Raw genomic sequence first — 56,730 nt, 5'->3', positions numbered from 1 at the left:
CGGCCTCCTCGACAACGGCGCGCTGGGCCCGATCGAGGCGTTCGGCCTCGACGCGCTGTACGCCGCAGCGGTCGATGCCGGATGGAGCCGCCTTCCCGCTCGGTGACCCATCTCCGCAGCTCAGAAGGTTATCTTTCGGATTTTGGGTTAACCGGCGGGATGCTGGGCAATCGTAGATGGGCGGCCTTGTGGCCGCTTCGAGTGTGTCTCTCGCAGGTGATTCCTAGCCACTACAGCTGAGGAGTGATTGCCGTGAGCAGTACCGCGTTCGTGGCCGAACCTACGGTTCGGGTTTCTGTAGCTTCCTCCCGGCGACTGCATATCGTGTTGGTCGCGCCGCCGTACTTCGAGGTTCCGCCTACGGGGTACGGGGGTGTGGAGGCGGTGGTGGCGCAGTTGGCGGACGCTTTGGTGGAGAGGGGGCATCGGGTCACGCTGTTGGGAGCGGGGCGGAACGGGACCAAGGCGGAGTTCGTGCCCATCTGGGATCGGATCATTCCGGAGTTGCTGGGGAATCCGTATCCGGAGGTGTTGCACGCCTTGAAGGTTCGGCGGGCGGTGGAGGGGATCGCGGCGGCCGAGCGGATCGATGTGGTGCATGATCACACCTTCGCCGGGCCGTTGAATGCTCCGGCGTTCCGGGCGCTGGGGATTCCCACGGTGGTCACCGTGCATGGACCGGTGGATGGGGAAGAGGTCGAGTACTACCGGACCATGCGGGACACAACGCATTTGGTGGCGATCAGTGACCGGCAGCGGGCGCTGGCCCCCGATTTGAACTGGATCAGCCGGGTGCACAACGCTATTCGGCCTTCGGAGTGGCCCTTTCAGACGGAGAAGCAGGATTTCGCGCTGTTCCTCGGCAGGTATGTGGACTACAAGGGGCCGCATACCGCGTTGAAAGCGGCACACCGGGCGGGCATCCCGCTGGTGCTGGCGGCCAAGTGCAATGAGGAGCCGGAGAAGGCGTTCTTCGAGCAGGAGGTGCGGCCGCTGCTCACCGATCGCGATCAGGTGTTCGGTGAGGCCGATGCCACCGCCAAGCGGCAATTGCTCTCCGCCGCACGGTGTTTGCTGTTCCCGATTCGCTGGGAAGAGCCGTTCGGCATGGTGATGATCGAGGCGATGGCCTGCGGCACACCGGTTGTCGCCCTGCGCGGCGGCGCGGTGGAAGAAGTGATCGAGAACGAGGTCACGGGCATTATCTGCGACCATCCCGATGAGCTGCCCGAGGCCATGGAGCGGGCCAGGGATATCGATCCGACGAAATGCCGCCGTCGCGTGGAGGAGTTCTTCTCCATTCGCCGACTCGGTGAGGGTTATGAGGCCGCGTATCGCTGTGTGCTCGCCAAGCAGCCGAAAATTGTTGTGCCCGGACGGGATCCGGCGGTTCCGGCAATGGCGCGGGCCATGGCGTTCCTCGGCACCGATGAAACGAATCCCGCGTGAGCACGCCACAGGTCTTCAATGCGGGCCCGCCGATCGGTGTCGGCGGGTCGCATCCCACGGTGACGCTGGTGGAGGCGAGTACCTTCTGCCTCTCCGATCAGCTGGGCGATATTCATCCGGGTACCGCGCAGGGCTTGTTCTTTCGCGATGCGCGGGTGGTGTCGCGGTGGGAGTTGCGGGTGGACGGTCAGCGGGCCGAACAGCTGACCGTGCTCACCCCGGAGGCCTTCGCGGCGCGGTTCGTGCTGCGGATGCCGCCGCGGCCGGGGCTGGCGGACAGCACGCTGTTGATCGTGCGCCGCCGCATGATCGGCGAGGGCATGAAGGAGACGATCAGCATTCACAATCTGGGGCGCGAGGACACCGCGGTGTCGTTGAGCCTGCATGTGGCTGCCGATTTCGCGGATCTGTTCGCGGTCAAGGACGGTCGCGGGCATCCGGGCGGTGCGGAGACGTCCGTATCCGGACAGGAACTGCATATCGCCGATCACACCGATCCTGGACGCGGGCTGATCGTGAGCGGCACCGGCGAGCCGATTGTCGCTCCGGGGGCATTGAATTGGCGTGCGGTGGTACCCGCGCACGGTCAATGGCAGGCGCGGGTGATCGCCGAACCGGTGATCGCGCACCGGCGGGTGCCGCTCGCCTGCGACGAGGAGAGTCCAGGGCACAGATTGCGGGCCTGGCGCGCGACGGCCACCGATCTCAGCTCCACCGATCCGGGGCTCGCGCATATCCTGCGCCACACCGAAAGCGATTTGGGCGCACTGCGAATCGAGGACCGGGGTGACGGCCTGTCGGCGTATGTCGCGGCCGGCGCGCCCTGGTTCATGACCCTGTTCGGTCGCGACAGCCTGCTCACCTCGTGGATGTCGCTGCTGCTTGATAGCGATCTCGCTGTGGGCACGCTGCGGCAGTTGGCGAAATTGCAAGGGACGACGGTGGATCCGCTCACCGAGGAGGAGCCGGGCCGCATCATGCACGAGATGCGGCGCGGCCCCGCCGGGCATCAAGTCCTCGGAGGCAATGTGTATTACGGCTCCGTCGATGCCACACCGCTGTTCGTCATGCTGCTGGGCGAATGCCGCCGCTGGGGTGCGGAGGAGCAGGTGGTGCGCGAACTGCTGCCCGCCGCCGACGCGGCACTGTCGTGGATCGACCACTTCGGCGATGCCGACGGTGACGGGCTGGTCGAATATCACCGAAAGACCGACCGCGGCTTGGCGAATCAGGGCTGGAAGGACAGCTTCGACGGCATCAACGATGCCGAGGGTCAGGTGGCTCAGGCTCCTATCGCGCTGTGCGAGGTGCAGGGGTACGTGTACGCGGCCCGGATGGCGCGGGCCGAGATCGCCGAGGCGGATGGCGAATCGATGCTGGCCGACAGGCTCAGACAGCAAGCGGCGGAAGGTAAACGGCGATTCACCGAGGCGTTCTGGATTCCGGAGCGCGGCTGGTACGCCGTCGCTCTGGACCGCGACAAACGGCAGCTGGATTCCCTCACAAGCAATATCGCGCATCTGCTGTGGACCGGAATCGTGGATGACGATCATGCGGCCCTGATAGTTCAGCGGCTCGCCGACCAGGATATGGATTGCGGGTTCGGGCTGCGCACGCTCTCCGCGAGTATGGGTGCGTTCAATCCCATGAGTTACCACAATGGTTCGGTCTGGCCGCATGACACCGCGATCGCCGTGGCGGGTTTGATGCGCTACCGGCATATCCCGGGTGCGGTCGATTTGGCCGAGCGACTCTCGGATGGTCTGCTGGATGCCGCCCTGGCCTTCGACGGCCGTCCACCGGAATTGTTCTGCGGCTTCCCCCGCACCCAATTCCATTCTCCCGTACCGTATCCCACCTCGTGTTCACCTCAGGCGTGGGCGAGCGCCGCTCCCCTGCTGCTGGTGCGTTCCATGCTCGGCCTGGATGTCGACGTCCCGCGCGGGCAGTTGAAACTCGCTCCGAAGCTTCCTCGGCGCTGGGGTCGCCTGATACTGACCGACCTGCGCCTGGGCGCACACACCCTGAGTATCGAAGCCGAGGGTGAGGCCATGAAAGTTCATGGCCTGCCTCAGGATTGGACGCTCATCGACTAATAGGCGGCCTCGAACTCCGCGACGAACGCGGACGCACCGAGATACTCCCGGCACGCGGGACCATGTCCCGCGTGCACGGCTATGACGAATCGCGCCTTCTCCACGGTGAGACAGAGTGGTTCACAGGCGCAGTCCCGATACTGCGACAACCACAGATCCGAGGTCGAACTCCCAGCAAATTCCGATATCAATGCACTGCCCTCCATGCTCGATGGAACAGCGTGACTCGAATTTCCTTGGCTTACCACGGAGTTCCCCGTCACCGGGGATTTACACCTTTTGCAGGTTGTCACGGTCCGAGTCGCCCTACGATCGACAGCTGTGACCTACCCCGAGAATCGCCCGCAATCCGCCGTCATCGTCGTCGATGCGCAGAACAGCGTCGTCGCCGATGCGCATCAGCGCGAGGCCGTGGTGGCAGCGATCGGCCGCCTGGTCGAGAAAGCGCGCTCCGCGCGGGTTCCCGTTCTTTGGGTCCAGGACATCACCGAGGACCGCGTCCCGGGTAGCGACCCGTGGCAGATAGTCCCGGAGCTGAAGCCCGCCGATGATGAACTCCGCCTGGACAAGAGCTACGGCGACTCGTTCGAGGACACCGGTCTCGAGTCGATTCTCACGGGTCTCGAGGTCAGTCGAGTCTTCATCGCGGGCGCGCAGACCGATGCCTGTATTCGCTCCACCCTGCACGGCGCATTCGTTCGCGGTTACGACACCGTCCTGGTCGAGGACGCGCACACCACCGAGGATCTCTCCGCATGGGGTGCCCCGTCCCCGGAAGCCGTCATCCGCCACACCAACCTCTACTGGCAGTACACCACCGCACCCGGCCGCATCGCGCAGGTCATCGCGGCCGACGACGTCGACTTCGGGAACTGACCGGGCAGGCCATGAAATCCCATGGCCTGCCTCAGAATTGGCTGCTCAGTGGGCGGAGAGGCTGCTGAGCACCCCATCCCAGTAACCGCCGCCGAAGGCACTGCCCAGGGTGGCAGCGGAGCTGCCCGCATTGACCGAACCCGCGCCGATCGCATTGCCGAGGTCCCCGGCCGAGCCGGGGCTGATATCCACCTCCGAGGCGGTGAGCGGAACGCCCGCTGCCGCAGCGGTTCCGGCGGCTGCTCCCAGGAGCGCGCAGGCGGCTACGCCGACGAGAATGGTTCGCTTCATGAAATTGTCCCCTTATCAGGTTGCCCAGGCAGAACGGTGCAGTCCCGCTGCCGCGTCAGAGCATATGAAACATTCTCGATTCAGATGGCTTTTTCGCGTGGCCGAAATAGGCCACGACCGCAGGCCAGAATGTCGCTGCCTTGCATAACGTTTCGGTTGCCGATTGGTACGTTGGATGAATCGTCAGGCATGGCACGGTGGTGAAGACGGCGAGGGGTAGTGGGCATGGATGATGCGGAGTTGAATCCGGCGGCGGTGGAGATCGGGCGGTTCTTCGCGCGGCCGCCGGAGGTGGTGTGGGAGGCGCTGACTCGGCCGGAGGTGATGGAGCGGTGGTTCGCCCGGACCGTGGGGTTCGAGGCCGAGGTGGGGACGCGGTTCATTCTGGTTTTCCCTACCCAACCGCCGTCCGAGGTCGCCGCCGAGGTGCTGGTGGCGCGGCACGGGGAACAGTTGACCTACAGCTGGATCTATATGCGGCCGGAGAGTCCGGTGCGGTGGGTGGTGGACTGGACCGTGCGGCCGCAGGGGCGCGGGACGCGATTGCTGTTGACGCAGACCGGGTTCGATATCGAGGACAAGCGCGGCAAGATGGCGCGCAATGCCATGGAACGCGGGTGGCGGAACCTCATGCCGAAGTTGGCCGCGGTGATCGAGAGCTGAGGTCCTTCTCGCAGGCGCGTGGGATTCGAAACCGTGACATGAGATCAACTGTGGTCTGCGGCACGGCTGAGCGGACGCGGCACCGCGGACTCGCGCAGTTTGTCGGGATTGCGGACGGCGTACAGGCCGGAGATGAGATTCCCGGAGACCTCGATCAGCAGAATCGAATCGAGCTCCCCCGCCGCGGTGTGGCATAGCAGCGCGGGGAGCGCGTTGAAGGTGCCGAGGTCGAAGGTCATCTCCGCCATGGGTCCTCGTGCCAGTGCGATCAGGTACTTGGCCACCGCCTCGGGGCCGCGGATCGGGCGGCCCGCCACGGTGACCTTGCCGCCGCCATCGGCGATCGACACCACGTCCGGGGCGAGCACCTCCATCAACGTCCGCACATCACCGGTGCGCGACGCCACCGCGAACTGCGTGATCACCGCGCGACTCGTATCGGAATCGGGTTCGAATCGCTTACGCCGCGCCCGCACATGCTCGCGCGCGCGATGCGCGATCTGCCGGACCGTCGCGTCGTTCTTGTCGATCATCTCCGCGATCTCGACCAGCGAATGCCCGAACACCTCGGCGAGCACGAATACCGCGCGCTCGGTCGGGCTCAAGGTTTCCAAAACGAGCAACATGGCCATCGATACCGATTCGGCCAGCAGAATGTCGTGGCTGGCATCGTGTTCGGTGCGAATCGGTTCGGGTAGCCAATCCCCGACGTACTCCTCGCGCCGCCGCTTCACCGTGCGCAGCCGGTTGAGCGCCTGCCGCGTGACAACCTGGGTCAGGTACGCGCGTGGATGCTCGACCGCCCGCGCATCCCGCCACCGCAGATAGCTGTCCTGCACCACATCTTCCGCATCGGCCGCGCTCCCCAGGATCTCGTACGCGATCGTGAACAGCAGCGGCCGCAACTCGTCGAATGCCCCCGGTTCGCCCACGGCTTCCAAACTATCGCCACCGTGGGAGATCCGGGTACCGCGCGGGCTACGAGTCTCCGGCCAGTTCGGTTATCGCCGAGACGATTACGGCGGCGACCTCATCGGGATGGGTTTGCATCACCAGGTGCGGTGCGTTGAGCTCCACCACCGAGCGCAGACCGGCGCGCTTGTAGCCGAATCGCTCCACCTCGGGATTGATGGTGCGGTCGGCGCTGGACACAATGCCCCAGGCCGGCTTGGTCTTCCAGGCGGCGGCGCTCGCGGGCTCGCCGAATGCGAAGGCGGACAGGGGGCGCTGCGATACGGCGAGCACCCGGGCGCGGACGGGGTCCAGACCCGCGGCGAAAACCTCGGGGAATGCGGCGATGTCGACCGAGACATCGGTTCCGGGCTCGCCCTCCGCCACCGGATACTTGGTGTAGACCAGGTTGGCGGCCAGTTCGGAATCGGGGAATCCGCCTTGCAGCTCGCCCAGGGATTCACCCTCCTCCAGCACATAGCCGGAGACATAGACGAGCCCGGTCACATTGTCGGCGACACCCGCGACGGTGATGACCGCGCCACCGTAGGAGTGCCCGGCCAGCAGCACCGGCCCCTCGATCTGCTCCGCGAAGGATTTGATGTAGGCCGCGTCCTCGGAGAGGCCGCGGTTGAAGACCGGCGGAGCCAGCACGCGATACCCCTGGGCGAGCAGGCGCTCGGTGACGGGAGCCCAGCTGGCGGCGTCGGCGAAGGCTCCGTGCACGAGAACGACGGTTGTCGGCGAGGACATGAGATTCCCTTCCCCATCGCTGCGATGGAGGTCGATTGCGCTGTGCACCATCCAGTCTCGATCGACGGCGCCGGTCCGCGCCCCTCGTTACGGGCCGTGAATGCGGCAGATCCGGACATGCTCTAATGCTGGGAGATCTTGAAAATCAGGAGGGGAAGATGGTCGCGTTCTTCACGATGGAGGATGGCCGGTTCACGGCGACGCCGATGGCGGTGAGCGCCTGGAGTTCGAAGCAGGTGGCGGGGACCGGGGTGTGCGGGCTGCTCGCGCGCGAGATGGAGACGTTGTCGCCGGGGGTGGGGTTCGTGCCCGCACGGTTCACCGCGGATCTGTTCCGGCCCGTGCTCAATGAGCCGATCTCGGTGCGGAGTGAGATCGTGCGGGATGGGAAGCGGGTGCGGGTGATCGACGCCTCCATCGTGCAGCAGGGTGAGGTGCGGGCGCGGGCCAGCGTGATGTATTTGACCGTGGGACAAGAACCTTCGGGGCGGGTGTGGCAGGCGGAGCGGGAGTTGCCGATGCCGGAGCGGGAGTTGAATACGCCGGGGGGTGATGCTCCGTTGTTCAAGAGTGGTGAGTTCGAGTGGAGTTCGGACTTCGCGTCGGGGCAGAACGGGGAGCGGAAGGCTATTTGGCAGAATCTGCCCGCTCTGGTTGAGGGAGAGCGGATTTCGGTGTTTCAGCGGGCGGCATTCATCGGGGATACGACTAATCTCGCGTGCAATTGGGGGACGGAGGGGGTGGGGTATATCAATAGTGATGTGACGGTGACGCTTTCGCGGTTGCCCGTCGGGGATGAGGTGGGGTTGGTTGCGGTGGATCGGGTTGCTTCCGAGGGGGTGATGGTGGGGACCGCTGTGATGTATGACCGGGGCGGGGTGTTGGGGACTTGTGTTGCCACGGGAGTGTCCAATGTTCGGCGGCAGGTGGATATGGCTGAGTTTTCTGCGTCTCGTTCGTAGAGATGGTTTCGTGGGGAGGTCTGGGGCCGACCCATGTCGGTTCTCTTGCGGGCGGTTTTGCTTCGCTCAACCGGGCTGCAAAGCAGAACAGGCAGTGCTGGTTACTTCGTCTGCCGTACCCGGCACTGCCGCGTTTGTTTTGCTTGTCCTCCCGAACCCCGCTGGCACCGCAGGGTCACTGCCCGGGTCTGCTACGAAGGCCCCGGGCCGTACCCCTACTCCCCCGCAGCGCAAACCTGGACAGCCAACGGCCCCAACCGCACCCGATGCCTCTGCGCGACAACCTCATTGCGCGCATGAATCTTCGCCAACCCGGCCAGCAGCTGACCCCGCAGATCATGACGCTGATTCACCTTCGGCACCCCCGAGGAATCCACCGAGGGCGGGGCGATCCAACCGGTACGGCCCGCGAACCTGTGATCGGAGGGCAATCTCACCGTCTTCCAACCACCAGGACCGTCATGAATCAAGGCGTGGCAGGAATCGCAGGCCAGGGTCAGATTCTCGATATCGGTGCGACCCTCTTTCGCGTACTCGGTGACGTGATGCACCGCCGAGATCGATGCCGGGGCACCACACCCCGGGCGTGTGCAGCCTTTTTCGGCGGCGATCAACGCCAAACGCTGTGCCGCACTGGCCAACCTGCGACCCCGACCCAACCGCAACGGCCTCCCCGCACCGTCGAAGATCGCCAGCCACGGCCGCGAACCCTGCGCCAGCCTCAACGCCTCGGGGATCGAGACCGTACCGCCGGTGGCGGTGGTCGCCACCCCCGCGGCCTGCTCCACCTCGGCCAAAGTCATGGTGATGATCGCCGCGACCGGCACACCACGATGAGTGCCGAGTGCGCTGGTATCGACACCCAAACCCAGAATCGCCAGCAGCGCATCATGATTACGCTGCGCGGCCGTGCGCGTATCACGCGCGGCAGCAGCCCGGAGAGCCTCGATATCGCTAACGTCATTCACATCATCCGCCGCATCAGCATTAGCGGTAGCGGCAATCGAATCGTGGGCGGGAGTCGCGCCAGCGGCAGCATGCGCGGCGGCGGTGCCGGGGTGCGGGCTGTGAGGGTCTTCGGGATTACACATGCCCGGGCGAGCGAACTTGGCCAGCAACGGATCGAGCAACGCACGCAACTCCGGCGTGATCTCACCCGAGAGTTGGGACATGCCATCCACACGCTGTTTACCCAAACTCAGACCACGACGACGCTGACGGTCCCGATCACGAGTCAACGTGCCATCAGGGTCGATACGCGCCATGATCTCCTCACCCAAACCCGGGAGCACATCGGGTGAACCCTCACGGGCGTAATCGGTGAGGATCAACTCCGCGTTCTCACGCTCGGCAGCGGTCGCGACCTCGGGCAGACGCCCGATGATCCACGCGATACGACGAGCATGATCGACCGAGATCACACCCTCCGCCTGCGCCAACGCCACATACCGCAATTCCGGACCCACATCCACACCCTGCTGGGTGACCTGCGGACTCAACTTCTCCGCCGCACGCACCCGCGCCAACGCATCAGCGTGAGACAAACGCAGAGTCCGCTCCAAATACACCGAAGTCTTACGGAAACCATTCCGCTCCGCCAACGAACGACGCTCGGTCTCGGCGATCAGACGATGCTTGACCGTCTCCAGTTGCCGCAGAGCGGTTTCCACCTCACCCATCACCCCCACGAACTCGGAATCGGTGAGCGGATAGAACGACTCCTCGATCAGGGTATGCACCGATGTGAGCAGCGCGTGCGCGCCGTTCACGATATCGGTTTCCCCTCTTGGAATCATGCCTCAATTTTACCCCCGGAAAACAGACTTCGATAGGCGAAAGTCATTGTGATACAAGGCTATTCAGAAGGTAGCGTCTTTCATTTCTCGGTCGGGGCCGGTGGCGCGCTACGGGGTGGTCGACGGGTCGGGGGATGCAGAGGTATCCGCCGGTGGTGAGGGCGAGTCGGAGTAGGTGGGGCTCCTGGGAATCGCGCTCGCGGTAGAAGCCCCAGCAGGACCAGATGATCACAGCGGTGCAGAGCGCGAGGATCGAGAGTAGAGCCCATGCGTCCCAAGACATTTCGGCCTCCAGCGGGAGATGAGGGGGTGCGAACCTTTCCGTAGACCCAGATTGATTCAAGTGGCACTACTACCGAGGCAAATCCAGATAACCTTGTGGCAATCCGTTGAGGGGTAATCCAATACGGGGCAACCCGGATAGTGAGGCTAAAGAAATGGCCGGATCATCACTTCCCCGCAGGGCATTGGGGCGCACGCTTCGCGAGCACCGAATTCGTTCAGGCAAAGGCCAATTGGTGGCCGGGCTGCACATCGAGATCTCGCCGCAGAGTGTCGGCCGCATGGAAGATGGGCGGAAGATTAAAATATCAACGTCTCAAATTCGGGATCTGCTGGATTTCTACGGCCTCACCCAGCCGAGCGAGGAACGAGACGAGATTCTCTCCCTGTGGGAGGAGGTCAAGCAACAGGACCAGGCCGCCAAAATGCAAGGTACGACGAAGGGCTGGTGGCGGTCGTACAGTGATCAGTTCGCCGCACACTTCGATCACTATCTGGATCTGGAAACGGCGGCCGATCAACTTACGACACACCAGCTTTCGTTGGTGCCCGGGCTGTTGCAGACATCGGAGTATCGCCGATCGTTGACAGTTGCCGCCGACCCGGCGCTGTCCGCCGTCGATGTCGAACGCCGACTCGAACTGGCCGCGCGCAGACGAACGGTTCTCGACAAAGATGGATTTCGAATGAAAGCCCTTCTGTCGGAAGCAGTTCTGCGACATCGGCCCGGCGGCCCGGCGGTCATGGCCGAACAGTTGCGGCATCTCGTCGAGGCAGCCGAGCGCGACAATCTCACGATCCGCGTCGTACCCTTCACCGCGCCCGCACCGCTCGGACTGGTGGCGCGTTCGTTCGCACTGCTCGAATTCCCGCCACTGGCAAGTCGATTGGTCGAACCACCGGTGGTTTATGTCGACGGCTACGAGGGTGCGCTCTATCTCGAGCAGAGCGATGTGATCGATCGACATCGTCGGGCGATTGCCGACCTCGAGCAGGTAGCGTTGAGTGAGGATGCCACCAGAGACCTGGTGTGGAGTATCGCGAAGGAGCACGCGGAGTGAATATCGATCTGTCCCAGGCGAAATGGTTCAAGTCCAGCAAATCCCCGAATGCCTCCGAATGTGTCGAGATCGCATTCGTCGACAGCTTTGTCGGCGTGCGGGATTCGAAGGATCCGGGTGGTCCGGCGTTGGTATTTTCCGGTGCTCAGTGGGATCGGTTCCTCGCCAGCGGCGTCTGGCAGGGTTGACGCCGACCGCCTACTTGGGCGGCTCCAGTCTGACTATTCCCTCCGGGATTGCCGGGATCGACTGCACCGTAGTCGTTTTGGAGTTCGGGTCGGGGAGGCGGAGACGCCAGTCGTCGGCGGACCATTCGACTGTTTGGAGGGTCGCGGCGATGCTGGCGTCGGGGTAGGTGGTGTAGATGGTTATGTCGGTGCGGATGGGGTCGTAGGTGGCTATTTTGTAGCCGGAGATGCGGGGGGCCACCGCGGGGTCGGCGGGGGCGGTGACCGAGATCTGGGCTCGGGACAGGACCCAGGAGTCCTTGGCGGGACCGGGCATGAGGGATTGGGAGGCCACTTCCGGCCAGGAGCTGTCGGGGGCCAGGGAGAGGCGGACCGTGTGGTTGATGGCGGCCAGGGCCGCGCCCTGGGGAGTATGCGAGTAGCCCGAGGCGGTGGTGCCTATCTTGGTGGGGCCGTCGTGTGCGCCGATGGGTAATTGGATGCCCTGGAAGGCTTCCCAGTGGACATCGGTGGGGGCGTGCGCCGGATCGGGCGGGGCGAGGCTGGTGGTGGTGACGCCGGTGCCGCCCAGACCGCCGCAGGCGGTGAGGGTCAGGGTGGCGGCGAGGGCGAGCGCAAGAGTTAGCGCGGAGGATGCTGGCCGAGCACGCATGGGAATTCCTTCCGGGAACCGGCGGGCGGGTGAGAAATACTGCGGCGCACGGTTCTTGCGATGAGCGGATGCGATCGTACGATGCGGAATCGCATGCGCAGAAGAATTCGTTCCGACTAACCCGTATCCAGTTGTGAGGAGCGCGGTTCCGGGTAGGATCGAGCCGGAAACATGATCATCGCACGGTGGTGGGGTTCAGTCATGGGTCAGTTGCGGTGGATTCGACACCAGGCGCGAATAGCGCTGGTCGGCAGGGGGTTTCGGGCGGGTCAGCCCGCGCTCGACCGTTCTGGTAAGGGGAATGGGTAATGAATTCCAAACGAACTTCACTCGCATTATCGGTTTTGCCGATAATGCTCGTCGCCGGGCAGGGCATCGCCGGGGCCGCTCCCGGCCAGCCGGGGCTGGCCGTTCCGGGCGAGGGTCAACCGGGGTTGAGCACCTCGCCCCAACAGCCGCCCGCGAATACCGCCCCCAGTCCCGCGGACTGGATTCCGGACCCGCCGATCGCCCCGCCGAACCGGCCGCGACCCCAGCAGCAGACGCAGCCGGACGTGAATACGCTGGTCCAGCCGAAACCGCAGACCACACAGCCGGATACGACTGAGCCGGAACCCGAGGCACAGCCGCAGAATCCGAATCAGGAAGTGATGCCGACCGATCCGCACAAGTTGCGGATCGGGACGAACACTGTGCAGCTGCCGGACTTCGTCGATACCAAGATGCGAGACAAGGCTCAGACCTACCTCGATATGGCTGAGTGGCAGATCGCCGCAGCGTACGACGGTATGGGCTACTCCCGCGAAGACTCCGACCGAATGGCCGCATCGAGCACTATCGGTGCCCTCGTGGGCGTTGGTGCTGCGGCCGTAGCGCCACTTGCTTTGGTGCCAACTGGTTGCGTGGTCGGAGGAATAGTCGGTGCAGTCGCTGGCGGCGTGATCGGTGGATTGCCCACTGCTGGTATCGGAGCCCCCGCAGGCGCGATCATCGGCGGCGCTGGTGGATGCGTGATCGGCGCATCAGTCGGCGGCCTCGTCAGCGGTCCGGTTGTGATCGGCACAGCGTCGTTGGCGGCGCTCGCTGGTAAGTGGCTCAGCGGTGGCGATGCCACCAAGCCACCGCCCGCCGATCCGGCGACAATCGATCAGCCCGTGGCAGCACCGGTTTCAGCTCCCGCCCCGGTCTCCCCCATCGTCCCGGCCGTGGCTCCCATCCCCGCCGCCCAGCCCGTCTACGACGCCGTAGCCCCCGTGGCCCAGCAGGTCGCCCCGATCGTGGAGCAGGTCACCACCCAGGTCCAGCAGACCGTCGACCAGGTGGCGCAAACCGTCGACACCACGGTCGATTCCCTGCGCTCCGCCGTCGCCCAGATGCCGCCTCTGACCCCCGAGAACTTCCTGGCCGCGCTAGCGCCCGCGCCAGGTGCCTGACGAGAAAGCATTGGGAGACGCCGTGATCGAACAGGACGACCGCACGGCGCCGCGACCACCACTACCCGCGTTACCGCCGACCGCACCGAAACCTCGCTCCGCCGCCCAGGGCAGTCCGGCCTGGGCGCAGTGGCTCGATGATTCGGCCACCGTGCCCGGGGAGGCGGACGCGCATGCGCGCGTATCACTCTCCAAGGGCCCGGACGATATTCCCGAAGACCCCATGGCGCATCTCATGGCGGCCGCACGGGAACGCGCGGAGCAGACCCGGCATCGCCGTCAGGTGCGCACGCGCCTCACCGTGGTCGCGGCGGCCGTCGCCGCGCTCGCCGTACTCGCGGTGGGCATTCTGGTGATCTTCACCCCGAGCTCCGATACCACCGCCACCCCGGCCACGGCATCGCTTGTCCCGGCGGCGAATCCACCCGCCCCGCCGGTCCAGCCCGCCTGGTGTGAGACCGCCAGCACCGCCGATCGGGTGAGCGGCTCCAGCGCGGGCGATCTCAGCACCGGTCCGGGAGTCATCCTGCGCCTGGAATACGCCTGGTACGTGCTGCGCGATGCCTCGGTGGTGCGCGGTCTGCTCACCCCGGACGCGCAGGCCGCCCCGGAACAGGCCACCCGCGATGCCATTTCGGCGGTTCCGGCCGGAACCCAGCACTGTGTGAGCATTACCCGGCTCACCACCGACCACTGGGATGTCACCGTCAATGAACTCCGCCCGGACGGCGCGCAATCGTCCTGGCAGCAGATCTTCACCACCGTCTCACGCGATAACCAGGTGCTGATCAGCTCGATCATCGCCGGTGGCAGGTGAGCGATGGTCGATGTCCATGACCTGATCCGCCGGGCGACAGCATCCGAGGAAGAGCCCGCGCCGCGCACCCCGATCGGTAAACCCACCGATCCGGTGCCGCTGCGCGGCGGGCAGGGGCGGCTGGTGCGTGCCGCCGCGCCCTCGGTGCTGGTGCTCGGCGGGTCCGGGTCGTCCGGATCATCGACCACCGCATTGGGATTGGCCGCGGCCGCCGCCATCGACAGTGAGGGTGAGGTGTGGCCGGTCGCGGTCGACGCCACCCTCGGCGGCGGGGATCTGGCGCGGCGCGGCTGCGATACCGCGCAGCCGGTCAGCACCATCCAGACCTGGCTGGTGTCGGCGCATCCCGAACTGCCCTCCAGTGTCGGGGCGTGCGCGGGGCAGGCCAGTACGGGGGTGCGGGTACTGACCCGCAGTCCGGAGGCGCTGCCGCGGCGAGAGTCGATGGTCTCGGTGGCGCGGCATCTCGAAACCGCCGGGCTGCTGGCCATATTCGACGCGGGCGCGCCGGTGACCAGTCGGCTGGTCGCTCCCCTGCTCGCCGATCCGCGGGTGGGGCTGGTGATCACGGTGGCGGCGCGCCCGGATGCCATCAACCGGTTGCAGCCCGCGCTCGAATGGCTGGACGAGAACTACAGCGAATTCGTCGTCGGCGACGCGGTGATCGTATTGACCGAGCAGACGCCGGGCTCGGGCACGGCCATCCTCGCGCATGTGCGCGCACACCTCGGTGAATGGGTGCGCGCGGTGCAGTTGGTGCCCTTCGACATTCATCTCGCCAGCGGCGGACTCATCTCCTGGCATCGGCTGGCCGCCGAGACGCGCGATGCGTACCTGGCGCTGCTGGGGGCGGTGCGATGACCATGGTCAGCCTGCCCCCGGTGCCCATGTGGCAACGCGCCGTACCGAATCGGCCCGCCCGACCACCGCTGCTGTGGCTGGTCGGCGTGCACGGCGGCGCGGGCGTGAGCAGTCTGGCCGCGAGTATGAGCTGGGCCGGAGACGCCGGCCAGCGCTGGCCCGCGCGCATCGGCATCGGCGCGGATATGGACTCACCGCTGGTGGTGTTGGTGGCGCGCACGCATATGCGCGGGATGAATACCCTGCACCGCGCGCTGATCTCGCATGAACAGCACGCCACACCCGCCGGGAGCGAGGTCGTCGGGATCATCACCGTCGCCGATTCCGCACGCCCACTGCCCAATCCGGTCATCGAGCGCCGCGACGACGCCGAGGACCTCGCACGCGAGCTCGGCGCGCAGGTCTGGCGGCTCGGCTGGCTGGAGCAGTGGCGGGCGCTCGAACCACATGAAATGGCCGCGTGGAATCCGACCGTCACCATCTCACCGGTGGATGAGGGCGATCCCACGCGCACACCGCCACAACCGGTTCGGCATCTCGCCGAGCAGATCCTCACCACGGCCCGCGCGGCCGGGGCGCGGATCACCGCAGGCGCGCAACCAGGCGCGAAGACCGCGAGTCCATGAGCTGAACGAGGTGCGGCGTGGTCCGGAAACTGCTGCTCATCATTACCACCGCAGGGCTTTTCACGGCGGTGACCATAGGCGGGGCCGGAGCGGGTCCGCCCGATACGAATCTGGCGCTGGACAGCTGCCCGGCACTGTTCGCGCTCGGGGTGCAGGGAACCGGGGAGTCCTCGCCGGATGCGGCGGTGACCACCGATACCGGGATGCTGTCGACGGTCTTCCGGCCGATGATGTCCGAGGCCTCGGACAACGGACTGGTGGATCGCGCGTATGTGCCGTACGAGTCGTCCTTCGGCGGGGCGGTCATCAGTGACAAGACCACTTACTCGCAGTCGGTGACCAATGGGCTGGATCGGTTGCGGTCCATGGCCAAACAGGTCGCGGATCGATGCTCCAACACCCGGATAGCGGTTGCTGGGTATTCGCAGGGGGCGCATGTGGCGTCGCTCTTCGCACAGGAGGTCGCGGCGGGCAAGGGTGTCGTCCCCGCCGACAAGGTCGCGGCGGTCGCGCTGTTCGGGGATCCCACGCGCTCCGCGGGGGCGGCCATGTTCCCGGGCAAGCCGGGGCAGAAGGAGCCCGATGCCGCACCCGGCACCAGCGGCACCGAGGTCGCGAAACTGCCGCCGCCACCGCAATCGGATCAACCGCCCGCCGGATCCGGAATGGGGACCGCGGCCAATATCGGCAATGTCTCCAACATCTCCTCCACCATCACGGGCGGGACGACCACGGGTGGATCGGCGGCGATCAACTTCGGGAGCCTGAGCGGGCGGGTCGCCAGCTTCTGCGCCGACGGTGATCTGGCCTGTGACGCGCCGGACAACGCACCGCTGCTCAAGGCGGTCGCCAATATCGCTGGGCAGGTGGAGATTTCGGGTGGCGATCCGATCGCCTCGCTGAAATCCATTGCCGAGGCGCTGGCCTTCACCTCGATCAAGACCTTCACCAATGTGGTGAACAATGACATCTCCGGCAAGTCGATCACCGATCTGTCGATCCAGCCGCAGAAATCGCTGTCGCAGCGGGTCGCGGACGCGGCCGATCCCAATACCGCGCTGAATCTGCCCGCGGCCATGCAGGCGCTGGTCAAGGTCGGCACCATCGCGTTCAATTCCGTTGTGGCCGTGGTGAAGAACGTGCTCACCGCCACCAATATCGCCGAGATAGCGGCGGCCGGATTGGCCAATCCCATTGCGGGACTGGCATTGCTGGGCACCAAACTGGTGGGGGCGGTGGCGGATCTGGTGCCGCCGACCACCATCAGCAATCTCACCACCCAGGCGTTCTCGGCGCTGGTCCAGAACGTCACCGACAATAAGGATCTCCTGGACGTCACCACCTGGGTGCGGTACTGGAACACCGCGGCCAAGCATGACTACACCCATGCGCAGGGCGGCGGATTCGGCGACAGCCCAACACAATTCGTCGGCACCTGGTTCGCGGCGCTGGCCCATGACCTCTCGTCGGTGAGCAAGCCGGGGGCCGTACCGGTCGGCGGCAGTGACAAGCCCACCGGCGGATTCGACTTCGCGCCCAGCAGCACCGTCACCACGAGCAGCATTCCCGGCGGGCAATTCCCGCTCGGCGGCGGCGATTCCGGCGGCGGAACCACCGCCACCGGCAGCGCGCCCCTCATCGCCATCGCACCCGGCACCTCGACCGCACCCACCACCAGCGGGGCTCCCCTCATCCCCAACCTCCAACCACAGGCGACACGATGACCACACAGGAGCGGGAGCCGCTGACTCCCAGCGAGGACGAGGACGAGTACACCGGCGACTGGTCGGATTGGATCGCACCGGAACCCGAGCCGGAGCCGGTCGCCACGCGATACATCGAACCCGCGTACGACTCCGACGACGAGTACGACGACGAGTACTACGAACCCGAACTGCGGCCGCATATCGGAGCGCGGCATCGACGCCCGGAAGCGGCGCGACTGCGGTCCGGGCCGCTCAAATCGAAACCACGTCGCGGGCCGTATCCGGCCTGGGCCGCACCACTACTGGGGGTTCTGGCCGTCGTCGCGGTGGTCGCGGCGGTGGCGGTGCAGATGGCCAAGATGACCCCCGACGACAAGAGCGGGCCGATGCCGACCGTGGCCGCTCCCCCGCCGAGTTCGGCCGCCACCAGTTCGGCGGCTCCGGCGGCCGCGGCGAATCCGGCGCTGTGCCCGAATGAGATGAGCGGCACCAGCATTCGCGGCAATGGACCCGGTAGTACCAAGTCCGGTCCGGATGTGATCTTGGCCCTACAGAATCGGTACTACGTCGAGCGCAATGGCGAACGCGTGCACGAGATGTTCGCGCCGGATGCCACCGCGCCGTCGGTCGCGGACATCCAGGCCGGAATCGACAGCATTCCGGTCGGGACCAAATACTGCGTGCAGATCATGCCGGGGCCATTCGGCGGACAGCACATCATGGTGGTGAGCGAGACGCATCCGGACAATTCGAGCAAGGTCTGGCCGCCGCAGCTCGTTATGACCTCTACCAGCGGAGATAGGACGCTGATCGCTTCGATCGTGCCCCTACAGGGCGAGACGACCCCGCGCTGACAACGGGGCTCGGCACCCCGTTTTGGTGGTTCGGCGCATCGTCCGCTAATGTCTTCTCTCGCACGCCGACGGAGCCGCAAAGCCCCGGAAGACGCGCAAGCGGATGTAGCGCAGCTGGTAGCGCATCACCTTGCCAAGGTGAGGGTCGCGAGTTCGAATCTCGTCATCCGCTCAACGGACTCGATGTCCATACCCCTTACGGCCACGTAAACTCCTGCCGCGCAGCGGATCCCAGCCAAACATTCCCGGGCATGTCGGGGTGTTTTCGAGGTAACGTCATAGGGGTGACCCCCATGCTCAGCGCCTTCCACGACACTGTGCTTCATCTCAGCGACAGCTCCGTGCTCGCCCAGATCAGCAATCCCACGCCCGAGACACCGCCGGTGGCCGACAAGCTGCTGAAGCTGGTCCGGTACTTCACCTGGTTCGTACTGCTCTCCGGCGTGCTGGGCATCACCTACGCAGGTGGTCGCTTCGCGTGGGAGAAGTGGTCCGGTGGCGGTCTGGCCTCGCCGAAGATGGTGGCGGGCGCGATGATCGGCGGCATTATCGCGACCAGTGCCGGAACCATCATGAACGCGGCGATCGGCTGATCGGCTAGCCGACCTCCCGCAACATGTCGGCCCCCGCCGCTAAGCTCGTCGAACAGACTGGCGAAACGGCAGGGGCCACTGTGACGAGTACTGAGCGTGCGGCGAAAACCTCCAACGGCGATGACTTCGGCCTGGAGGAGATCGACGAGGTGCTGGCCGCCATGGTCGGCGAACAAGCGGTCGAACGCCCACGCGAGGGCGCGCTCATCACCTGCCGTCTCGGTTTGGACGGCGAACCACCCGAAACCCTCACCCTGCTCGGCGCGCGCTTCGGCGTCTCCCGCGATCGTGCGCGCCAGCTCTACACCCGTGCCGTCGGCAATATGGTGCGTGCCGCACAACTCGGCGGCGAACATGATCTGAGCGTCTTCGCCACCCGCTACCCCCTCGGCTGGAGCGATGAGCGCCTGGTGCGCACGCTGCTCGGCGAAACCTATGCCACCGACAGCGATATCGTCGCGCAGGACCGCGCGTATCTGAAGCTGCGATTGGCCGGGCACGATCTGCAAGAGTCGAAACGCCTGGCGGGCTTCGTATTCCAGCGCATCGCGGGATGGCAGCAGAAGGGGCGGTGGCATCTCATGCCGCCGGAGCATCTGGAACAGGTCCCGGCGGGCATCTGGAACCCCTGGCTGCATCGCGTGGAGTGGGCGGACGGGTCGCCCGACGAGCTGCCCGGCGCACCGGCTCGAACCTTGGATATCGCCGATGACGGGCGCGGGTCGATGTACTCCGAGAAACTCTCTCGTGAAACGACTTTCGATACCGGATTGCAGGCGCGGCTGCTGCGTCAACTCGACGGCAGTGAACGCGTCGAGAGCTTTCAGGAGTATCCCGCGGAGATCGGCTACGACATCGACGGCAGCGAACGCGCGCACTACCCGACCGCAGTCGCCCAATTCGCCGACGGTCGAGTGGTGTTGATCGACGTAATCCCGCTGGCCCACACCGCATTCCATGTGAACCGGGTCAAATCCACCGCGGGCCGCGCCTACGCGCACGCACACGGCTGGGGCTGGCTGGTCTGGACCGGCGCGGACGAAGGGGTCGCGGATCTCATGGCGCGCAAGGTGAATGCCCGCCACGAGAACCTGCTGCGCAATCGCCTCGCCGCCGGGCCGCTGGATTGGACCGAGCTACGCCGCTACCGCGACGACACCGGGATAGCACTCCTGGACCTCGCCGCCATGGTGCTGCGGCACCAATGGCGCTGGGACCGTGGACCATTCCGGCTCTCACACGGTTGATCCGCAACCGGATTTCGTATTGCCGGGACGCAAATATGCTGAAACAAATACGATCCAAACCTGTGGTTGCGCCGTACAAGATCGATACCCTCCCACGATAGCCGCAGCCGGGCGGGGTGCTTCGGGCTTCGCCGCGGCCGTGCCGGACACGCTGGATAGGGGAAGAATCTTGAAGCGAATGTCGATCGCCGCATTGTGTTTCGCGGCCGCACTGGTCGCCAGTCCCGCATTGACGGGGTGTTCGTCGAGTAGCGGCGGCGATGACGGATACGTCATCGTCAATGCCGGTGAGCCACAGAATCCCCTGGTGCCGTCCAATACCAACGAGAACCAGGGCGGGCGCGTGGTCGACCGGTTGTTCGCGGGGCTCAAGTACTACGACGTGGACGGCAAATCCTTCAATGAGGTCGCGCAGTCGATCGACTCACCCGACCGGCAGCACTACACGATCACCCTGAAACCGGATTGGACCTTCACCGACGGGACGCCGGTCACGGCGAAATCGTTCGTCGACGCCTGGAACTACGGAGCGCTGGGCACCAATGCCCAGTTGAGCAGCTGGGTGTTCTCGCCCATTGTCGGCTACGCCGATGTGACCGCCGATCCACCCAAGGCGCAGACCCTCTCGGGGCTGAAGGTGGTCGATACGCACACGTTCACGGTCGATCTCACCCAGCCCTCGATGGATTTCGAACTGTCACTGGGCTTCTCGCCGTTCTATCCGCTGCCCGAGGTGGCCTACAAGGATATGAAGGCGTTCGGTGAACATCCCGTCGGCAACGGCCCGTACGAGCTGACCAGCTGGGACCACAATGTCGAGATCAAGGTGAAGCCGAACGCGGGCTATCACGGCGGACGGCCCGCGAAGAACAAAGGGCTGAAGTTCATGATGTACCAGTCCTTCGACACCGCCTACGCCGATCTGCTCGCCGGGAACCTCGACGCGCTCGACACCGTCCCCACCAGTGCGCTGGAAACCTATAAGAAGGATCTCGGCGACCGCGCCATCGACCACCCCACCGCGCAGAACCTGCACATCGGCTTCCAGCCGAATCTGGCGCACTTCGGCGGCGCGGAGGGCGTGCTGCGGCGCAAGGCGATCTCCATGGCGATCAACCGGGATCAGATCTGCGCCAATATCTTCCACGGCGCGCGCCTACCCGCCCTCGACTTCACCGCCTCCACCCTGCCCGGGTTCCGCGGTGACCTGCCCGGTGTGCAGTGGCTGAAGTACAACCCGGATGAGGCCAAGAAGATGTGGGCGCAGGCCGATGCCATCTCGCCGTGGTCGGGCGGTCTGCAGATCGCCTACAACGCCGACGGGGATCATCAGGCCGTCATTGAGGCCATTGCCAACAGCGTGAAGAACACCCTCGGTATCGAGGCCGGGGGCTTCCCGTACCCGACCTTCAAGAACGTGCGCGACGAAATCACCCATCGCACCATCAACAAGGCGTTCCGCTACGCCTGGCAGGGCGACTACCCGTCCATGTTCGAATTCCTGACCTCGCAGTATCTGGGCGGGTCGGAGACCAACGACATCGACTACGCCAACCCGGAATTCGACCGACTACTCAACGCGGCCCTGGCCTCCCCCACGCCCGATCAGGCGTACGGGTTCCTGGCCCAGGCCCAAACCCTGCTGCTGGCCGATATGGCCGACGTCCCCGTACTCGAGTACAGCGCCGCCGCGGCCCGCTCGGACAAGGTCAAGGCCAAGGTCACCTGGGCCGGACTCTTCGACTTCGAGAACATCGAGAAGTCCTAGCCCGCAGCCGTATCCACCGCCGGGCCGGGCGCGGGGCTGAACCCAATCCGGCCGCGGCGGTGGAACAACTCCGAGGATCACACCTCCGACGCCGCGGTAAGGGCGGGCGCGGCAATTCCGGAACGCACGTGGCGCGGGCGGGATCGCGCGAGGAGACTGGGGGCGGGAGTACCGACACTCGTCACCAGGAGCACTGGCTATGGCAACCAATGGGCCCTTCGGGATCGATCCGGAAGACTTCGAACGCGCCCTGCGGGACGCCGGGATCGAATTCCGGGATCTGATCGGGAAAGCCGGGGAGTATCTCGATCGCACCACCTTGAATTCGCTGGTCTCACTGCTCGGGCCGCTGGCGCAGGGCGGACCTACGCGGGCCACCAAGACCGAGGAGCCGACCACCGGGGAGACCGGGAGCGGGGTGTGGGCGATCTACACCATCGATGACGACGGGACCGCCCGCGTCGACCAGGTGTTCCCCAATGAGCTGGAAGCGCTACGCGCGCACCGGGACAACACCGATGAACGCCGTCGGGTGCGGTTCCTGCCCTACGGCGTTCCGGCGAGTGTGCTGGATACGGACTGACGGTCAGCGGATCAGAATGCCCGCCGCGATGAAGGTGACGATGATCAGCAGGGCGAACCAGGAGATCAACTGCCAGTGCATGATCGCCGCCTTCTGACCGGCGACCGTAATGCGCAGGGTGGCGTCCACCCGGCTGTGATCGGCTATGCGACGACGGGCCTGGGCCAGATCGTCGGCCTGGTCCTGGGCAGCGGCCTCGGCGCGCTCCAGGCGATGGGTCAGGCGCAACATCTGCTTGGTCTTATCGCGAGTCGCCTTGCGCGCCAAGGCAAGCGCGGTGCGCTGATTCATGAGTTCCTGGCGCTGCCGAGCGATGACAGCCGCCTGTGTCCGAGTGTGACGTTCCCAATCGGTCACCGTGGCCCAGCCTCCCGTGTGCTCGTCGCGGAAGCCGTACGCGAGCTCCTCCGCGACCCATCCTGTGATTAATTCCCGCAGCTCACAGGCGGATTGACTGGGTGAAACCACGCCACCCGGGCCAGCGGCGAGCATACCGCCCAGCACCCGGTAGTCACACGCCGCCGGCGCGAAATCATCTATGCCCAGGGCGGGCAATTGCGCCGTCCAGAAGCCGGGCGGGGTGATCCACAGCACCTCACCACAGCCATCGGCCTGCAACGCCGCCGTCATCTGACGAGCCCGACCCAACTCCGGTGCCGCACTGTGCACCTGGATGACACAGACCCGATCGCCCTTGCGCCACAACAGGTCCGGGATCAGATCGCCGACCCCGACATCCACCTGCACCTCATCGGCGCCGGCCGCCAGCAGCCGCGCGCGTAGCCAGAACTTGAGTCGCTGGGCATCCCAGTGACAGTTCACGCACCCCGGCTCCCGGCACCGCTCACCCGGCCGATGCCCGCGCGAATCCGGCACCGCCGATACCTGATTCGGTTCCGGATCGACGAGGGCCACCGATTGCCCGCGCGGAACTTCCACTCGCCTCGTGCTCACACGATCACCGCCCCAGCCACTTCTTCATGAGCCGCTTCCGATGTACCCGGAAACCACCGGCTCACGCCGTACTCTCCAGAGTGCCGCAGCCCAGGGCCAACCAGACAGGAAAGCGGCAAGATTCGTTACGCAACCGCGAGCGCGGCGTGATGAACGGCCGAGCGGATTGTTATCGGTGCCCGGGATGCCGGAGTCGATTGCCGCCGCTACTCTTTCGGGATGCTCGAGACCACGAACCCGCTGCTCCGTGCGGCGCGCGCCGCGAATTCGGTGGCGTTCGCCCTCCAGGGGTTCTTCCTGGCCGTCGTATTGACCGAGCTGCCGCAGCAGCGCGACAAGTTCGGACTCACCGATACGCTCATCGTCGCCTCTGTGGCCATGATCTCCGTGCTCGCGGGCGGGGGCAGCATCACCGCGGAGAAGATCGCGCTGCACTCGTCGAGCCGCACGGCGCTGCGGATCGGACTGCTGCTCATCGCCGCCTCCGGTGTCGGGGTCGCGTTCTCGCCGAACAAGATCGTGCTGTTCATCGCGCTCGGCGTGTACGGCGTGGCGGTGGGCATCGTGGACGCGGGCACGAATATGCAGGCGGTATTCATTCAGCATGGCTACGGGCGGTTCGTACTTTCCTCGTTCTATGCGGCATGGAGTGGCGGATCGATTATCGGGGCGCTGTTCGTCTCGGCGTTCGAGGCCCTGGATGTGCCGCTGTGGGTGACCATTCTGACCGCCTCGGCGGTGGTGCTCGCCGGTGCGGTGGCCGCCGGACCGCGGCTGCTCGGCACCGATGCGGCCGAGGCCGGGCCCGCCGAACATGAGCCGACGACCTCGGTGCCGACTCGGATCTTCCTGATCTTCGGCGTGGTGCTGGCACTGGCCTTCGCCATCGACTTCGCCGTCGGGAACTGGTCGGCGCTGTATCTGACCGATGTGCTGCTGTCCTCGTCGTCGACGGCCGCGCTGGCGTTGGCGGCGTACCAGGGCGCATCGCTGCTGGGTCGACTCACCGGCGATATGTGGGTGCGCAAGTACGGGCCGCGCATGGTGGTGCGCGGCGCGTCGGTGGTCGGCTCGATCGGCCTGGCCGTGGTGGTCGCCGCACCCGCGCCCGCCGTCGCGATCATCGGATTCCTCATCGCCGGAATCGGATTGCCGCTCATCGCGCCGCTGTGCTTCAGCGAGACCGGACAGCTCACCAGCGGGCGCGGGCTCGACGCGCTGATCGCCCGGCTCAACCTGTTCAACTACGCGGGGACGCTGGTGGGTGGTGTGGTCGTCGGAGCCATCTCGGCCGGGGCGAATCTGCGGGCCGGATTCGCGGTGCCGCTGTTGTTCGCGCTGATTCTGATCGGGTTCGCGCAGGTCTTCCACACGCGTACCGGCGGGACCGGAGCGCCCGCGCGGACGGTGACGGAGCATGCTTCACTGGACGAGTGAGCAACTCCCTGGTGACCATTGATCGGGCCGGTCACGGCGATGCGGCGGCATTGAGCGAGGTGGCCGCGGTGACGTTTCCGCTGGCCTGCCCGCCGGGGTCCACGCCCGAGGATATCGCGGCGTTCATCGCCGAGTGGCTCTCGCCGGAGCGGTTCGATGAGTATCTCGCCGATTCCGACCGGATCGTCCTGAAGGCCGTCTCGGATGAGCGGATCATCGGCTACAGCCTGCTGCACACCGCCGAACCCGCCAATCCCGATGTGGCAGCTGTGATTACGCTGCGCCCCGTGACCGAGCTCAGCAAGATGTACGTGCTGCCCGGACACCACGGGAACGGGGTGTCCGGGGGACTCATGGCCACGGTGCTCGAGACCGCCAAGGCCGACGGTAGCGCGGCGGTGTGGTTGGGCGTGAATCAGGAGAACGTGCGGGCGCAGCGGTTCTACAGCAAACACGGATTCGCCATCGCGGGAACCAAAACCTTTCTGGTCGGGACGCAGGTGCACAGCGATTACGTCATGCAGTACGCGTTCTGATCCGGGAGCATTTCCAGCCCGCGGCCGTGGAAGCGGTCACGCATACGGCGGTCATGGGTGACCAGGACCACCGCACCCGGGAAGCCGGTCAGCGCCTGTTCCAGGTCCTCGACCAGGGCCGGGGACAGGTGATTGGTCGGCTCGTCCAGCAGGAGCAGATCAGCGGGATCGCTGACCAGCCTTGCCAATTCGATACGGCGGCGCTGGCCGAAGGACAGCTCACCGACGCGCAGGGCCAGATCGGCGGGACGGAACAGGCCGAGGGACAGGAGCTCGTCGGCATGCTCGTCCGGATAGCCGATGCGGCCGCGGGCGAAAGCTTCCAGGACGGTTTCGCCTGCCGCCCAGGAGGATTCGTCCTGGCGTAGGTGACCGACGCGGCCTCGGACGGACACCTGGCCGGTGTCCGTGGTCAACTCCCCCGCCAATACGCGCAGCAGGGTGGTTTTGCCGACCCCGTTCGGACCGGTCACGAGTAGTCGTTCGCCCGCCTTGATGCGCAGGTGATCCAGCTGGAGGCGGTTGGCCACAACAACTTCAGCAAGCTCCGCGACTACGCCGCCCGCAGGCTCGGCATGATCCACCTCCGCCATTCCGGCAGCTCCCACCTCCGTCATCCCGGCATGTTCTTGGCCGGGATCTCGCTGAGCGGGGTGCATCCCGGCCAAAAGCACGCCGGGATGACGAGAGGGGGTACGAGAGGAAGTCCGCGGGGAAGCGGTGAAGCGGAGTGGGTCCGGTGGTGCGGCAACGGGATTCGCGGTCAGTCTCGCCACCCTTTCTTTGGCGTTGCGGATGCGGGATTGGGCTCCGTGGCCGCGGCTGCGGGGGCGGAACGGGCCTGCCGCGAAGACCGCCAGGGGCAGTTTTCGCGGGATGGCGTCCAGGCGGGCCACATTGGACTCGGCCAGGCGTTCACCGCGCGCCAGTTCGGCTCGCCAGGTGTCGTGTTCCTGCTGTTGGCGTTGGCGCGCAGCGGCTTTGGCGGTGAGGTAGCCCGCGTAGCCGTTGCCGTACCGAGAAACCTGACCCGCGTCCACCTCCAGCACCACCGAAGTGATCCGTTCGAGGAAGACACGGTCGTGGGTCACCGCCACCACGGTGCCGCGATGGGCTCGGAGTTGGCGTTCGAGCCACTGCACGGCCGCGTCGTCGAGGTCATTGGTGGGCTCGTCCAGCAGCAGCAGTTCCGGCGCGGAGGCGAGGGTTCCAGCCAAGGCCAGGCGGCGCCTCTCGCCACCGGATAGCGTGCCCAACAGGCGATTTCGGTCCAATCCCGGCAGGCCGAGACCGTGCAGTGCGGCTTCCACGCGATGCTCGGCTGCATATCCGCCGCGCGCCTCGAAACGCCGTACCAGGTCGTCGTAGACGGCCAGGCGCTTGCCGAGCGAGCCGGGTGCGATGAGCGCCGATTCGGCTTCCCGCATGCGGGTTTCGAGTTCGCGGAGGTCGGTGAGTGCCAGGTCGATCGCGGCGGCGACCGTCGCGGTCGGCGGCAGGTCCAGACTCTGCGCCAAATAGCCGGTACCGCCTGGTGATTGGACGACGACCTCGCCATTGTCGGGTAGTTCCCGACCGGCGATCAGGCGCAGCAGCGTGGATTTGCCGGAGCCGTTGTCGCCGACCACACCAACCTTGTCACCCGGTCGGATGGAGAGGCCGACGCGGTCCAGGACGACGCGGTCGTCGTATCGCTTGGTTACTTCTCGGAGGGTGAGTTGCGCGGTGAGCATGAATATCCCCTGTTCTCGGCACAAGGCCGGATCGCTAGGAACCCGCGCGAAAGACACACGCCTACAGGCGTTTACGTGCGGGTGATGACTCGCGGCGGAGCGGAGCTCTACGCGGCGAAGCGATTACACGAAGAAGAAGTAATGCATGAGGGTTGGCAACCTATAGCGATGCGCGCGAGGCCGTCAACCCCTTTCAAATCACATTCGAAGGCTTGACGGGTTCTGTCTGTTCAGTCAATACTGAACACACAGAACCTACAGAACACGCGAGTAGCTTCCGAGGAGACCTGATGAACGCCCCCGCCATCGTGGTGAACGATCTGACCAAGAACTACGGCAGCTTCCCCGCCCTGCAACACCTGGACCTCGAGGTGGCCCAGGGCGAGGTGTTCGGCTTCCTGGGACCCAATGGCGCGGGCAAATCCACCACCATCCGCATCCTGCTGGACCTGATCCGACCCACCTCCGGATACGTCGAGGTGCTCGGGCAGACACCCCGCGCCGGTGGCGCCGACCTACGCCGCCGAATCGGCTACCTGCCCGGCGAACTCGCCCTCGAAGGGCGCGGTACCGCCGGAGAACTGTTGAAATTCCTCGCCGATCAGCGCGGCAACGGCACCGCGGCCCGCATCGACGCGCTGGCGCAGCTGCTGGATCTGGACCTCGCCAAGAAAGTCGGGGCCATGAGCAAAGGCAATAAGCAGAAGGTCGGGATCATCGCCGCCTTCATGCACCAGCCCGACCTACTCATTCTGGATGAGCCGACCTCCGGGCTGGATCCGCTACTCCAACAACACTTTCTGGGAATGGTCGAACAGGCCAAGGCCAATGGGCAGACCGTCTTCATGTCATCGCATGTGCTGAGCGAAGTACAGCAGACCGCCGATCGCGCCGTCATCATGCGTGCCGGTCAGGTGCTCGGCACCGAGAACGTCGATGACCTGCGCCGCCGCGCACCGCGTTCGGTCGAATTGACGTTCGGCGAGGAGATATTCGCCGACGACTTCGCCCGGCTGCCCGGGGTCCGAGACCTCGTTGTCGAGGGAAATACCCTGCGCTGCACCACCGAAGGCGAGGTCGACGGGCTGTTCAAGATGGCCGCCAAGCATCCGATGCTGAGCGTGCTCTCCACCGAGCCCGATCTCGAAGACCTGTTCTTCGATCTCTACGAACGCCACTGAAGACCCCAATACCACACGAAATATCTTCTCGCACAGGAGAAAACAGAATGCCACGGACAGTCTTCACTCAGACCTTGAAGGAACAGCGGCGCGCGCTCATCGGCTGGTCGATCGGCCTGGCCATCGTCCCGATGATGTACCTGCCGTCCTATCAATCGCTCAAAGAGCAAGGCTCGTTGAATATCCAGCAGAACGATATCTACAAGGCCATGGGCATCGGTGACTTCGCCAGTGCCGCTGGCTATCTGCACGCCACCATCTTCGCGCTCATCGGCTTGATCCTGATGGTGATCTTCGCGGTCACGATGGGTACCCGCACCGCCGCCCAGGAGGACAGCGGCGCCCTCGATCTACTTCTCGCACAACCGATCAGCCGTGGATCCATGCTGCGCCAGCGCTTCGCCGCGCTGGCCGCCCAGATCGGCATCGTGACCGCCGTGCTCGGAGCCAGCGTGCTCGCCGGGGCCGCGGCCGGGAAGATGGAGATCCCCGCGGGCAATATCGCCGCCGCGGTCGCCGGACTCGGGCTACTCACCCTCGCCGTCGGAGCGCTCACCCTGCTGGTCGGCGCGGTCACGGGCCGCCGCGCGCAGACCCTCGGCTTGGCCGCGCTCCTGGTGATCGCGGGCTACCTGGCCAACAGCCTCGGCGGCATCATCGATGGCGCGACCTGGCTGCAAAAGCTTTCGCCCTTCCACTACGCCATCGGCGACTCGCCGCTGACCAATGGCTGGAACGCCGGCAATCTGGCCATACTGGCAGCCCTGGCCACCGGCGCGATCATGCTGGCGCTCACCGTATTCGACCGCCGCGACCTCGCCGTGTAGCAGTGCCGCCGGGTGGGTTCCTCGAACCCACCCGGCATTCCCGTATCCCCCGGAAGGAATACTCGTGCCATGACCAGCGCAACCCCGGAACCGCCAACCCCCACCGACGACCAACTGGCCTTCGTGGAGGATTTCGCGCTCGTCCTCGAACAGATGGGCCTGGTCCGCATGGTCGGCCGCACGGTCGGCTGGCTGCTGGTGTGCGAACCCGCCCAGCAGACCTTCAATCAGATCGCCGAGGCACTGCGGGCATCCAAGGGGTCCATCTCCAGTGCCCTCAAGACGCTCACCACCATGCGGTGGGTGGACAAGACCACACGGCCGGGCGATCGCCGCGACTATTACACCATCAGGCCCGGCATCCTGCCCGAACTCAGCCGTCAGCAGAGCACCATGTACGACAGCATTACCGCGACCACCGCGCGCGGGCTGGCGCTGTTCCCGGATCCGGAGGGGGTGGCGGCCGCCCGGGTACGTGATATGCACGACTTCATGGTGTGGATGGGGAAAGAGCTTCCGGCCCTGCTGGATCGGTGGGAAGCCGAACACGGCCGGTGACTCGTGCGGCCCCTCGGCCGGATTCAAGCACCGGCCGCGCCGCCGCTCAACAAACGGACGATGGCCTGCACGAAATCTTCCAGGCGCTCACGCGGATATCCGGTCGGATCGCTGACCGCAAGGCTGCCGAGCATCTCCGCGACTGTCAGCAGCGAATTGGTGAGCAGGCCGGAATCGACTGCGGCCCAACGGGGATCGAGGGCCGCACCCATGCGGACCAGCGCTTCCGCCTGATCGAAGATACCCACCCGCGAACTACGCAGTGCCGCACGGTATTCCTCTGGAGCGCTGCCCGGACTCGCCAGAATCAAGCGCCAGCGCGTCGGATCGGCGAGCACCACGCCGACGAACGCGGCGACCGTCTGTGAGGCGACAGCGACCGGGTCGGAATCGAGCAGATCGGTCGGCAGCGTATCCGCCACCTGTTCCAGCGCGCGCTCACGCTCGCGGTCCAGCAGCGCCTCGACGAGTTCGGCGCGCGTTTTGAAGACGGTGTAGAGCACCGGTTTTCCCACGCCCGCCTGTGCGGCCACCGCCTCCATGCTGAGTTCGTGCAGCTCGGACCTGGTCAGCACCTCGAAGGCCGCGTCCAACAGCTGTGCCCGCCGCTGCTCCGGGGGCAGGCGCGGGGCATAGCGACGCCTCGGCCGTTCGGCCGCCGTGCGTGACGTCGTCACCGTTCCACCTCCACGAGCCCATGATGTCAGCCGTTCGGAAGGTTACCGGCACCCTCCCGAAGGAAATCCTACGGGACCGTTGTATTCGGTGCACGCAATTGCTACGGTGGCGTTGTATTCACCGTCGAGGCGGGCAGCGCACAAGGAGACAACCGATGGGCTTCGATCCGACCACCCTTCGCCGGGACGACTACGGGTTCTTCGGGCCCGACTCCCCCAGCTGGAAGATCTGGACCGCGCCGACCGCGGTCATCGGATTCCAGCGCGCCACCGTGCTCGAGTTCTTCGACCCGTTCCTCACCGCGGCCGTGGCCGACGCGCGCGGCATCTACACCAATCCGCGCAGCCGCCTCGACCACACCTTCGCGTACTTCCTGCTGGTGGCCATCGGCGACGGACGCACGGCCATTCAGGCCTCGGAGCATCTGATGCAGGTGCACGCGCCCATGACCGGAATCGAACCCATCACCGGACAGCGGTACGCGGCCAACAGCCCCGAGACCCAGCTGTGGATCCACATCACCGGCTGGCATTCGGTACTCAAGGCGTACGAGGTCTACGGGCCCGGAAAGCTCAGTCCCGAAGAGGAATCGCGGTACTGGGCGGAGTGCGTCATCGCCGCCGAACTCCAGACCTGCAAGCCCGAAGAGGTCCCGCGCTCACGCGAGGAGGTGCGCGCCTACTTCGAGAAGGTGAAACCGCGCCTGTGCACCTCGGTCCGCGCCGAAGAGGGTATGCACCAACTGCTGCGCACCTCACCGCGCAATGGGGCGGGCATCTCGTACGCCCTCGGCAGCATCGCACTGTCGACAACCACGGCGGCACTCACACCCATGTGGATGCGAAAGCTGGGGCGGTACAACGTCCCTCGCATCGTCGACCCGCTGGTGAAGCTCCCCGCCAAGCTGATCGTCTGGCTCTTCACGCTTTTCGGATCGTTCGGGCTACTCAAGGCCGCACCGTTCATCGCGCCGATGGCCGGGCAGATCCTGAAGCAGCATCTGTCGAAGGAACTGCCGACAACGCTGGAGACCATCACTCCGGCACAGGCTCGCGAACGATACAGCCTGCGCGGCAAGCGAACTCAGATCGCCGAAGCGAGCTGACAGCGACCGGCACCGGACCTCGCCGCCTATTTCCGGCAGCAAAACCCCGTGGGCCGCACTGCACGTACGAGCATCGCGTCGCCGCACACGCGGGCGTCGGGCGAGACCGGCTGTCAGGCAAGCAGTTTCGCCTTCAGGGCTGCGACGTCGGCGTCGGTCAGCTTCAGGCCGTCGCGGACGTAGTTGTCGAAGCTGCCGTAGCTCTGGTTCGCCTGGTCGAAGGCGGAGTTCAGGGCCGCGGCGCTGACACCGTTGAGCATGTCGCCGTCGGCGGCGCCGCGGTAGAAGTTCGACAGCAGGTAGTCGTAGGTGACCGTGTCCCGGTCGACGCCCAGAATCGTCAGCAGCACAGCCGAAGTCCAGCCGGTGCGATCCTTGCCCGCGGTGCAGTGGAACAGCACCGCGCCCGGGTTGGCGGCGATATCGCGCAGCACGTCGGCGAAGCCCTCGTTCGCGCCGGGGGCGGTGATGAAGGCGCGGTACAGATCCGTGCCCGCCATCAGGGTCGACATCATGACCTGCGGCGGGGCCTGGCCGATGATGTCGTTGTGGAATTCGGTGGCGCCCGCGGGCACCTTGTCCACGCCCATGAGCTGCTGCTCCACGCCGGTGCGCAGATCGTGCACCGACTTCACATCGCGCGAAGTCAGATCGGCCAGATCGGAATCGGTGGCCTTGGTCAGCTCACCGGTGCGGTACACCAGGCCGGTGCGCACGGTATGGCCGTCCACGGTCCGGTAGCCGCCCGCGTCCCGCGCGTTCACCACGCCCCGCAGGTTCAGCGAGCGAGCCGCGGTATCGAGCACCACATTTCCGGTCGCGGCGGGCGGCTGCACCGCCACGACGGCAGGCTGATCGGCGAAGGCCAGCGCCGGGGCGGCACCGAAGGACAGTGCGGAGGCCAGCACCAGCGAAGCGCCGAGCACGCGGGGTCGGATCATACGAACTTCCCTTTCTCGTGTGCCCGGCGCGGAACAGCCAGGCGGCAAACTACGCGGCGGTCGCGGGCGTCTCGAATCGCGACAGCGCCAGCAGGCGCGAGATGGCGCGCAGATACTTCTTGCGGTATCCGCCATCGAGCATTTCCTGCGAGAAGATCTGGTCCAGCTTGGCCCCGGAGACAGTGACCGGAGTCCCGGCGTCGTAGAGCCGGTCGGCCAGCACCACGATGCGCAGCGCCACCGCCTGATCGGTGACAGTGTGCACGCCGGAGATGTACACCGCCGACACGCCCTGGATCAGCGCGTTGTACTTCGACGGATGCAGCGTACTCAGATGCTTCAGCAGCACCTCGAACTCGTCGAGAGTGGAACCCGGTGTGTGGGAAGCCTTTTCGGCCAGCAGCTCGGGCGAGGTCGGCTCCGGGGCGGGCGGCAGATCACGATGGCGGTAATCCGGGCCGTCCACCCGGATCGGCTCGAACAGCGAACCCAGCTTCTTGATCTCGCGCATGAAATCCTGCGCGGCGAAACGACCCTCACCGAGCTGACCCGGCAGGGTGTTGGAGGTCGCGACCACCGAGACACCGCGCGCGGTCAACTCCGACAGCAGCCGGGAGACCAGCATGGTGTCGCCCGGATCGTCGAGCTCGAACTCGTCGATGCAGAGCACACTGTTGCCGCCGAGCCGCTCGACGGCATTGTTGAAGCCCAGCGCGCCAACCAGATTGGTCAGCTCACCGAAGGTTCCGAAGGATTTGGGGCCCGGCACACTGTGGAAGATCGAGGCCAGCAGGTGGGTCTTACCCACACCGAAGCCACCGTCCAGATACAGGCCGATACCGGTGACCGGCTTCTTCTTACCGAACAGGCTCTTCTTCGAAGCGGCCTTGTGCAGCTTGGTGACCTGATCGGCGAATAGCTCCGCCTTCAAGACCGCAGCCGCCTGCGACGGCTCCTTCGGATCAGGGATGTAGCTGGCGAAGCTCACCTCGTCGAAGGTCGGCGGGGGAACCATCTGAGCCACTAGTTGGTCGGCCGGAACCTCCGGGTGGCGATCGACGAGGCGTTGTTGCACCGCGACAGCCTAGTTACGTGGTGGAATCGGTCCTCATGCAGCGTATGCCCAATGCGATCCAGCTCACAGAACTCACCCACGACGATCTGCTGGCGCTGTACGCGTACCCGGCCGGACCTGCGGAACCGTGGATACGGGTGAATTTCGTCAGCAGTATCGACGGTGCGGTGAGCGTGGACGGGCGCTCCGGCGGACTCGGCACGCCCGCGGACAAGAAGGTGTTCCGGATACTGCGCGATCTCGCCGATGTGGTGGTGGTCGGAGCCGGAACCGCACGGGCCGAGAATTACGGGGCGGCGCACACGGATTCGCAGCTGCGCATGCGACTGCACCACCACGGGTTCGGCGGAGACGCCACCGGCGCGCCGCCGCGGATCGCGGTGGTGACGGCCACCGCCACGCTCGACCCGGCGGGCCGATTGTTCACCGATACCGGAGCGCGGCCGATCGTCATCACCACCGCCGCCGCGCCACGGGATCGTAAGGACGCGCTCACCGCCGCGGGCGGGCAGGTGATCGAAGCGGGCGAGACGAGCGTGACCCCGGCAGGGCTACGCGCCGCGCTCGAAAACCTCGGTATGCGACGCGTGTTGTGCGAGGGCGGACCCTCGCTCTTCGGCGATCTCATCGCCGCCGGAGCCGTCGACGAACTCTGCCTCACCCTGTCTCCCATGCTGGTCGCGGGGGCGGAAAGACGAATCGCGGTGTCCCCCAATGCCATGCCCACACCCATGACATGCCGCCATCTGCTCTTCGACGAAGACGGGACGATCTTGACCCGCTGGGTGCGTCCACACACCCTGTAGCTGAAACCGGCCGCAAGACCTGGCAGGCTGTACCGCATGCGCTGGACTCGGGCCGCTCTGCTGGCGTCGACACTTTCGATCCTGGTGACCACCGGCTGTGCCGCCGGGCCCTCGGATCGACCCGCCGTTGCCATCGAACGACCGCACGCCGGGATCGTCGACACCAGCACCGCACCGACCGATACGCCGCCGCCCGCGCCCGAGGTGCCCAAGACCGATCTGGCCTGGCACGACTGCACGGTGCCGACCTTCAACCTGCTCGGGTTGGGGACGCCGCCCAACGGGCTGATTCTCGAATGCGCCGAATACAGCACGCAGGTCGATATCAGCGGGGCCGTGGGCGGGAACTTCCGGACCGCGGCCATGCGGGCGCGGTACGACCGCACGCCCAAGGATGTCGCGCCGCTGGTGCTGACCTCGGGCTCGGATCGGGCGTCCACGGCGACGCTCGCCTCGCTGGCGGCGGGACCGTCCGGATCGCTGCTCGCGGCGCGGCCGATCGTGGCGATCGATCGACGCGGTATCGGAAGTTCGCAGCCGGTCAGCTGTTTGACCAACGAACTGCGCCGCACGCTCGCCGATCAGGCGCAATTCACCCATGGCACAGCCGATCCCGTGGACGCGGTGGCCAAGGCCAGCCAGGACGCCACCATCGCATGCCTGGATTTCCTGTCGCCCGCACAGGGCACCTTCGATGCCGCGCACGCGGCGGACGATATCGATCAACTGCGCAAGCAGTGGCAGGTCGACCACATCGCGCTGATGGGCACGGGCAGCGGGGCGACCGTCGCCATGAGTTACGCGCGCAAGTACGGCGATCACCTCGGGCGGCTCGTACTCGATTCGCCGCAGGCGGTGGGCCTGGATTCCATCGGGCGCGCCGAACAGCGGGTGAAGGGAGCCGAGGCGGCATTGACCGCGTTCGCGCAGAAGTGCGCGGCGCTGAACTGTTCGCTCGGCGGGGATCCGCGGGCGGCCGTCACCGATCTGGTGAATCGAGCGGGCAGCGGAGCGTTCGGGGACCTTTCGGCGGCGGCGCTGGTGACCACGCTCAATGGGTTCCTGGGTGATCCGCGCAATCTCGGCAATCCGGAGATCACCGAATTCGCCGCCGCACTCTCGGCTTTGGGGCGCGGGGATCAGGCCGCGATCACGCCGATCGTGCTGCGCGAGACCTCCGCGGTCGCCAATGACGGCGAATATGTGAACCGGTGCAGCGACAATCACGAACCCGCCACCGCCGGGCGCGCGAAAGAGCTTGCCAATCAATGGGGTGCGAAGTACCAGGTGTTCGGCAAGGTCGCGGCCATCGACCTGATGGCCTGCTCGGCCTGGCCCACCCCCACCAGCACCGCACTGCCGGACAAACTCGACCGGCCGGTCCTGGTGATCGGCGGTGAGGCCGATCCGGTCGCGGGCGTCGACAGCCGCCCCTCGGTCACCGGAGCCCTCGGCAAAGCGGGCGCTCGCACCGCCACCGTCGTCTGGCAGGGCTGGGGGCACCCGACCTTCGCCCACTCCGGCTGTGCCCAGCAGAGCGTGACGGACTACCTCAAAGACGCGAAACTCCCCCAGGATGGCACCGCCTGCCCGGCTTGACGCGTATCCGCGAAGTCCCCCCGTCATCCCGGCATGCTTTTGGCCGGGATCCACACCGGGGCTGGGCTTCATCGAGTTCGGTTGGATCCCGGCCAAAAACGCGCCGGGATGACGAACGCTGAGACACCGACAGGATGAAGGCCGAGGCGCTGGGATGACGAAGGCTGAGGCGCTGGGATGACGAGGGGCCGAGGCACCGGGGCAACCGCCACCCGGGGGTAGAGGATTGGGACGTCACCGGCGGGTCCGAGCATCCGTGATGCGAGGTTCCGGTGTACCGTGCCCGAGTGTTCCTTCGCCAGCTCGAGCCGCGCACCGCTCGCACCACCGCTGAGGTCCTGAACTTCGCTCTGTGGCCGTTAGCGGTACTGACCGTGCTGAACCGCGTCTTCATCAAGGCCGTCAACGGATACATCACCGATGACTTCCGGCCGGTGTACAACGCGTCGCTGGCGTTTCTGAACCATAAAGCGGTCTACAACGCGAATTTCTCCTCGACCGATCCGCATTACCTGTATCCGCCGAGCGGGACGCTGCTGATCTCGCCGCTGGCGATCATCGATCCGGAGAAGTCCCGGTGGGGATTCATCCTGATCAACGCGATCGCGATCATGCTCGCCGGATATCTGCTGCTGCGGCTGTTCAACTACACACTCGGCTCGGTGGCCGCGCCCGCACTGCTGCTGGCCATGTTCAGCTCCGAGACGGTGACCAACACGCTGGTGTTCACCAATATCAACGGATGCCTGTTCCTGGCGATGGTGGTCTTCATCCAGCTACTGCTGCGGCGTCAAGACCTCTGGGCCGGTGTGGTTTTGGGGTTGGCGATCTCGGTGAAGGGGCCACTGCTGGCGCCGCTGCTGTTGGTCGCCATCGCGCGCGGACAGTGGAAGACGCTCATCACAGCGGCCGGAGTGCCCATCGCGCTGAATCTGCTCGCCTGGCCGTTGATCGTTGACTACAAGCAGTTCTGGACGCATACGCTGCCCTACCTGGCCGAGTCCCGCGACTACTTCAACAGCGCGATCGTCGGCAATGCCGGGTACTACGGCGTCGCGGGCTGGCTGACGCTGCTGATCCGCGTCGTCCTGGGTGTGATGGTCGCGATCTCGCTGTGGCTGCTGTACCGGTACTACCGCGACGATGAGGTCTTCTTCATCTGCACCAGCTCCGGACTGCTGATCACCGGTACGCTCGTGCTCGGTTCGCTCGGGCAGATGTACTACTCGATGTTCCTGTTCCCGATTCTCATGACCGTGGTGCAACGCAATTCGGTCATGCGGAACTGGCCCGCCTGGGTCGCGGTCTTCGGCTTCATGTCCTACGACAAGTGGCTCTCCGATCGCTGGCAGAGCCTCGGCCGCTCCCTCGATTACCTGCGCGTCACCTTCGGCTGGGGCCTGCTGCTCATCGTCGTGTTCTGCGTCCTCGGCGACCGCTACCTGGCCGCCCGCCGCGAGGGCCGACTCGTCGTCGGCAAAACCCTCGACCCGGCGTGGATGCACCCCGAGACCGAGCCGACCCGCGACGGCACTCCGCATACCGCCGTTCCCGAACCCGTCAGCTGAAGCGGCGAGCAGGTTCCAACGTATTTCGTAAGATCGGGGTAACTCCTGGGGCACCCCAGGAACCTCGTCGCACCCAACCGCTGCACGCGAATGGGACTGTTGGGGCTCTCAGCCGGGCGCTGAAGTCCCGGAGAGGCGGAACAGCCCATGAGTTCCGACGCTGACACCTCGCTACCGGCCCCGCGCATCCAGCTCACCCCGCAGCAGTGGCGGGCCAAGCTGAGCCCGGAGGAGTACCAGGTGCTCCGCGAAGCGGGCACCGAGCGCGCCTTCACCGGCGAATACACCGACACCGAGACCGAGGGCGTCTACGCCTGCCGGGCCTGCGGAGCCGAATTGTTCCGCAGCGGTGAGAAATTCCACTCGCACTGCGGCTGGCCGTCCTTCTTCGACCCGGCGAAATCCGAGGCCGTCATCCTGCGCGCCGACAACTCCCTCGGCATGCCACGCGTGGAGGTGCTCTGCGCCAACTGCCACAGCCACCTGGGCCACGTGTTCGAGGGCGAGGGGTACCCCACGCCCACGGACAAGCGGTACTGCATCAACTCCATCTCGTTGCGGTTGCAGCCCGCAGAGGGTTCTGCCAGCTGAAATCTGCTCGGCCGCGCCGCACGGACGCGGGCCGATGAGTCCGCCGCCGGTGATCAGCCTTCCGCGATGATCAGATCGGTCAGATTGGACATCGAGGTTCGCATGCCCTGGCGGGTACCGGGTTGCACGATGCGATGCAGCCACGGTCCGATGAAGCCGAAACCGATCCGGTATCGAACCGCGTAGGTCATCTCCGTTCCGCCGTCGACCGGACGGAATTCGAAGATATTGGTCATCTCTCGCAGCGGTTCGAACCCGATCCCGGTGTCGACGCGGCGGCGCAGCGGTTCGATCTCACGGACCGTCCATACCGACCGGGTGGTCAGCGGGCCGAGGGTGCGGTTGCGCTCGGAGTAGGTCTTGCCGACCTCGGCGGTGCCGTGGTGGTCGATCACCTCCAGCACCGCGGCCACCCATTCGGCATAGCGGCCGGTGTCGGAGACAACTTCCCAGACCCGTTCGACCGGGGCGGGGATCACCGCGCGTTCGGAGATTTCGAAATGTCCTGTCATGGATATCCTTTGGTCAGATCTGTGCGAGGACGGCGCGGGCGGTATCGCGGCCGGAGCGCACCGCGCCGTCCATGAATCCGTTCCAGTGATCGGCGTGCTCGGCACCGGCCCAGTGCACCAGGCCGAACGGGGTGTCCCGCCAGGTGCCCAGACTCGACAGCACGCCGGTGCCGGGAACCGAGGTCGGCCCGCCGCGCGTCCATTCCTCTGTGGTCCAGTCCATTTCGAAATAGTCGACCGGCCGCAGCGCGTCCTTGCCCACGACCTTCGCGAACTGCCGCAGCACCGCGCCACGGCGTTCCCGCGGCGGCCGGTGCGCCCACTTGCGCCACTGCGCACCGCCGACGAAGCCCATCAGCACCCCCGGACCGCCGTCGGGCGGGGTGTTGTCGAACATGGAACAGACGGGGGAATCGGCGCGGAACACGCCCTGGCCGTTGAGTCCGTCGGCCCGCCAGAACGGTTCCGGGTACACCGCTTCGCATTTCATCAAGGTGCCGAAGGCCAAGCGGGAGAACAGCGCGTCCTGCTGCGCGGGCAGGAGCGGACGCCACGCGATGCGGGCGGCGAGAGCGGGTGGTACGGCCACGATCACCCGCGCCGCGCGGTAGACGCCGGAGTCGGCGGTCACCCGCACGCCGTGCGCGTCCTGCTCGATCATCCGCACCGGGGAATCCAGCACCACCCGGCCGTCCAACTGCTCGGCCATGAGCTCGGAAATGCGTTGGGAGCCACCGATGAAACGGGATTCCTGAGCGCCGCCGGTGACCCCGATGCCGCGGTCGATGGTGCCCGGTGTGGTCTCGTTGCCGAAACCCGCTATGTACCACAGGCTGAACAGCAGCGAGGCGTCGGCGGCGCACCCACCGTAGGCGGAACCGAGGAAGACGTTCACCAGATCCAACGCGCCATCGGTGAGCGTGGTGCCGCGCAGCCAGCTCTCGAAGGTCATACCGTCCCACTTGCGAGCCTGCTCCGCGCGCCAGGGCGCATCGAGCGGGATGGTGCGGGCCAGTGCGTTGATCCGGTGCATGGCGACACCCAGATCCGGCAGCGCCGGCACGTCCGGTGGGATGTCCCCGGTGAAACGGCGCGCGGAATCACCGCGCACGTACACGCTGGCTCCCGCGGTGTAGGCGGGGAAGGTTTTCACGTCGAGGTCGTCGGCCAGACCGAGGATGTGATCCTGCGTGGGGCCGACGAATTGACCGCCGGCCTCGACCACCCGGCCGTCGCCGAGATCGTGGTTCACGGTGCGACCGCCGACGCGCGAACGGGCTTCCAGGACAGTGACATTGCGTCCCGCGGCGGTCAGTTCGCGGGCGGCGGACAGGCCCGCCAATCCCGCGCCCACGACGATGACGTCCGTTTTCTCGCTCACAGCGTGGCGGTCCTTTCCGCATAGGTGTCGGCGGCGGCCAGATCGAAGTCGCCGTGATCGCTGCCCAGCCCCTGCGCCACGAGCGCGGCTGCGGCACAACCCAATACGGCGGAGGCGCGCAGATCGCGGCCCAGGGCGATACCGCGCAGGAAACCCGCGGAGAACGCGTCCCCGCATCCGGTGGTGTCCACGACGTCGGTGGCGAAGGCCGGCACCGCGAACGTCTCGGTGGCGGTGACCACCAGCGCGCCCTGCGCGCCACGCGTCGCCACGACGCAGTCGACGCCGCGCTCCACCAGTTCGCGGCAGCCCTGTTCGAGGGTGGCTGCGCCGGTGCAGCCGAGCACCTGATCGTCATTGGGAAGCAGATAGTCCAGGTGCGGCAGCGCCGGGGCGATCCAGGCCAGCACCCCCGGATCGCCCGAGGCGAGCAGATCGGCCGAGGTGACCACACCCGCGGCGCGCGCGGGTTCGAGGATCCGCACCGCGGCCTCCCCGCCCATCAGTTCGGGTCCGCCCAGATGCAGGTGGTTGGCGCGGGCGATCTCCGCGTGCGGAGCGTCGTCGGGCCCGTAGGTCAGGTTGGCCCCGGGCACGTGGAAGGCAGGCCGGCTGCCGTCCGGCCGGATGGGCAACACCGAAGCCGAGGTCTGAACTTCCTTGCGCCGCAACAGCAATGAGGTGTCGATACCGCGCGCGCCGAGCATGGCGAGCAGCAGATCGCCGATCGGGTCGGTGCCGATCGCGCCCGCGCAGCGTACGGCCGCACCGAGTTTCGCCAGCGTGAGCGCTGTCCCCCCGGCGGTGCCCGCGGGGCTGAATCGGATCTGCTCGACCAGGGTCGCGCTCTGCCCGTCCGGGATCGACCGCACCGGTCGCACCTGCACGTCGAATACGTGCGCTCCCAGGCAAATGATCGATTGGTTCACTACGTGTCCTGTTCTTCCGAACGATGGGTGGTGCCGTAGCCGCGGCGCAGCGCGGCCTCGATGACGGCCAGCTGCTGTTCCTCGCCGAGCGTGCGCACCGGGCCCGAAACCGTTGCCTTGCGGTAGATCTCGCACAGCCACTCCAGCAGCAGCGTGTTCTGCACCGCGTCGTCCAGGCCCGAGCCGAGAGCGACCGCACCGTGGTTGGCCAGCAGCGCGGCACGCTTGCCGTCCAGCGCGGCGAGCACATGGGCGGCCAGTTCGGGGGTGCCGAAGGTGGCGAACGGAGCCACCCGGATCGCACCGCCGAGCAGTAGCTGCTGATAGTGCACGCACGGGATCTCAGCCACGACCAGCGACAACGCGGTGGACTCGACCGCATGGGTGTGCACCACCGCGCCGGCGTCGAACCGCGCGTACACGCCCAGATGCAGTTCCAGTTCCGAGGTCGGCGCGAGTCCACCGGCGAGCACCCGCCCGGTCGAATCCACGACGGTGACCTCCTCGGGTCCGGCGTCCGCGAGCCGGACTCCGGTGGCGGTCACCGCCACGTGATCGCCCACCTTGAGACTCACATTGCCCGCGGTGCCGATCAACAGCCCGGCCGCGGCCAATCGCCGGGCCGCGGCGGCCACGGCCCCGCGGGCTTCGTCGAATTCCTTGTGCGACATCAGATCATCGCGCCTTTCCCGGTCGGGGCCGGTGTGGTCACAGCGGCCGATGGACGGCGTTCCTGGCGTAGGCGACGCAGCGCGGGCGTGGCGAGCAGCAGAACGACGGCGGGGAGCATGAACGCGTAGCCGAGGGCGGGACCGGTCGCGACCAGTCCGAGTGCCACCGCGCCCGCGACGGCTCCGGCGTAGTTGAACAGGTTGACCCGGGCGATCACCTCGTCGCTTCGTTCGGGCCGCAGGTCGCCCGCCGCCCCGAATGCGATCGGCACCAGGATTCCGGTGCATACGCCGGCGGCGGCGAATCCGGCGACCGCCCCGACGATATCGGGGACGGCCGCGACGACACCGCATCCGGACACCCCGACCGCCGTGGCCGCGGTGGCAAGACGGGTGCGGCCGAAGCGGCGTACCGCCGGATCCACGGCGAGCCGAGCCAGGAACACCGCCGCCTGATAGGCGGCATATCCCAACGGCGCGGCCGCGCTCGCGACCTGCAGACCGTCCGCCAAATACACCGTGCCCCAAGCGGAGACCGCCGAATCGACGGTGAATGCCGCGAGCACCAACAACCCGATGAACCAGATTCCGTTCCGCGGCAACGGATCTCGTCGCACGCGGTCATCATGGGGTCGATGGGCGGCCCGCGCCCGATCGAACAACCGGATACCGGCGACCGCGACGGCCAGCTGCACGGCCGCGGTCAGCAGCAGCGGAAGCAGCGACGAGGTTGTCGCCAGGCACGCCGACACCAGCAGCGCGCCGCCCACCGCCGCCGCGGTGTACGCCGCGTACAGCCGCCCCAACAGTGAAGTGCCGCTGTGTTTTTGCGCGAGCACGCCCTGCATGTTGGATGCGGCGTCGACCATGCCCAGGCCGATTCCGTAGGCGACCAGGGCGGGGACGAAGATACCGAAGTCGCCGATCCAGGCGATCGCGCCCAGCGCGACCGCTTCCAGGACCAGCCCCGAGCACAGCGCTTGCCGGCTGCCCCAGCGCACCGCCACCAGATCGGCCAGCGCCGAACCCGCCGCCGCGGCGACGCATACGCCCAGCAGCAATAACGACACCGTCGTCTCCCCGATGCGCAGCCGCGTTTCGAGTTGCGGAAGAACGGTGACCAGTGCCGCGTACCCGAGCCCCTGAGCGGCGTAAGCGGATGCCAGGCCGATGAATTCGGCGCGGTTCCTCACGGTGACTCCCGATTTTCGATAGCCATGGAACAGAGAGCGGTGCGGACCGCCGGTCGACGGTCCGCACGGTCTCTCAGGTCAGGACCGACGGGCTCGCCGGTCAGGGCAGAGCGGGCAGCGGTGCACTGATCTCGCCCGCCGCGTGCAGGGTGTTGTATGCCTGAGCGAGCGCGGCCAGACCGGCCGGGACGCCGACGACGACACCGCCGATGATCGGTCCGAGCGCGGCGCCGATCCCGAGCCCGGGAATGCATCCGCCGATCGCGCCGACGACGGCTCCGATCGCGCAGCCCGCGACCAGCCCGACCACACCGCCCGCCATGCTGCCGATCGTGGCGGCGAGCATGAATTCGTTTCCGGCCTGGTTCAACGCGTCGTTGATATCGGCTTGGGCGTCGATGGGCGTCGCGGACCGGATCGGTGAGATCGCATCGTCCGCGGGCGACACGAGTGCGGCGGGCGCGGCCGAGACGGTACCCGGCTCCGAGACAATCGCGGGCGCGGCATTGGCTGTCGCGGCTTCCGCGCCGAGCGCGACCAAGGCCGCGGCGGCGACCGCCAGAGTCATCCGGGTACGTGCAGTGTTCCGCATGGTGGATCCTTCACTGATTATTCGTCGCGTTCGCGCCGGGATTCGACGCCGCGGGGCCGTACTGCTCGATGTCGGCAAGCCGACCAGCGGCTGAGCAGAAATGTAAGGCCGGGTGAACACCGTCACGCTCTCGCCGGCCGAACGCTGACCGCGCGCGCCCCCTCACTGGCCGGTTATCCCCCCTCCCCGGCCCTGACTAGCCCGTGAGCTGCCGCTCAGCGCTGGGCGAGTGTCCCGTCCAGCGGATGTAGGCGCGCCGGAAGTCCCTGATATCGCTGTAGCCGACTTCGCGCGCGACGATCGCGACCGGCAGCGTGGATTCCCGGAGCAGGCGGATCGCGTGACGCTCTCGCACCCGGTCTCTGATGGCGCTGAAACTCCGCTCGGCTCCGGCCAGTTGCCTGCGCAGCGTGCGTTCGGACATATGGAGACGACCGGCGACGTCGGCCGCCGACAGCGCATGACGCAGATCCCGTTCGAGAACGGCCTCGACCGCGGTCACCAGATCGGGTTCCTTACGCCCATTGCCCAGCAATCGGCGGCACGCATCGACGGCGAGCGCCCGCGTGGGTTCGTGGTGGGTGGGGAAGGCGACGTCGAGGACCTTCGTGGGAAAGAAGGCGCGATTGGCGTCCGCGGAGAATTCCACCCGGCAGCGCAGGAAACGCGTGTACTCCGCGGCGTACGGCGGGGGCGGATAGGTCAGCTCCACTCGGGACGGCGACCAGTCGGAACCGGCGACCGTGCGCGCGAAGACGGTGAGCGTGGCCATGGCTTCCTCGATGAGGAACCGGCGGAGCTCGGGCTCGGGTCGGCGCTCCCGGAAGCGCAACGCGACCTCGTCGTCGAAGTGCTCGAGGTCCACGTCGATGAGGCTGCCCGAGGCCAGATGCAGATCGAGCGCGACCGACACCGCATCGCTCACCGTGGCGCAGGAGCGCATGGCGACCCCGAGCATCCCCATCGACAGCAGCATGTCCCGGCCGCCCACCAGCATGCCGAGCGGTTTGCCAGGCATATCCCGCACGGCCCGCCGCAGCACCGCCGCCGCCGCCTGGCGGTAGGACACCTTGACCGTGTCGGCGGCCAGCAGGCGCGTGGCATCGAGCCCGGTGCCGACGAACCACGCGTCGACCTCGGCCCCTTCACGTCGGCCGATCTCCACGACCCCGCTCAGGACGGTGGGCGGGATGATCGGTAAATCGAGTTGAGCGTTCACGCGATCCGATCCCCGGACCGCACCGCCCTCAAGCTGGTCATATGACCAGCTTATCGCCGACACCGCCGCTCACCTGCCCATTTCCCGGATATGAAAATCTTGTGAACGCCTCACAACTGGACAAGTGACCATGTAGCTTCAGGCCCCAAGTGCTGAATCACGCTGTATCGGAGTCCTTCTCGTGGCTGACAAGTCGAAATCCCTTCCCGCGCGAATCGGCGCGAAAATCCGCAGACCGACCGGGGCCAAGCTGACACAGTCGCTGATCGTGCTGGTACTCGTCGTACCGACGCTCGTCTCGGCCGTCTACATGTGGATCATGTGGGACCCCGAGCTGTATCTGAAGCACGTTCCGGTGGCCATCGCCACTGACGACACCGGAGCCGTCACCGACGGCCGGACCCAGAACATGGGCGCGGAGATCCTCGACAATCTCGCCACCGGCGGCGAACTGGAATTCCATCGGGTCAGCAGCGCCGAAGCCGACCGCGGACTGCGGGAGAACCGCTACGCCTTCGCCGTCGTCATCCCCGCGGACTTCACCCGCAATGTGCTGACCGTCACCGATCCCCAGCCCAAGCAGGCGCGAATCTCGGTGCTGTACAACGACTTCAACGGCACACTCGGCCCCGCTGTCGCCAACAGCGTGATAGCCGAGGCACAGCGTGAGATCACGAAGACCATCGGCCGCGGGTACGCCGGGCAGATACTCGTCGGCGTCAACAGCCTCGGTTCCGGACTCGGCGACGCCGCACAGGGGACGACACAGCTGGCGCTGGGTGTCGGTCAGCTCGCCGATGGCTCCGGGCAGTTGACGGCCGGTCTGCACAGTGCCGCCACCGGCGCCGCGCAACTGGCCACGGGAACCGCCGATCTGCACACCGGAGCGACCCAACTTGCTGCGGGCGCTGGCGAATTGGTCACCGGCACAAACCAATTGGGTACGGGAGCGGTGCAGATCCGCGACGGGGTGGACCAGATACTCACCCCCCTACTGGATCTCGCCAAGCCCGCGGGCACCCTCGCGGACAGTCTCGAACCGCTGCTGGAGCGATTGCAGGCCGATCCCGCGACCGCCGACGCCGCGACCCAGCTGAAGAGCCTGCTCGACCAGCTGAGCAGCACCAATCCGGATTCACTCGTCGGCCAGCTGAACCAATTACACGATGGCACAGCCGAATTGGCTCGCCAGCTGACCGATCCGAAGGCCGATTACCTCTCCGGAGTCCTCGCCCTCGCCGAGGGCACCGGCCAGCTGCGCGATGGTGCGACACAACTCGCGACCGGGGCCGGCGAACTCTCCACCGGGCTGGGGCAACTCGACGAAGGCGGCCGTCAACTCCAGGACGGCGTGACCCAACTCGGCGACGGCGTCAACCAGCTCAACGGCGGACTTCACGACGGCGCGGCGGCGGCCCCGCACATCGCGAACACCGACAGCTCCGCGAACATGTTCGCCGAGCCCGTCATCATGGACATCCACAATCAGGAACCGAGCCAGATCGTGCGGGACGGCGACCGCAGCCACAAGGAGATCGCCGGTGGCGCGGGCCCGGTCATCGTGGTGATGGGCGCCTTTCTGGCCGCCATCGTGCTGTGGATGCTGGTGCGCCCGTTGCGGGGTCGGGAGTCCGGATCGCGGTGGCGCCGCGCCGCCCGTCCGGTATTGCGCGGCAGCGGTATCGGCCTGGCCTGCGGAATCGCGGCGGCGGCCGCGGCGGCGGTCTACGCGAGTTCGATCGGCTGGGCGCCACACCAGTGGCCGGCCATGGCAGCGGTCGTAGCCCTGGTGGGAATCACCGCCGCCCTGACCACCCAACTGTTCGTCGTCCTGTTCGGCCGAGTGCCCGGTTCGATCGCCGCTTTCGCGTTCTTCATGTTCCAGACCTTCGCCTTCGGCGGAGTATTCCCCTCCGGCACAACACCTTCGGCATTCAAACCGTTCGAGGTCATCGCGCCGATGACCTACGCCCGCCGCGCCGTTGTCCGCGCGGACATCGCCCTCTACGACCAGATGTTCTGGGTCTCGATTCTCATGCTGCTGCTGATGATCTCGGGATCGGTCGCCCTCATGATCGGCCTACGGCACGCTCGAAACCAGCTGACCGACCAATCCCTCGGCACGGAAGAGCTGGTCCCGCAACCGTTCTAGCGCCTGCCCCTCAGACCGCGGTGAAGTATTCGATCTTCGGCGGGGCCGCCAGCAGCGGGGCCATCAGCTTGCCGGCGGCGCGGAAGTGGGCGGATTTGCCGTGGGCTTCGAGAGCGGCTTGGTCGGAATAGAGTTCGAAGAAGCGATAGTGGTCGGGGTCGGTCTGTGAACGCACCAGCTGGTAGGTGAGGTTGCCGGGCTCGTTGGCCTTGATCTCGGTGACGAGGTCGGCGACGACGGCTTCGAACTCGGCACCGGTACCGGGCTTGACGTTGATCTCGGCGATGACTGCGATCATGATTGTCTCCTTTTCGTGCGACGGTACCTGTTCAGATCGGCAGATACCGCGCGCCCCTGCACCGGGCAGCTTGCACGACGAACACAACTCGCTGCGCCTGCACCCCTCGGACAGCGGCGCAACAAGCTGGTCGCAGAAACACTATGGGGCATACACGATTCCGTGCATGCCCCAAATTCTTCGGGCAGCCGATCGGCTACCACGTGGCTACTACGGCAGAGCGGCGATCAGCTGCTCGACCTCGACGCGCGGGCCGGTGAAGAACGGGATCTCCTCGCGCACATGCAACCTGGCCTCGGTGGCACGAAGATCGCGCATGAGATCGACGATGCGGTGCAGTTCCGGGGCCTCGAAGGCCAGAATCCACTCGTAGTCGCCGAGCGCGAACGAGGCCACCGTATTCGCCCGCACATCCGGGTAGTCGCGGGCGGCCTTGCCGTGATCAGCGAGCATCTTGCGACGCTCCTCATCGGGGAGCAGGTACCACTCGTAGGAGCGCACGAACGGGTACACGCAGATGTAGTTGCCCGGCTCCTCACCCGCCAGGAACGCGGGGATGTGGCTCTTGTTGAACTCGGCCGGGCGATGCAGGGCCGCATTGCTCCAGACCGGATTGCTCGCCGAACCCAGCTCGGTGATCCGGCGGAAATCGGCGTACGCGGCCTGCAACTCCTCGATCTTCTCGGCATGCCACCAGATCATGAAATCGGCGTCGGCGCGCATACCCGCCACGTCGTAGATACCGCGCACCACCACTCCGCGATCTTCCAGCGAATCGAAGAAGGCTCGCGCCTCCTTGATGGCGGCCGCCCGATCCTCCCCCAGCACACCGGGCTCCACCTGGAACACCGAGAACATGAGGTAGCGGATGGTGTCATTGAGGGACTTGTAGTCGAGTCGCGCCATGACCCCATCGTGCCACTCGCGCCCGGGCACGGCGGCAGCGGTCCCGACCGGCTATTCCGCGGTCGCGGCCCAAGAGTCGATCAGGCGACGCAGGCCGTCCCGGAACGGCGCATCGGCGGTGATCAACGCCGTGACCTCGTCGAAATGACCTGAGAGCAAAGGGAACTCCTCCGGATCAAGGGCGGCCAGCGAGGCACGTGTGCGCGAATTCACCTCCTTGGCATCCCAATGCTCCACCAGTGCGGCACAACCCAGCGTGTAGAGATACATCTCCCGGTACGCGTGGAACGCGTCGGTGACGGTGAGACCCAGCAGAAGATTGTCCGCCACTTGCGGTTCGGTCAACCGCTTCAGCAGGCGCGGGCCGAGCAGCGGACGCGTACCCCGCAGCAGCACCAGACCGGGATGCGCGGCCGTGAGCGTGTACCAGGCCACGAAACGCTCCTCGGTGGCCCGCGCCCACGGCATCGAACCCGGGGTGATCTCCGGCAGATTCGCGGCCAGATGATCCGAGAGCAGATCCAGCAGACCACTCAGATCGCCGCCGCCACGCCGGACCACAGTGGTGTGCGACACCTTCAAATGCGTCGCGATACCGCGGAAGCTCAACTGCGACGCCCCACGCGACTCGATGATCTCCAGGCCGGCGCGGGCAATCGCCTCCGGTGTCGCCTCTTCGAGCGACTTCGAGGTCCTGGGCATGAATCCAGCGTAAGTTACAGTGTAATTATTCGCTGCACCGGCCCGCGCAGAGCTCGGCAGCCCCGGCGACGACCGGCCTCCAGACCGAACGAACAGCGAAGGAAGTGCAGTGCAACCCACTTACGGCGACGTGAAGGCGGCCAGCGACCGCATCTCGGGGCAGGTGCGGCCCGTGGTCCTCACCCCCGCCGATACCGTCGGCGGAGCACAGGTCCGGCTCGCACTCGAACACCTGCAATACGCGGGGAGCTTCAAAGCCCGCGGCGCGGCGAACTTCATGCTCGCGCATCGCGAGTCGGGGACGCTGCCCCGCGTCGGCGTCACCATCGCCTCCGGCGGTAACGCGGGCGTCGCATGCGCCTGGGCCGCACGCATAGTCGACTCGGCGGCAACGGTATTCCTGCCCAACTCCGCACCCGCGGTGAAGCTCGAGCGGCTGCGCGGACTCGGGGCTCAGGTGCTGCGCGGAGGCGATACTTACGCCGACGCGGCCGCCGAATGCGAGCGGTACGCGGCGACGACGGGGGCGCTGCGCTCACACGCCTACGACGACCTCTACATCGCGGCGGGTGCGGGGACACTGCTCGAGGAGATCGTCGCGCAGATGCCCGAACTCGATACGGTTGTGGTCGCGGTCGGCGGCGGCGGGCTTTTCACCGGAGTCGCGACAGCCGCTGCGCACCACGGCATTCGAGTGGTCGCCGTCGAACCCGAGAACTGCCGGGCCTTCAACGCCGGACTCGAAGCCGGGCATCCGGTCGACGTCCCGGTCGAATCCGTGGCCGCGGACTCACTCGGCGCGAGCCGCACCTCGGAGATGGCTATCGCGGCCGCCGGTAGCGCGGCCTTCCGCTCGGTGCTGGTCACCGACGAACAGATCATCTCGGCTCGTCAATCCCTGTGGGACGACCGCAGACTCGCGGTGGAGCATGCCGCGGGCACCGCGCTTGCCGCACTGCGATCCGGCGCTTACATTCCGGACCCGGGCGAACGGATCGCCGTGGTCATCTGCGGCGCCAACACCGACCCCGGCGACCTCGTCACCAAGTAAACGACTGCGCGGTTTTCGATGCGGTTCAGGTCAACCGCGCGGTGATTCGCGCCGCGGCGGCGGTACCGGAGGCCGCGCAGGCAGGCACACCGACACCGCCGAGGTAAGCGCCCGCCAGCGCCAGACCATCGAGATCGGCTGTGGCGGAACGCAGCTCGGCAATCAGCCGGGCGTGACCGGGCGCGTACTGCGGCAGGCCGCCCCGCCACCGCTGCACCACCGTGGTGATCGGGCGGATATCGGCTCCGGTGACCGCCGTCAGATCCTCGACCGCCGCCCGGACCAGAGCCGCGTCCTGCCAGTCGAGTAGTGAGTCGTCGCCGAACCGCCCGAACGAGGCCCGAACCAGCGCCACACCGCGAGCGGCCAGATGCGGCCACTTCCGACTCGACAGCGTGAAAGCCTTGGCACGCAAAGGTTCACCCGTCGCCACCAGGATCCCGGAATTGTCGGGGAGGTCGGTCTCCTTCGGCAATGTCATCGCCACCACCGCCGACGAGGCCAGCCGAATCGCGGCGGCGATCTCCGAGGCGGCGGGAGCCACGTCACGCAGCAGAGTGGCGGTGACCGGAGCGGGGGTCGCCAGCACCACCGCATCGACCGCGCCGATCGGATCAACCTGCCAGCCATTCGCCGTACGGGTGAGACGGGTTGCGGCAGTGCCTGTTTCGACCTTCACATCGGCGGCGGCGCGCAGCGCGTCCAGGAGCACCTGATAGCCGTCGCGAATGCCACCGAACACCGGAGTAGCGGACGGTGGCGGAAGCGTCGCGCGAACAGCCTCCGTCAGACTCCCGGCTCCCCCATCCAATGCGGCCGCGAGAGTCGGCAGGGCGGCGCGCACACCGATCGAATCGGCGGTTCCGGCATAGACGCCACCCAGCAGCGGGTCCACACTGCGCCGGACCACCTGCTCGCCGAAACGCTCTGCCACCAGCGCGCCGACGGAGACATCCGAGCCGCGTTCCCAGACCAGCGGCCTGGTCGGCTCGGCGGAGACTCGTGCCAGGGTCTCGTCGTCCACCAGCCCAGCCACCGACTCGGGGTCCGCGGGGATACCCATCAGCGTGCGCTCCGGCAGTCGGTGACCGATGCCACCGGACCACACCAGTGGACGTTTCCCCGCCGGGTAAACCAGTTGATCCTCGATGCCCAATTCGCGCATCAGTGCGGGGATCTCGGGGCGGCGGCCTACGAATGCCTCCGCGCCCAGGTCGACGGGTTCGCCATCGAGGTCTTTGGTCCGCAGGATGCCGCCCAGGCGGTCGCGCTCGTCGATCAGCAGCAGATCGGCTGAGTTGCCCAGTGACTGGCGCAGTCTGTATGCGGCGACCAGGCCGCTGATTCCGCCTCCGACTATTGCGATTCGCATCGAACTCCCTTCTTGTCTTGAAAGTTACTCCGGGGGTGGGGGCTGCCCTGTTGGTGGTACTGGACAGGGGTGGCCGACCCATGTGTGTGGTCGGTTCGCGGGATGGTGTTGCCTTTGCTCAACCGGGCTGCGAAGCAGAACGGGCAGTGTGGTTGCCTCGCCTGCCGTACCCGGCTGTCGCTCCCCGATCGGGAGCCGCACCCTCACGACCCAGCCTGGCCGGGTGGCCGTGGGAACCTTCAGAACCACAACCCCAAAAACCAAGAACAAAACGACAAGGACCAAGACAAAAGACGCCAGGACAAGAAGAAGAGACGGGCCCAAGGGCCCGAAACCCCGCCACCACAACACTTTCAGGACCCCGAAGCACTCCGTCACATCCCGTTCGGAGCCTCCGACGACCTGGACGCGCGCTCACCAGGAACTCACGCACCGAACCCCGGCGTGTCGCGTACATCAGTTCCTGCTCGACGCCCGAATCCCCCTGGACACGCGATCAGGGGGCACTGGTGCGGCGATCTCCGGCGTGTCCTTGCATGAGTACCCCCCTGATCGCACGTCCGGGGTCTCGAGGGTGGTGGTTCTTCTCGTCTGGGCGTCTTGGGGTGGGTGTCTTTGTCTATTTCGTCTTTTCGGGTTGTGGTTTTGAAGGTTCCCACGGCCCTCCAGCCAGGCTGGGTCGCGAGTATTCGCGCTCGATGGGGGAGCGACAGTGGGGTACGGCAGGCGACGCCACCAGCACTGCCGTGTTTGTTTTGCTTGTCCTCCCGAACCCCGCTGGGACCGCGGGTGATTCGGGCGAGTGTGCTACGAAGGCCCCGGGTGGTAGCCCACTGGCCTTGCGATGGACCACGACCCACGGGCGAGCACCCGAGCCGCGAAAGGCACATAGCCGCACCAGCAGACCCGGTTGCACCGGCAGATGATGCTCTGACGGTTTCCTCGTATGCGCGATTCTCGCCCTCGGCAGCCAGTGTGGAAGTGTCGGGTCATGCGGTGGCACTCGCGGGAATGATCAGCGTCTGGATCACGGAGGCTGGGTGCAGGTGCAGGTGCGGGGTTGGGCGTAGGCGCAGGGCGAATAGGTCAGGGCCGCACCGCACAACACGCCTGTAGCACCGGCGGGTGGTCCCCTGTCGGTGGTACAGGCTGCTCAGCGTCGCTATCGCCGGGTGTGGGATGTGTTGCGGGCGTTGAGCCACTCCTCGAGCCGTGCCCGCTCGCGTTCGTCACGGGCGTGGATACGGGCCAGGGTCGCGGCCGTCAACTCTCCCGGATGGTGCCGGTGATTCACTTGGGGTGTGCCGCTCGGGTCGATGTGCGGGGGTGCGATCCACCCCGTGTGGCCGGGGTAGTCGGTGTCCGGGCCCATGACCACGGTTTTCCATCCGCCGGGGCCGTCGTGGACCAGGCCGTGGCAGGCATCGCACGCCAGTGTCAGGTTCTCGATATCGGTCGGTCCGCCCTTGACCCATTCGGTGATGTGATGCACCGCCGCCAGCGAGGCGGGCGCGGTGCATCCCGGTCGGGTGCAGCCTTTCTCGGCGGCGATCAACGCCAACCGTTGGGCTCCGGTGGCCAGGCGCTCGTTCTCACCCAGGTGCAGGGGCAGGTCGGTGACGGTGAAACCGGGTGCGGGACTGGCCGATACGGCACCGGTCGCGGCAGACGCGGCACCACGAGTGGTGACCGGTGTCGCGCTACAGGCCGCGCCGGATGCGGCGCCGGTGGTGCGGGCCGCCTTCCCGCGAGACGCGGTGGAGGTGCGGCGGACCCGGGCCAGGTGGATCGGGGCCCCGGCCTTGTCCAGCACCGCCACGAAAGTACTCGAATCGCTGGCGGTGGCAGCCAATCTCAACGCCTCGGACACCGACAGGGTGCCCCCGGTCGCGGTGGTCGCGATACCGGCACCACGCTCCACATCGGCCACCGACATACTCAACACCGCCGCGACCGGCAGACCACGATGGCTGCCGAGCATGGCCGGGTCCACACCGAAACGCAGGAAACCCAGCAGCGCATCATGATTGCGTTGCGCGGCGGTGCGGCCATCACGCTTGGCCGCCGCCGCCAACACCCCACGGTCGACCGCATCGGCGGTGCTACGAGGGCTGTCGGTGTCCTCGGGGTTACACACGCCCGGGCGCGCCCACTTGGCCAGCATCGGATCCAACACCGCACGCAACGCCGGAGTGATCTCCCCCGACACCGGGGACATCCCGTTCACCCGCTGATGCCCGATACTCAACCCACGCAAACGTTGACGATCACGCTCGGCCGCCAACTCCCCGTCGGGATGCACCCGGACCAGGATCTCGTTCCCCAACCGCGGCAGGACATCGGGCAAACCCGCCCGCGCGTAGTCGGTCAGGATCCGCTCCGCGGTCTCCTTCCCCTCATCCGGGAGGGTGTCGGGAAGCTTGTGCAACGCGGCCACGATGTGCCGGGTGTGATCAGCCGAGATCGCACCCGCACGCTGAGCCTCGGCAACCAAGGGCAGCACCGGACCGAGTTCCCCGGTGGGAAACACCCGGGGCGACACCAGCTTCGCGGTGTTCCAGCGCCCGGTCGCCTCGGCATGGGACAGGCGCAGGGTTTGTTCCAGGAACTTGACCGGGGTCGACACACCCGCACGCGCGGCCAGGCAGCGGGTACCGGTCTCGACCGTGAAACGATGTTTGACGGCCTCCGTTTTGCGGATCGCTGTTTCGACCACCCGCATTACCTCGATGAATTCCTCATCGGAATGCGGAGTCAGGGACGCGTCCAGGAGGCCGTCCACCGCCGTGAGCAGCGCCGAAGCGCTGCTCACGAGTGCGGTGGTCCCTCCCGAATTCATGCCTTTATTCTACCGTGATAGAACAGGCCGCGAAAGGTGAATTCTATTGTGATACAAGAATATTCAGAAGGAATTGCTTTTTAGAGCGGCGTGGGGAGGCTGTGGATCAGTTTTACTGTTTCGGTGATTACTTCGGGGTCGGTGTTGGGGAGAACGCCGTGGCCGAGGTTGAAGATGTGACCCTTGGCGCCCAAGGTGATTGCTTCGTCGGCTTCGCGGGCGATGCGGTGGACTTCGGATTCGATTGCGGGGGAACCGGCGAAGAGGACGGCGGGGTCGAGGTTGCCCTGCAAGGCTTTTCCGGGGCCCACTCGGCGGACCGCGTCATTGAGGGGGATTCGCCAGTCGACGCCGACCACATCGGCGCCGGCTTCGCCCATGGCGCCCAGCAACTCTCCGGTGCCGACACCGAAGTGGATGCGCGGGATACCGGCCGATGCGACCTCGGCGAAGACTCGCTGTGAATGCGGGAAGACGAATTCGCGGTACTGCGCCAGGGTCAATGCTCCGGCCCAGGAGTCGAACAATTGCACGGCGTCCACTCCGGCGGCGATCTGCGCCTGCAGGAATTCGATGGTGATATCGGTCAGCACACCGAGTAGTTGATGCCAGGTCTCCGGATCGCCGAGCATCATCGCCTTGGTGCGCTCGTGATTCTTACTCGGCCCACCCTCGACCAGATATGAGGCCAGTGTGAAGGGGGCGCCCGCGAAACCGATCAGCGGAACCTCGCCGAGTGCGTCGAGCAGCAGGCCGATTCCGGCGGTCACGGCGCCGACTTCCTCGGCCCGCAGGCGCGGCAGCGCGCGCACATCGGCCACCGTGCGAACAGGGTTCGCCACCACGGGGCCGACGCCGGGCACGATATCCAGATCGATCCCGGCGGCCTTCAACGGAACCACGATGTCCGAGAACAGGATTGCCGCGTCGACATCGTGGCGGCGGACCGGCTGCATGGTGATCTCGCACACCAGCTCCGGATCGAAGCATGATTCGAGCATGCCGATGCCCTTGCGCAGTTCGCGGTACTCCGGCAGTGAACGCCCTGCCTGACGCATGAACCACACCGGACGGCGATGCGGGACGCCACCGGAGGCGGCGACTAGAAGGGGTGCATCGGTCAGCTGGCGGCGGGTGTGAGTGCTCATCACCGCTCATCGTAAAGGCCGCGAGCGGCGCGCCTCTCACTACACCGCGCCCGGTAGGTCTACCGTCCTCATACGTGACACCGCTCGACTTCCGCGACGGCGCCGCACCGACCCCGGAGCCTGAAGAACCCACAGGGTTCCGCGCCGCGGTCGATGCGATGGGGACCGCAACAGTGCATCCACGGATCGAGCTGGCTCCGATCCGCCCGCCGCAGCGCCTGGCGCCCTACTCCTACGCGTTAGGCGCGGAGGTCACTCGCCCGGACAGCAATGTGGTTCCCGTCGACTCCGACGGGGACGCGTTCGGCCGACTGATCCTGCTGCACGATCCGGACGGGCAGGAAGCCTGGCACGGGGTGTTCCGATTGGTCGCCTACATACAGGCCGATATCGACTCCGCGCTCGCCGCTGACCCGCTGCTGCCCGAGGTGGCTTGGAGCTGGCTCGTCGACGCGCTCGATTCGCGGGCGCCGTTCACCGCGCTCGGTGGCACCGTCACCTCGACCAGTTCGGTGCGATACGGCGATATCGCCGGACCACCGCGCGCGCATCAACTCGAGCTGCGGGCCTCCTGGACGGTCGGCGATACCGAGATGAAGCCGCATGTCGAAGCGTTTTGCGAGGTCCTCGCCTACGCGGCCGGACTCCCACCCGCGGGGGTTACCCGGCTGGATGTGCGGCGCGGCGACGGCGATTCGGACTAGTCCAGAACGAGAACACCTGTACCGCAACGAAATCGGCGCGGGGCCATTACGATTCCCAACAGTCCGGGGCCGTGTCGCGGTTCGCTGTTTCGCCGACGTGACGCGGATCGCCACTGTCCTACACGTAGAGTTCAAGACCATGTCCGTACCAGAAGAGCCCGAAGCCACTGCCGCGGTACCGCTGCTCGCGCCAGTGGAGGGTGTGCCGCCGGTATTGGACAGTGCTGCCGAAATCACCGATGCCGCGCGCCGCCTGGCCGCCGGCACCGGACCTCTCGCGGTCGACGCCGAACGCGCCTCCGGATTCCGGTACTCCAATCGCGCCTATCTGATTCAGTTGCGGCGCGCCGGAGCCGGATCATTCCTGATCGACCCGATTCCGCTCGACGGAGACCTGGAACCACTCGCGGACGCGGTCAATGGACTGGAGTGGGTACTGCACTCCGCCGATCAGGATCTGCCCGGACTCGCCGAACTCGGGCTCTACCCGGAGCGACTCTTCGATACCGAACTCGGTGGACGACTCGCCGGATATGAGCGCGTCGGACTCGCTGCCATGGTGGAGAACCTGCTCGGACGGGAACTGCGCAAGGGACACGGGGCCGCGGACTGGTCCACTCGGCCACTGCCCGACGAATGGCTCAATTACGCGGCGCTCGATGTGGAATTGTTGCTCGAACTGCGGGACGCCGTCGCGCTCGAGCTCGATGAGCAGGGCAAGACCGACTGGGCGGCACAGGAATTCGAGCATGTGCGCAATGCCGAACCCTCGGCACCGAAATCGGATCGGTGGCGGCGGACCTCCGGGATTCATACGCTGCGCAAAACTCGGCAGCTCGCCATCGTGCGCGAACTCTGGACGACTCGAGATCGGCTGGCCCGGCTGCGCGATGTGGCACCGGCGCGGATTCTCCCGGATTCGGCGATCGTGGCGGCCGCCAATGGCGAGCCCAAGTCGATCGCG

At 66.4% G+C, this 56,730-nt stretch carries 56 protein-coding genes and 1 tRNA gene (2 of these 57 running past the window's edge); 33 read left to right on the top strand and 24 right to left on the bottom strand.

The window, feature by feature from the left end:
• From OHB26_RS24590 to OHB26_RS24580, 3 genes are all read left to right on the top strand, one after another.
• Window positions 1-106 carry the 3' end of a hypothetical protein gene (locus OHB26_RS24590; protein ID WP_330179615.1) on the top strand. It extends 122 nt beyond the left edge of the window, so the window shows 106 of its 228 coding nt (coding positions 123-228); the start codon falls outside the window, past its left edge; the stop codon is at window positions 104-106.
• Window positions 107-270: 164 nt separating this feature from the next.
• Window positions 271-1,449 (top strand): glycosyltransferase family 4 protein, encoded by a 1,179-nt coding sequence (locus OHB26_RS24585; protein WP_330185771.1) that lies wholly within the window; start codon window positions 271-273, stop codon window positions 1,447-1,449.
• Window positions 1,446-3,545 (top strand): amylo-alpha-1,6-glucosidase, encoded by a 2,100-nt coding sequence (locus OHB26_RS24580; protein WP_442942712.1) that lies wholly within the window; start codon window positions 1,446-1,448, stop codon window positions 3,543-3,545. The genes OHB26_RS24585 and OHB26_RS24580 overlap by 4 nt, the downstream gene beginning before the upstream one ends.
• Here the strand turns inward: OHB26_RS24580 and OHB26_RS24575 are convergent.
• On the bottom strand, window positions 3,542-3,694 hold the full coding sequence (locus tag OHB26_RS24575) for a hypothetical protein (protein ID WP_330179614.1): 153 nt from the start codon (window positions 3,692-3,694) through the stop codon (window positions 3,542-3,544). The genes OHB26_RS24580 and OHB26_RS24575 overlap by 4 nt on opposite strands.
• Before the next feature lie 172 nt (window positions 3,695-3,866).
• Here OHB26_RS24575 and OHB26_RS24570 point away from each other — a divergent pair, with 172 nt between their 5' ends.
• On the top strand, window positions 3,867-4,421 hold the full coding sequence (locus OHB26_RS24570) for an isochorismatase family protein (RefSeq protein ID WP_330179613.1): 555 nt from the start codon (window positions 3,867-3,869) through the stop codon (window positions 4,419-4,421).
• Window positions 4,422-4,466: 45 nt separating this feature from the next.
• Here OHB26_RS24570 and OHB26_RS24565 read toward each other — a convergent pair whose 3' ends face one another.
• Entirely contained in the window at window positions 4,467-4,712 is a 246-nt protein-coding gene (locus OHB26_RS24565) for a hypothetical protein (protein ID WP_330179612.1), read from the bottom strand.
• A 225-nt stretch (window positions 4,713-4,937) separates the two neighbouring features.
• Here OHB26_RS24565 and OHB26_RS24560 point away from each other — a divergent pair, with 225 nt between their 5' ends.
• Window positions 4,938-5,375: an SRPBCC family protein gene (locus tag OHB26_RS24560; protein ID WP_330179611.1), complete on the top strand. Its 438-nt coding sequence runs from the start codon at window positions 4,938-4,940 to the stop codon at window positions 5,373-5,375.
• A 44-nt stretch (window positions 5,376-5,419) separates the two neighbouring features.
• Here OHB26_RS24560 and OHB26_RS24555 read toward each other — a convergent pair whose 3' ends face one another.
• Window positions 5,420-6,316 (bottom strand): RNA polymerase sigma-70 factor, encoded by an 897-nt coding sequence (locus OHB26_RS24555; protein WP_442942711.1) that lies wholly within the window; start codon window positions 6,314-6,316, stop codon window positions 5,420-5,422.
• A 37-nt stretch (window positions 6,317-6,353) separates the two neighbouring features.
• On the bottom strand, window positions 6,354-7,079 hold the full coding sequence (locus OHB26_RS24550) for an alpha/beta fold hydrolase (RefSeq protein WP_330179609.1): 726 nt from the start codon (window positions 7,077-7,079) through the stop codon (window positions 6,354-6,356).
• A gap of 158 nt (window positions 7,080-7,237) precedes the next feature.
• Here OHB26_RS24550 and OHB26_RS24545 point away from each other — a divergent pair, with 158 nt between their 5' ends.
• Entirely contained in the window at window positions 7,238-8,041 is an 804-nt protein-coding gene (locus OHB26_RS24545; RefSeq protein ID WP_330179608.1) for an acyl-CoA thioesterase domain-containing protein, read from the top strand.
• Between the two features lie 215 nt (window positions 8,042-8,256).
• Here the strand turns inward: OHB26_RS24545 and OHB26_RS24540 are convergent, their stop codons facing one another.
• Window positions 8,257-9,837, bottom strand: a complete 1,581-nt coding sequence (locus OHB26_RS24540; RefSeq protein ID WP_330179607.1) for an HNH endonuclease signature motif containing protein — start codon at window positions 9,835-9,837, stop codon at window positions 8,257-8,259.
• A 437-nt stretch (window positions 9,838-10,274) separates the two neighbouring features.
• On the opposite strand from OHB26_RS24540, the gene OHB26_RS24535 reads away from it, so the two are divergent.
• Together OHB26_RS24535 and OHB26_RS24530 are read left to right on the top strand one after the other, a co-directional pair.
• Entirely contained in the window at window positions 10,275-11,180 is a 906-nt protein-coding gene (locus OHB26_RS24535; RefSeq protein WP_330179606.1) for a helix-turn-helix domain-containing protein, read from the top strand.
• On the top strand, window positions 11,177-11,368 hold the full coding sequence (locus tag OHB26_RS24530) for a DUF397 domain-containing protein (RefSeq protein ID WP_330179605.1): 192 nt from the start codon (window positions 11,177-11,179) through the stop codon (window positions 11,366-11,368). Before OHB26_RS24535 ends, OHB26_RS24530 begins: the two co-directional genes overlap by 4 nt.
• Window positions 11,369-11,378: 10 nt before the next feature.
• Here OHB26_RS24530 and OHB26_RS24525 read toward each other — a convergent pair whose 3' ends face one another.
• Window positions 11,379-12,020 (bottom strand): hypothetical protein, encoded by a 642-nt coding sequence (locus tag OHB26_RS24525; RefSeq protein WP_330179604.1) that lies wholly within the window; start codon window positions 12,018-12,020, stop codon window positions 11,379-11,381.
• Window positions 12,021-12,328: 308 nt separating this feature from the next.
• Here OHB26_RS24525 and OHB26_RS24520 point away from each other — a divergent pair, with 308 nt between their 5' ends.
• From OHB26_RS24520 to OHB26_RS24470, 11 genes are all read left to right on the top strand, one after another.
• Window positions 12,329-13,453 carry a hypothetical protein gene (locus tag OHB26_RS24520; RefSeq protein WP_330179603.1) on the top strand — a complete coding sequence of 375 codons (1,125 nt, stop codon included), beginning with the start codon at window positions 12,329-12,331 and terminating at the stop codon, window positions 13,451-13,453.
• A gap of 22 nt (window positions 13,454-13,475) precedes the next feature.
• Window positions 13,476-14,270 (top strand): hypothetical protein, encoded by a 795-nt coding sequence (locus OHB26_RS24515; RefSeq protein WP_330179602.1) that lies wholly within the window; start codon window positions 13,476-13,478, stop codon window positions 14,268-14,270.
• A gap of 3 nt (window positions 14,271-14,273) precedes the next feature.
• Window positions 14,274-15,131 carry a MinD/ParA family ATP-binding protein gene (locus OHB26_RS24510; RefSeq protein ID WP_330179601.1) on the top strand — a complete coding sequence of 286 codons (858 nt, stop codon included), beginning with the start codon at window positions 14,274-14,276 and terminating at the stop codon, window positions 15,129-15,131.
• Window positions 15,128-15,757, top strand: a complete 630-nt coding sequence (locus tag OHB26_RS24505; protein WP_330179600.1) for a hypothetical protein — start codon at window positions 15,128-15,130, stop codon at window positions 15,755-15,757. The genes OHB26_RS24510 and OHB26_RS24505 overlap by 4 nt, the downstream gene beginning before the upstream one ends.
• A gap of 17 nt (window positions 15,758-15,774) precedes the next feature.
• Entirely contained in the window at window positions 15,775-17,481 is a 1,707-nt protein-coding gene (locus tag OHB26_RS24500; RefSeq protein WP_330179599.1) for a cutinase family protein, read from the top strand.
• Window positions 17,478-18,317, top strand: a complete 840-nt coding sequence (locus OHB26_RS24495) for a hypothetical protein (protein ID WP_330179598.1) — start codon at window positions 17,478-17,480, stop codon at window positions 18,315-18,317. Before OHB26_RS24500 ends, OHB26_RS24495 begins: the two co-directional genes overlap by 4 nt.
• Before the next feature lie 99 nt (window positions 18,318-18,416).
• Window positions 18,417-18,489, top strand: a tRNA-Gly gene (locus OHB26_RS24490).
• Window positions 18,490-18,601: 112 nt separating this feature from the next.
• Window positions 18,602-18,910 (top strand): hypothetical protein, encoded by a 309-nt coding sequence (locus OHB26_RS24485; RefSeq protein ID WP_169812529.1) that lies wholly within the window; start codon window positions 18,602-18,604, stop codon window positions 18,908-18,910.
• Window positions 18,911-18,990: 80 nt separating this feature from the next.
• The gene (locus OHB26_RS24480; protein WP_330179597.1) at window positions 18,991-20,157 is read left to right on the top strand and encodes a hypothetical protein; all 1,167 of its coding nucleotides are present in this window, start codon (window positions 18,991-18,993) and stop codon (window positions 20,155-20,157) included.
• Window positions 20,158-20,335: 178 nt separating this feature from the next.
• Entirely contained in the window at window positions 20,336-21,925 is a 1,590-nt protein-coding gene (locus OHB26_RS24475) for a peptide ABC transporter substrate-binding protein (RefSeq protein ID WP_330179596.1), read from the top strand.
• Window positions 21,926-22,124: 199 nt separating this feature from the next.
• Entirely contained in the window at window positions 22,125-22,508 is a 384-nt protein-coding gene (locus tag OHB26_RS24470) for a hypothetical protein (protein ID WP_330179595.1), read from the top strand.
• Window positions 22,509-22,511: 3 nt separating this feature from the next.
• Here OHB26_RS24470 and OHB26_RS24465 read toward each other — a convergent pair whose 3' ends face one another.
• Window positions 22,512-23,462, bottom strand: a complete 951-nt coding sequence (locus OHB26_RS24465; RefSeq protein WP_330179594.1) for a hypothetical protein — start codon at window positions 23,460-23,462, stop codon at window positions 22,512-22,514.
• A 219-nt stretch (window positions 23,463-23,681) separates the two neighbouring features.
• Between OHB26_RS24465 and OHB26_RS24460 the strand changes: the two genes are divergently transcribed.
• On the top strand, window positions 23,682-24,899 hold the full coding sequence (locus OHB26_RS24460) for an MFS transporter (protein WP_330179593.1): 1,218 nt from the start codon (window positions 23,682-23,684) through the stop codon (window positions 24,897-24,899).
• Window positions 24,896-25,435 (top strand): GNAT family N-acetyltransferase, encoded by a 540-nt coding sequence (locus OHB26_RS24455; protein WP_330179592.1) that lies wholly within the window; start codon window positions 24,896-24,898, stop codon window positions 25,433-25,435. Before OHB26_RS24460 ends, OHB26_RS24455 begins: the two co-directional genes overlap by 4 nt.
• Here the strand turns inward: OHB26_RS24455 and OHB26_RS24450 are convergent.
• On the bottom strand, window positions 25,411-27,168 hold the full coding sequence (locus OHB26_RS24450) for an ABC-F family ATP-binding cassette domain-containing protein (RefSeq protein ID WP_330179591.1): 1,758 nt from the start codon (window positions 27,166-27,168) through the stop codon (window positions 25,411-25,413). The two genes, OHB26_RS24455 and OHB26_RS24450, sit on opposite strands and share 25 nt — an antisense overlap.
• Window positions 27,169-27,458: 290 nt before the next feature.
• Between OHB26_RS24450 and OHB26_RS24445 the strand changes: the two genes are divergently transcribed.
• From OHB26_RS24445 to OHB26_RS24435, 3 genes are all read left to right on the top strand, one after another.
• Window positions 27,459-28,349, top strand: a complete 891-nt coding sequence (locus OHB26_RS24445) for an ABC transporter ATP-binding protein (RefSeq protein WP_330179590.1) — start codon at window positions 27,459-27,461, stop codon at window positions 28,347-28,349.
• Window positions 28,350-28,396: 47 nt separating this feature from the next.
• A complete protein-coding gene (locus OHB26_RS24440) occupies window positions 28,397-29,176 on the top strand; it encodes an ABC transporter permease subunit (RefSeq protein ID WP_330179589.1) in 780 nt (259 codons plus the stop codon).
• Between the two features lie 69 nt (window positions 29,177-29,245).
• Complete coding sequence (locus OHB26_RS24435; RefSeq protein WP_330179588.1) at window positions 29,246-29,734, top strand: GbsR/MarR family transcriptional regulator; 489 nt, start codon at window positions 29,246-29,248, stop codon at window positions 29,732-29,734.
• Between the two features lie 23 nt (window positions 29,735-29,757).
• Here the strand turns inward: OHB26_RS24435 and OHB26_RS24430 are convergent, their stop codons facing one another.
• On the bottom strand, window positions 29,758-30,411 hold the full coding sequence (locus OHB26_RS24430; RefSeq protein ID WP_330179587.1) for a TetR/AcrR family transcriptional regulator: 654 nt from the start codon (window positions 30,409-30,411) through the stop codon (window positions 29,758-29,760).
• 155 nt (window positions 30,412-30,566) lie between these two features.
• Here OHB26_RS24430 and OHB26_RS24425 point away from each other — a divergent pair, with 155 nt between their 5' ends.
• On the top strand, window positions 30,567-31,517 hold the full coding sequence (locus tag OHB26_RS24425) for an oxygenase MpaB family protein (RefSeq protein ID WP_330179586.1): 951 nt from the start codon (window positions 30,567-30,569) through the stop codon (window positions 31,515-31,517).
• Window positions 31,518-31,630: 113 nt separating this feature from the next.
• On the opposite strand, the gene OHB26_RS24420 is transcribed toward OHB26_RS24425, so the two are convergent.
• Window positions 31,631-32,458, bottom strand: coding sequence for a tyrosine-protein phosphatase (locus OHB26_RS24420; RefSeq protein WP_330179585.1), 828 nt, complete (start codon window positions 32,456-32,458; stop codon window positions 31,631-31,633).
• Window positions 32,459-32,507: 49 nt separating this feature from the next.
• Window positions 32,508-33,533, bottom strand: a complete 1,026-nt coding sequence (gene zapE, locus OHB26_RS24415; RefSeq protein ID WP_330179584.1) for a cell division protein ZapE — start codon at window positions 33,531-33,533, stop codon at window positions 32,508-32,510.
• Between the two features lie 35 nt (window positions 33,534-33,568).
• Here zapE and OHB26_RS24410 point away from each other — a divergent pair, with 35 nt between their 5' ends.
• The 4 genes from OHB26_RS24410 (at window position 33,569) to msrB (ending at window position 38,097) form a co-directional block, all read left to right on the top strand.
• Entirely contained in the window at window positions 33,569-34,339 is a 771-nt protein-coding gene (locus OHB26_RS24410) for a pyrimidine reductase family protein (protein WP_330185769.1), read from the top strand.
• 36 nt (window positions 34,340-34,375) lie between these two features.
• The gene (locus OHB26_RS24405; RefSeq protein WP_330179583.1) at window positions 34,376-35,938 is read left to right on the top strand and encodes an alpha/beta hydrolase; all 1,563 of its coding nucleotides are present in this window, start codon (window positions 34,376-34,378) and stop codon (window positions 35,936-35,938) included.
• Window positions 35,939-36,225: 287 nt separating this feature from the next.
• On the top strand, window positions 36,226-37,506 hold the full coding sequence (locus tag OHB26_RS24400) for a glycosyltransferase family 87 protein (protein WP_330179582.1): 1,281 nt from the start codon (window positions 36,226-36,228) through the stop codon (window positions 37,504-37,506).
• Window positions 37,507-37,653: 147 nt separating this feature from the next.
• Window positions 37,654-38,097, top strand: a complete 444-nt coding sequence (msrB, locus tag OHB26_RS24395) for a peptide-methionine (R)-S-oxide reductase MsrB (RefSeq protein WP_330179581.1) — start codon at window positions 37,654-37,656, stop codon at window positions 38,095-38,097.
• A 53-nt stretch (window positions 38,098-38,150) separates the two neighbouring features.
• On the opposite strand, the gene OHB26_RS24390 is transcribed toward msrB, so the two are convergent.
• From OHB26_RS24390 to OHB26_RS24360, 7 genes are all read right to left on the bottom strand, one after another.
• Entirely contained in the window at window positions 38,151-38,609 is a 459-nt protein-coding gene (locus OHB26_RS24390) for an SRPBCC family protein (RefSeq protein ID WP_330179580.1), read from the bottom strand.
• A gap of 13 nt (window positions 38,610-38,622) precedes the next feature.
• Window positions 38,623-39,990 carry a flavin monoamine oxidase family protein gene (locus tag OHB26_RS24385; protein ID WP_330179579.1) on the bottom strand — a complete coding sequence of 456 codons (1,368 nt, stop codon included), beginning with the start codon at window positions 39,988-39,990 and terminating at the stop codon, window positions 38,623-38,625.
• On the bottom strand, window positions 39,987-40,919 hold the full coding sequence (locus OHB26_RS24380; RefSeq protein ID WP_330179578.1) for a carbohydrate kinase family protein: 933 nt from the start codon (window positions 40,917-40,919) through the stop codon (window positions 39,987-39,989). The genes OHB26_RS24385 and OHB26_RS24380 overlap by 4 nt, the downstream gene beginning before the upstream one ends.
• Window positions 40,919-41,590: a class II aldolase/adducin family protein gene (locus OHB26_RS24375; RefSeq protein WP_330179577.1), complete on the bottom strand. Its 672-nt coding sequence runs from the start codon at window positions 41,588-41,590 to the stop codon at window positions 40,919-40,921. Before OHB26_RS24375 ends, OHB26_RS24380 begins: the two co-directional genes overlap by 1 nt.
• A complete protein-coding gene (locus tag OHB26_RS24370; RefSeq protein WP_330179576.1) occupies window positions 41,590-42,783 on the bottom strand; it encodes an MFS transporter in 1,194 nt (397 codons plus the stop codon). The genes OHB26_RS24375 and OHB26_RS24370 overlap by 1 nt, the downstream gene beginning before the upstream one ends.
• Before the next feature lie 100 nt (window positions 42,784-42,883).
• Complete coding sequence (locus OHB26_RS24365; protein WP_330179575.1) at window positions 42,884-43,375, bottom strand: hypothetical protein; 492 nt, start codon at window positions 43,373-43,375, stop codon at window positions 42,884-42,886.
• A 196-nt stretch (window positions 43,376-43,571) separates the two neighbouring features.
• Complete coding sequence (locus tag OHB26_RS24360; protein ID WP_330179574.1) at window positions 43,572-44,594, bottom strand: AraC family transcriptional regulator; 1,023 nt, start codon at window positions 44,592-44,594, stop codon at window positions 43,572-43,574.
• 181 nt (window positions 44,595-44,775) lie between these two features.
• On the opposite strand from OHB26_RS24360, the gene OHB26_RS24355 reads away from it, so the two are divergent.
• Window positions 44,776-46,746, top strand: a complete 1,971-nt coding sequence (locus OHB26_RS24355; protein WP_330179573.1) for a YhgE/Pip family protein — start codon at window positions 44,776-44,778, stop codon at window positions 46,744-46,746.
• Window positions 46,747-46,756: 10 nt separating this feature from the next.
• On the opposite strand, the gene OHB26_RS24350 is transcribed toward OHB26_RS24355, so the two are convergent.
• From OHB26_RS24350 to OHB26_RS24340, 3 genes are all read right to left on the bottom strand, one after another.
• A complete protein-coding gene (locus OHB26_RS24350) occupies window positions 46,757-47,044 on the bottom strand; it encodes a putative quinol monooxygenase (RefSeq protein ID WP_330179572.1) in 288 nt (95 codons plus the stop codon).
• A 210-nt stretch (window positions 47,045-47,254) separates the two neighbouring features.
• Complete coding sequence (gene hemQ / locus OHB26_RS24345; RefSeq protein WP_330179571.1) at window positions 47,255-47,950, bottom strand: hydrogen peroxide-dependent heme synthase; 696 nt, start codon at window positions 47,948-47,950, stop codon at window positions 47,255-47,257.
• 51 nt (window positions 47,951-48,001) lie between these two features.
• The gene (locus tag OHB26_RS24340) at window positions 48,002-48,652 is read right to left on the bottom strand and encodes a hypothetical protein (RefSeq protein WP_330179570.1); all 651 of its coding nucleotides are present in this window, start codon (window positions 48,650-48,652) and stop codon (window positions 48,002-48,004) included.
• Between the two features lie 109 nt (window positions 48,653-48,761).
• On the opposite strand from OHB26_RS24340, the gene OHB26_RS24335 reads away from it, so the two are divergent.
• Window positions 48,762-49,703 (top strand): threonine/serine dehydratase, encoded by a 942-nt coding sequence (locus OHB26_RS24335; protein ID WP_330179569.1) that lies wholly within the window; start codon window positions 48,762-48,764, stop codon window positions 49,701-49,703.
• Window positions 49,704-49,728: 25 nt separating this feature from the next.
• Here OHB26_RS24335 and OHB26_RS24330 read toward each other — a convergent pair whose 3' ends face one another.
• The 3 genes from OHB26_RS24330 to hemE form a co-directional block, all read right to left on the bottom strand.
• Window positions 49,729-51,075: a protoporphyrinogen oxidase gene (locus tag OHB26_RS24330; protein ID WP_330179568.1), complete on the bottom strand. Its 1,347-nt coding sequence runs from the start codon at window positions 51,073-51,075 to the stop codon at window positions 49,729-49,731.
• 1,162 nt (window positions 51,076-52,237) lie between these two features.
• Window positions 52,238-53,914, bottom strand: a complete 1,677-nt coding sequence (locus OHB26_RS24325; protein WP_330179567.1) for an HNH endonuclease signature motif containing protein — start codon at window positions 53,912-53,914, stop codon at window positions 52,238-52,240.
• An 80-nt stretch (window positions 53,915-53,994) separates the two neighbouring features.
• Complete coding sequence (gene hemE, locus OHB26_RS24320) at window positions 53,995-55,062, bottom strand: uroporphyrinogen decarboxylase (protein ID WP_330179566.1); 1,068 nt, start codon at window positions 55,060-55,062, stop codon at window positions 53,995-53,997.
• A gap of 74 nt (window positions 55,063-55,136) precedes the next feature.
• Between hemE and OHB26_RS24315 the strand changes: the two genes are divergently transcribed.
• Complete coding sequence (locus tag OHB26_RS24315) at window positions 55,137-55,766, top strand: DUF3000 domain-containing protein (protein ID WP_330179565.1); 630 nt, start codon at window positions 55,137-55,139, stop codon at window positions 55,764-55,766.
• Window positions 55,767-55,905: 139 nt separating this feature from the next.
• Window positions 55,906-56,730, top strand: partial view of a ribonuclease D gene (locus tag OHB26_RS24310; protein ID WP_330179564.1) — the 5' portion only. 432 nt of this gene lie beyond the right edge of the window; only the first 825 of its 1,257 coding nucleotides appear in the window; it begins with the start codon at window positions 55,906-55,908; its stop codon lies beyond the right edge, outside the window.

This window comes from Nocardia sp. NBC_01503 (assembly GCF_036327755.1).
In the GTDB taxonomy this organism is placed as follows: domain Bacteria; phylum Actinomycetota; class Actinomycetes; order Mycobacteriales; family Mycobacteriaceae; genus Nocardia.
This window is presented reverse-complemented; position numbering and strand designations above follow the sequence as displayed.

What these genes read in the sequence shown, in the direction of transcription:
- OHB26_RS24435 (WP_330179588.1), top strand. Translation starts at nt 29,246, where the DNA reads ATGACCAGCGCAACCCCGGAACCGCCAACCCCCACCGACGACCAACTG.
- OHB26_RS24440 (WP_330179589.1), top strand. Translation starts at nt 28,397, where the DNA reads ATGCCACGGACAGTCTTCACTCAGACCTTGAAGGAACAGCGGCGCGCG.
- OHB26_RS24445 (WP_330179590.1), top strand. Translation starts at nt 27,459, where the DNA reads ATGAACGCCCCCGCCATCGTGGTGAACGATCTGACCAAGAACTACGGC.
- OHB26_RS24520 (WP_330179603.1), top strand. Translation starts at nt 12,329, where the DNA reads ATGAATTCCAAACGAACTTCACTCGCATTATCGGTTTTGCCGATAATG.
- OHB26_RS24410 (WP_330185769.1), top strand. Translation starts at nt 33,569, where the DNA reads ATGCAGCGTATGCCCAATGCGATCCAGCTCACAGAACTCACCCACGAC.
- OHB26_RS24330 (WP_330179568.1), bottom strand. Translation starts at nt 51,075, where the DNA reads ATGCGAATCGCAATAGTCGGAGGCGGAATCAGCGGCCTGGTCGCCGCA.
- hemQ (WP_330179571.1), bottom strand. Translation starts at nt 47,950, where the DNA reads ATGGCGCGACTCGACTACAAGTCCCTCAATGACACCATCCGCTACCTC.
- OHB26_RS24450 (WP_330179591.1), bottom strand. Translation starts at nt 27,168, where the DNA reads ATGCTCACCGCGCAACTCACCCTCCGAGAAGTAACCAAGCGATACGAC.
- OHB26_RS24560 (WP_330179611.1), top strand. Translation starts at nt 4,938, where the DNA reads ATGGATGATGCGGAGTTGAATCCGGCGGCGGTGGAGATCGGGCGGTTC.
- OHB26_RS24505 (WP_330179600.1), top strand. Translation starts at nt 15,128, where the DNA reads ATGACCATGGTCAGCCTGCCCCCGGTGCCCATGTGGCAACGCGCCGTA.
- hemE (WP_330179566.1), bottom strand. Translation starts at nt 55,062, where the DNA reads ATGAGCACTCACACCCGCCGCCAGCTGACCGATGCACCCCTTCTAGTC.
- OHB26_RS24565 (WP_330179612.1), bottom strand. Translation starts at nt 4,712, where the DNA reads ATGAAGCGAACCATTCTCGTCGGCGTAGCCGCCTGCGCGCTCCTGGGA.
- OHB26_RS24525 (WP_330179604.1), bottom strand. Translation starts at nt 12,020, where the DNA reads ATGCGTGCTCGGCCAGCATCCTCCGCGCTAACTCTTGCGCTCGCCCTC.
- OHB26_RS24390 (WP_330179580.1), bottom strand. Translation starts at nt 38,609, where the DNA reads ATGACAGGACATTTCGAAATCTCCGAACGCGCGGTGATCCCCGCCCCG.
- OHB26_RS24495 (WP_330179598.1), top strand. Translation starts at nt 17,478, where the DNA reads ATGACCACACAGGAGCGGGAGCCGCTGACTCCCAGCGAGGACGAGGAC.
- OHB26_RS24540 (WP_330179607.1), bottom strand. Translation starts at nt 9,837, where the DNA reads ATGATTCCAAGAGGGGAAACCGATATCGTGAACGGCGCGCACGCGCTG.
- OHB26_RS24460 (WP_330179593.1), top strand. Translation starts at nt 23,682, where the DNA reads ATGCTCGAGACCACGAACCCGCTGCTCCGTGCGGCGCGCGCCGCGAAT.
- OHB26_RS24350 (WP_330179572.1), bottom strand. Translation starts at nt 47,044, where the DNA reads ATGATCGCAGTCATCGCCGAGATCAACGTCAAGCCCGGTACCGGTGCC.
- OHB26_RS24470 (WP_330179595.1), top strand. Translation starts at nt 22,125, where the DNA reads ATGGCAACCAATGGGCCCTTCGGGATCGATCCGGAAGACTTCGAACGC.
- OHB26_RS24425 (WP_330179586.1), top strand. Translation starts at nt 30,567, where the DNA reads ATGGGCTTCGATCCGACCACCCTTCGCCGGGACGACTACGGGTTCTTC.
- OHB26_RS24510 (WP_330179601.1), top strand. Translation starts at nt 14,274, where the DNA reads ATGGTCGATGTCCATGACCTGATCCGCCGGGCGACAGCATCCGAGGAA.
- OHB26_RS24405 (WP_330179583.1), top strand. Translation starts at nt 34,376, where the DNA reads ATGCGCTGGACTCGGGCCGCTCTGCTGGCGTCGACACTTTCGATCCTG.
- OHB26_RS24340 (WP_330179570.1), bottom strand. Translation starts at nt 48,652, where the DNA reads ATGCCCAGGACCTCGAAGTCGCTCGAAGAGGCGACACCGGAGGCGATT.
- OHB26_RS24365 (WP_330179575.1), bottom strand. Translation starts at nt 43,375, where the DNA reads ATGCGGAACACTGCACGTACCCGGATGACTCTGGCGGTCGCCGCCGCG.
- OHB26_RS24535 (WP_330179606.1), top strand. Translation starts at nt 10,275, where the DNA reads ATGGCCGGATCATCACTTCCCCGCAGGGCATTGGGGCGCACGCTTCGC.
- OHB26_RS24375 (WP_330179577.1), bottom strand. Translation starts at nt 41,590, where the DNA reads ATGTCGCACAAGGAATTCGACGAAGCCCGCGGGGCCGTGGCCGCCGCG.
- OHB26_RS24475 (WP_330179596.1), top strand. Translation starts at nt 20,336, where the DNA reads ATGTCGATCGCCGCATTGTGTTTCGCGGCCGCACTGGTCGCCAGTCCC.
- OHB26_RS24420 (WP_330179585.1), bottom strand. Translation starts at nt 32,458, where the DNA reads ATGATCCGACCCCGCGTGCTCGGCGCTTCGCTGGTGCTGGCCTCCGCA.
- OHB26_RS24545 (WP_330179608.1), top strand. Translation starts at nt 7,238, where the DNA reads ATGGTCGCGTTCTTCACGATGGAGGATGGCCGGTTCACGGCGACGCCG.
- msrB (WP_330179581.1), top strand. Translation starts at nt 37,654, where the DNA reads ATGAGTTCCGACGCTGACACCTCGCTACCGGCCCCGCGCATCCAGCTC.
- OHB26_RS24550 (WP_330179609.1), bottom strand. Translation starts at nt 7,079, where the DNA reads ATGTCCTCGCCGACAACCGTCGTTCTCGTGCACGGAGCCTTCGCCGAC.
- OHB26_RS24325 (WP_330179567.1), bottom strand. Translation starts at nt 53,914, where the DNA reads ATGAATTCGGGAGGGACCACCGCACTCGTGAGCAGCGCTTCGGCGCTG.